Source organism: Methylibium sp. (assembly GCF_965279545.1).
Taxonomy (GTDB): domain Bacteria; phylum Pseudomonadota; class Gammaproteobacteria; order Burkholderiales; family Burkholderiaceae_C; genus Methylibium.
This window is the reverse complement of sequence record NZ_OZ257250.1, coordinates 4,359,514-4,416,034: the sequence shown is the minus strand read 5'-3', so window position 1 is coordinate 4,416,034 and position 56,521 is coordinate 4,359,514. Positions and strand designations below refer to the sequence as shown.

The following is a 56,521-nucleotide window of genomic DNA, read 5'->3' as shown; positions in this document are numbered from 1 at the left end:
GCACCGACGGATAGGCCACGCCCTGCACGCACTGGATCACCTGCGGCCGGGTCTCGCCCGCCACACTCACCAGCCCCTTGACGCGCAGCAGCCCGGCACTGTGCCTGCGCAGGATCTGCCCCATGGTCACCGCGAAGCCGAACCAGGGCACCGGCTGCTCGAACGTGACCACGAAGCTGGACACGCCGGGCGAGTGCGGTGCGGCCGCACGTTCGGCGTCGGCCGCCTGGCGGTCGCGGCGTTCGCGCCAGCGCTGCGGCAGGTAGCGGCCGCCCGCCGCTGCGGCGGCGGCCTCGCCGTCCTCGGTCTCGCTCGGTGAAATGTCGAGGTCGAGGCGATCCAGCCAGTCGACCGCTGAACCCTCGCGCGTTTCACGGTCGGCCTGCCGCAGGGCCTCTTCGCCCAGCCACTCCTGCACGCTGGGCGGCTTGCCGCTGGCGCCGTAGATGCCGCAGGTGAGCAAGACCTCCGCGCCCGCCATGCCGTTGCGAATCTGCCGCCGGGGGGCCCCGGGATTGAGTCTTTGCAGCTCCCGTTCGAGCGCGGCCAGCTCGGACGAGCCGGCCTGGTCGCACTTCGTGATCAGGAGGCGGTCGGCCACCACCACCTGGCGCGTGGCTTCGGCGAAGTCGCGCAGCTGGGCCAGGCCCTGGGTGGCGGACACCACGGTGACCACCCCGTCGCAGACATAGCGCGCGGCCACGAAGGCCTCTTCCATCAAGGTGTAGATCACCGGCACGGGGTCGGCCAGTCCGGTGGTCTCGACGACGACACGCGTGATCGGCGGGATCTCGCGGCGGGCGCTGCGCAGCGCCAGGCTCTTGAGCGCGTTGACCAGGTCGCCCTGCATGGCGCAGCACAGGCAGCCGGAATCGAGCAGCATCAGCTGGTCGTCCACCTTGTCCACGAGGTGGTGGTCGATGCCCACCTCGCCGAATTCGTTGACCAATACCGCCACGCCGGCCATCTCCGGCAGCCGGATCCAGTGATTGAGCAGCGTCGTCTTGCCCGCACCGAGAAAGCCGGTCAGCAGGCTGACCGGGATCCGGTCGACCGGCGCCCGCGAGGACTTCACCGCGGGCTGGGAGAGAGTGTTCATTGGGTGGCTCCGGCGAATGGTGGGCATCCCTGATCGAGGTGATGCCGCAGGGCGGGCCGGCCGGCGCGGTTGCGCAGACCGGCTCGCGAAGAGCGAATGACCGGGCGACGCCGCGCGGGACTAGCCACCCCGCAGCCGTGACAGCGCCTCGAGCACCGATTCCGGCCTCAGCCCCGCTTCCAGCTGGGCAAAGTGGAACTGCCGCTCGCCCAGTGGCGGCACGCTGTCCCCCCTGGCGAATGCCGCGCTGATGTCCCGTCCCACGGCCGCCGACCCGGCCTGCTGCATCACCGGCGAGATGACCGCGTCGAAGTCCGCCAGGGCATCGACCGGCAGAGTCACCTCGGCAGGCAGACGCAGCGCGACCGACCAGCGGTAATGCCGCACCACGTTGACGACCGACTGGTAGCGCGCCAGATCAGCGGGACCGAAGCTCACGTCGTCCGGCGCCTCCTCGAGCAGCAGGCCCGACACCGGGAACACCGACACGGCACGGATCAGATCGGCCAGGTACATGGCCGCGTCCTCGATGTCGTCGCCTTCCGCCGCGATGTCGCTGCGGCCGCTCATGCGGTTCGCATGGTTCAGCCAGTGCCTGGGCGACGGCACGGCCAGCACCAGCGGCGTCTGGCCGCGCAAGTGCGCGAGGACCGCTTCAACCACCTCGGCCAGCACGGCTCGAGGGGCTTGCGGCTCGAGCAGCTTGCGCAGCGCCGTCGACGCGCGGCGCCGGTTTCCCATCTGACCGGCCAGGCCGCCGTGGCGGGCCGTCCACGCGTCGTAGAACTCGCCAACCTCCAGCACGGCGACATCCGGCTTGAGCAGCCCGTGCGCCTGCGAGAAGTAGGCCAGGTAGTTGGCCGCCGATACCCAGGGATCGCCCGCCTCGCCGAGCAGGAGCCGCTTCGTGTAGGCCGATGATTTCAACCAGACGCGAAGCCTGCCCCCGCCCGCCGAGCCGGGAAGCAGCTCGGCGAACGGCTGGTTCATTGCTTTTCTTCCCCAAGCTGCCCCAGCGTCGCCAGGCGCGCCTCGAGCTCGTCGATGCGCACGTCCTTCGGATTGCGCATGTAGTTGGGCTTGGGCTTGTTGGCGTCGCGGGTGATGTCGGGGCTGCCGACATACAGGGTGCCGACGTCGTCGCCCCAGCAGCCGAAGTACTGCAGATGGCTGGGCGGCTTGGGCTTGTTCCAGGTCTTGACGAAGTCCTTGTACGGCACGCCCCGTGCCACGCGGGCCTTGCGTTCGGCGGCACGCAGCGCTTCGGTCGCGCCATGGTCGATGGCCAGCGTGACCGGGTCGAACTTGACCCGGTACAGCCGCTCCGCCACGCCCGGCGACATCAGGCCTTCCTCGATGTCCCGGACCACGGCCGCGGGGTCGCGCTCCAGCAGGTCGCCATAGCCTGCACCGGCCCCCTGGGAGATCATGAACAGCTCGCCGCGCTTGGAGATCTCGAAACCCATGCCCATGTGGTGGGTGGTGTAGGTCGCGTTCTCGAAGGGCTGCTCGTTCATGATCTCTGCGATCGAGTGCTTGAAGCGCTCCGGCTCGTTCAGCAGCACGTCGTAGACATCCACCCCCTTGACCTTGCACAGCGGGTAGGCGCCGCAGGCGTAGCCGCCGAACAGGCCCTGGAGCGGCGGGAACTTGGCGCCCTGGCAGACGGTCATGAAGCCCCATTGATCGCTGTCCTTGGTGGACACGATCATGGTGTAGCCCTGACCGCCGCGGTACTTGCCCGGCGCGATGGCGTCCCTGGTCATCTTCTTGGACACCAACTGCAGGAAGGGCACGTCCTCCTCGTTGAGCTCCTGCTCGCCGATGTCGGCCATCGTCGCGAAGATCGGCGCGAGCGCGTGCTCGCCGTCCATGTCGGAGCGGGCACCCGCACCCATGCCGTTCAGGTCGGCGCACAGGTTCCCCAGCGTCTCGCCGTGCTGGCTGACCCCACCCCAGATGAAGGTGTTGATCATGTTGAAGGTCGGCGCGTGGACCTTCGTGTACTTCTCCGGGCAGCTGTACAGGAACTTCGCCACCGCGTGCTGACCGGCCGTGAAGCCGGTGAAGATCGACATCAGGCTCTGCGAGTTCGGCGCGTCGTAGGAGCAGTTGACGATCGAATGCGGGTCGGTGATGACCTCGATCGGCGCGAAGGCCGCCTGGCCCCGCGGCAGGTCGGGCCACACGTAGCACAGGAAGACCTGCGCCAGCATGCCCTTGAGTCCGGCCACGATGGTGTTGGTGGCGCGGTTGGTGAACTCCGGGCTGGAGCCGCGGAAGTCGAAGATCAGCCGGTCGCCCGTCTTCGTGAGCTTGCAGTTGATCTTCACCAGGCAGTTCTCGCGCAACGTCGAGTCCTGGATGATGTAGGTGCGCACCGTCATGTCGGGCCACTCGCTGATGCGGCGCTTGACCTCGGCGCGCACGTTCTCCATCGTCAGGCGCAGCGTGGAGATCAGGGCCTCGGGGCCGTCGGTGTTGAGCGTCTCCTCGATGCGCTGCTTGATGCGCAGGCAGGCGAACAGCTTGACCTTCATGTCCTCGTACTGCAGCTTGGGCTCGCGCACCGAGTTCTGCAGGAAGGTCAGGATGTCGCGCTTGATCTGGTAGTTCTCAACCACCTTGAAGGGGCACATCTTGAGCCCCTCGTCGCACGGGCTTTCCGCCATCGACGGCATGCCGCCGGGTTCGATGGCGCCGTTCTCGCCCTCGTGCACCGTCGAGGCCACCCAGCACACCAGCTTGCCCTTGTGGAAGATGGGCAGGATCATGCTCTGATCGGTGTTGTGGACGTTGCCGTAGCGCGAGTCGTTGTGGATGAAACCGTCACCCTCGCGCACGCCGACGGTCGGCTCGTTGACCCAGTTCTTGATGATGAACTTGATCGGGTGGTGCACCAGCGTCGAGAAGATCAGCACACCGCCGGCGCTGGCGATCGCCAGGTCGCCCGAGGCCGAGTACACGCCGGTGATGATGTCGCCCCACTTGGCACCGGGGGCGGCTCCCATCTGCTCGACCATCTCGAAGCCTTCGTCGCAGCCGGCCTGGATGCGGTCGCGGATCTTGGCCACCGTGTGGGCATCGCTGACCTTGTGGATGCACGCGTCCTCGGTCGCGCTGCGCGGCATCAGATCGTGGTTCTGCATGATCTCGGGGTCCGGCCCGAGGAACAGCGTGGTGTCGTTCAGGAACTTCTTGATCAGTGCGATTTCTTCGGCACTGGGCAGCTTTGCAGCAGTAGGCACTAGGGTTTCGCTCATTTGAATCCTCTTTGTTTGTCGGTCTGGCGATGTCCCGCGCGCCTTCAGGCGCGCAGGAACCAGGAGGCGCCTTGCCGTGCCGCGACGAAGTTCCAGCCCGGATCGACCAGGAAGGTGGTCACTTCCGATGCGACGATGGCGGGGCCGGGGATCTGCACCCCCGGCTGGATGGCCGAGCGGTTCCAGACCGGGGTCTCCATCGCTCCCTCGTGGCCGACGAAGTAGCACTGGCGCACCGTCTCGGGCTTCGGGGGCGACTTGCGCAGGTTCTCGGCCACCGGCTTGATGTCCTCGAATTCCACGGTTTCGTGCTGCACGAAGGCCGCCACGCGGATGGTGTTGATGCGGATGCCGGCTTCCGGCGCCTGGCTGCCCTCGCCGAAGCGCTTGCCGTAGTCGTTCGAGAACTGCGAGATCAGTGCCAGCACGTCGGCCGGTCCGTGCACCTCGTGCTGCGGGATCACCGCGGTGGTCTGCACCAGCTGGTTGCCGTAGCGCATGTCCAGCTCCAGGCTGTGCTGGATCTGCTCGCGCGGGATGCCCTGGCGGATCAGGTCCTGCGTGCCCATTTCCTTCAACTCGGCGACGATGCTGTTGAAGCGCGCGTAGTCGTCGAAGATGTGGCGCGTGTTCGAGTCGTACAGCACCATGTAGAGCGACTGCTCGTGGATGTGCAGCTGGTGCATGTTGCCGGCACCCACCGCCGAGAACACCGAGCTGAGCGGCGGCGCCAGGATCTTGTCGATGCCCAGGTTGCGCGCGATGCCGCAGCAGTGCAGCGGACCGTTGCCGCCATAGGCCAGCATCGTGAACTCCTTGGGGTCATAGCCCCGCGCACGCAACTCGGTGAACAGGCCGTTGGCCATGTTGTCGTCGACCTTCTCGCGGATCATCAGCGCCGCCTCGATCACCGAGCAATCGAGGTCGTCGCACAGCGTGTCCTCGATCGCCGCGGTCGCACGGCGCGGGTTCAGGGGAATCGAGCCGCCGGCGTAGTTGTTCGGGTCCAGGTAGCCGAGCAGCAGATCGGCGTCGGTGACGGTCGCGTTCATGCCGCCGCGGTCATAGCAGGCCGGGCCGGGGTCGGAGCCGGCGCTCTGCGGTCCGCACTTCACCGTTTCGTACATGCGGTCGTAGCTGGCGATCGAGCCGCCGCCGGCACCCAGCGTCACCAGGTGGACCATCGGCACCGAGACCAGCCAGCGGTCGATCACCGGGTTGAAGTCGTAGTGCTTGACGCCGCCGTCGACCACGATGCCGATGTCGTAGCTGGTGCCGCCCATGTCGGTGGCGACCACGTTGCCCAGGCCGGCGTGCATCGCCAGGTGTTCCGACGCGGCGATGCCCGAGACCGGGCCGGAGTGGATGGTCTGCAGCGCATCGGTGGAATTGAGCTGCGCCATGCCGCCGGAGTTGTGGATCACCAGCATCGGCTTGTCGTAGCGATGGGCCCGCAGGTTCTGCTCCAGCGCCGACAGCGCGTGGTACATGGTCGAGTGCAGGTAGCCGTCCACCACCGCCGACGTGGCGCGCACGTACTCGCCCTTGCGGCCCGCCACCTGGTGCGACAGGATCACCGGGATCGCGCCCAGCAGGTGGGACGGGTACTCCTCGAACAGGATCTCCTCGATGCGCTGTTCGTGCGCCGGATTGACCACGCTGTTGACCAGCGCGACCACGATGATCTGGGCGCCGCGGTCCACCAGCGAGCGGATCTGCATGCGGACGTCTTCCTCGTCCAGCGGCATCACCAGCTTGCCCTGGAAGTCCAGGCGTTCGCGCACGCCGCAGATCATGTGGGCCTCCACCAGCGGCGCCGGCCGCTGGGCATTCGGCATGTCCTGCTTGCCGAGGTTGTCCAGCCCCTCGCCATAGCCGCGCGCCCGGCTCAGCGGTACGGTCGCCTCGTAGCCGGCCGTCACCAGCATGCCCATCTTCGGGCCCTTGTGCTCGATCAGCGCATTGGTGCCGAGCGTGGTGGCGTAGCGCACCGAGTCCACCTCGGACAGGATGGTCTCGAGCTCCAGCCCCAGCACCTTGTTGGCCTTGCCGAGCGCCTCGTTGAAGCCGAGCGCCAGGTTGTGGTGGGTGGTGAGCGCCTTGGCCTCGATGTACTTGCCATCCCACACCACGAAACAGTCGGTGAAGGTCCCACCGATGTCAACGGATACACGCCTCATTTCATCTCCTCGCTTGGATTGCGCCCGCCCGTCGCCTTCAGGGCGCGGGCGGCCGATCTGCCATGAATGCCCGCAGGTCTCAGTGCTGGTGGTCGTTCGGGTTGCCGGCCACGGCCGGGCCGGTGACGGCGTCCTTGAGCTCTTCACGACGGGCCCACTGCGCGCGCAGTGCCGGTAGGTCGGGCTGCATGTCGTACAGCGGCGGATGCCCTGGAACGGCGTACTCGGTCTCGACCTGGGTGCCGCAGCTCGGGCAGTAGTACTCCAGGATGCGCACCCACTCGGGGTCGGGACTGAAAGTGAAGCGGTAGCGCTCCGGGTCCAGGATCGGCGGATGGATCTCCCGCGGGTCGCGGTCGTGCACCAGCATGCCTTCCTTGTAGCTCGCGGTGGCCGGCCCGATCACGTGGTCGCAGACCCGGCACTCCCATTGCTCCGCGTCCAGGTCAACGCGCAGGTATTCAGTCATCAGTACCTTCATGATCTTCAAGCCTTTCTGTTCAACAAGACGTCACCGGCATCGCTGATGACAAAGCTCCATCCGTCCAGCACACGGCAGGTGAAGTAGTCTTCTTCGAGAATCGCCGGACCCGCGGCGTGATCGCCCGCCTTGAGCTGGGCCAGCTGATAGACCGGCACGTCGATGCGGCCGCGGCCGCGCGTCAGGACGTTGCGCATGCCGACCGGCTGCGCCGCCGAGCGTTCGACGAACTTCGCCGCGCTGCCGTTCTGCTCGCGCAGGCGCTTGATGGCCGCCAGCTCCAGTTCCACCGCCGAGGCGTTCGCGAGGGCAGCGGGGAAGGTCGGCGTGTCGGACAGCGGGAACTGCTGCTCCTTGCCGTGGCTGTCGGTGCCCACCAGCCGTGCCACGATCTCGTAGTCACCCTTGGCGACGCCCTCGGCGAACATGTCGCGCGACGCCCTGACGCGCAGCACCGCGAGGGCGTCTTCCAGGCCCTGCTGGTTGTGCGTGTCGAGCGAGACGGCGTAGCGCTGGGAGATGTCGCAGGTGCCGATGCCGTAGGCGCTGAACACCGCCGCCATCTGCGGGATCGCCACCCGGCTGATGCCGGCCATCTCGGCCACGCCGCAGGCGTTCAGCGGCCCGGCGCCACCGAAGGCGAGCAGCACGCTTTCCTTCGACACCTTGGTGAAGCGGTGCAGCTCCGCGGCGACCTTGTCCTCGAACGCGAGCTCCATCTGCTGCAGCGCGTCGTCGAGCTTCAGGCCGAGCGGTGCCGCGATGTTCACGGACACCGCCGTCGCGGCCCGGTCCAGGTCCAGGCCCATGCCACCGCCGAAGTAGGACTTCGGATCGAACAGACCCGCCAGCAGGCTGCCGTCGGTGATGGTGGCGAACTGGCCGCCGCGGCCGAAGCAGGCCGGCCCCGGCACGGCGCCCACGCTCTCCGGGCCGATGACGATCTTGCCCTTGGCCACCTTGAAGATCGAGCTGCCGCCGGCGCCCGCGCTCATGATCTCGCACAGCGGCAAGGACACGCTGATGCCTTCCACGTGGCCGCGGCGCACCTCGGCCACCGTGCCGTCCAGGTACTGGCCGATGTCGGTCGTGGTGCCGCCGACGTCGATCGACACGACGTCGGAGAAGCCGTAGAGCTTCGAGAAGGTCTTGACGCCTTCCATGCCGCCGCGCGGGCCCGAGCTGTACGTCTTGATCGCGATGGTCTTGGCCACGCGGGACGCGTCGCCGTCATTGCGGAAGATCAGCAGCGGGTTCTTGGTGCGGTACTCGCGCAGCCGGTTCTCGGCGTTGTACAGGAAGGCCTCCATCGCCGGATGGAGGAAGGAGTTGATCAGCGCGGTCCACGTGCGGCGCACGGGATCGATGTCGACACTCAGGTCGCTGCCGTACAAGGTCGGCACGGCACCCAGCAGGTGGCGCGGATACTTGCGCAGCGCCACCTTGCGGAAGGCGTTCTCGGAGGCGATGAAGTCCGCACCGCTGAAGCTGACCACGATGCGATTGGCGCCGGCCGCGGTCAGCGTGTTGATGGCCTTGACCACCTCGATCTGCGCGGCTTCGCCCGTGACCAGCGCGGTGTCCAGGTACACCACCCGCTCGCCCACCAGGGCCTGGTACACCTCGGGATCGTGTTCGGCCAGTTGCGCGGTCAGCTCCCGTGCGCGGGCATCGACGATGAGACCGAGGCGCGGGCCCTTGCGTTCGCAGATGGCGTTGGTGCCCTGCGTCGTCGAGTAGCGGATCAGGTCGACCTCCTCCAGCAGCCGCGTCACGTCCGGCTTGCCGTAGATCACGCCGGACGCCTTCTGCAGGCCTTCGAAGAAGCACTTGCTCAGGTCGTAGGGCGTCGTGAGGACCTTGGTCTTCTGAACCCGCTCGCCACCGATGATGCAGATATCGGTCAACGTGCCGCCGTTATCGATGTTGATCTGTATGCCCATGAGTGATTCCAGGTTGGTGTACGGGTGGCGTGGAGGCGCCCTCGCCACTTGTCTTCGCGTGCGTCCGCTGTGTGTGCGGGTTGATGTCTCGCAGACACCCTCAACGCAAGCGATATGCCAGCGGCGGCCGCAAAAAAAACACTGGGAAATCAATGCCTTGGAAGCGGCATGCGGGCTTTCCCGGGGCGTCCGGAGCGTCCGGAATCCGCATCGAATTCCGGCTTTCGCATGCCGGTCGGCAGTCCGCGATGGACGAGGCCACCCGGCCGCGAGTCGGTCGCTCGGATCGAGTGGCTATCGATGTCTTGACGACGCCTCATACGGCAGGCCGGGGCTTGTTGCGGTGTTCAGGGTCCTTGTCTGGAACGCTGACTGCCAAACGTTGGCGCGGGCGCTGCGCCGGGTTGCTGTGTTGCGTTCATGTCCCCCGGCGCCGGCCTCACGGCCGCCCCCTCCTCCTCTACTTCACTCCACACAGCAACCCGTCCCAGCGCTGCCACCACCGTGGCCTGTCGGGGCTTGACGGCCTGCGCACGCGGCGATGGTGAGTGCTGGCGAGGACGCCGGGTGAGCGGCGCAGCGAAGTAGAGGGGGAGGGCCGGGCGAAGCCCGGCCCGGAGGACATGAGCGGAGCCGCTCGCCCGGCGGCCTCGCCAGCAACGCGAGGTACCTGCAGGCGGCCGGACCCTTCGAACCTCAGCCCCCCTGCACACGAACGGCTGCAAGTAGCCGAACGACGCCGGGCGATCTGCCAGGTTCGAATGCGAGCGGCTATCAGGCGTCGCTCAAGACACGCGGCGCCAGGTCCGACGAAAACACCGGGCTCGGCTTCGGACCGAGCCTGGTGGCCGTGGCCTCGACCCATGCCCCGCCAGACAGGGCGATGTCGAACTTCTTCAGCTTGACATAGAGCGTGCTCTTGGCAATGCCGAGTTCGCGCGCCACCGCGGTCATGTTGCCGCGCTGACGCTCGATCATCGAGATGATGGTTTCCTTCTCCACCTGCTCGAGATGCTTCAACTCACCTTCCGGCGGCGTCGAGACCGCCCTGGACGGAGCCGCGATCCGGCCCGTGAACCGGACTTCGGCGGGCAGGGCTTCCCTGGCCAGCACCGGGCCCGAAGACATCAGCAACGCGCGCTCGAGCACGTTGCGCAGTTCGCGGATGTTGCCGGGCCAGGCGTACTGGGCCATGCACGCCAGCGCCCCCTCGTCGAGCTCGGGCCTGGGCAAGCCGTGCTGCAGCGCCAGCTTGTCGAGCAGGAATTCGGCGATCGGCTCGATGTCCTCTGCCCTGTCGCGCAGGGGCGGGATGTTGATCGACGCCACGGCGATGCGGTAGAACAGGTCCATGCGGAAGCGGCCTTCGGCGACCTCCTTGCGCAAGTCCCGGTTGGTCGCCGCGACCAGCCGGAACGCCACCTTGCGTGCCTTGTTCTCGCCCAGGCGGTAGATCGCCCCCTCCTCCAGGACGCGCAGAAAGTGCGGCTGCAGGTCGATCGGCATCTCGCCGATCTCGTCGAGGAAGAGCGTGCCGCCATTGGCCGCCTCGATCTTCCCCATCATGCCGCCCCGCCGTGCCCCCGTGAACGAGCCCTCCACGTAGCCGAACAGCTCGCTGGTGAGCAACTCGCGCGAGAACCCGCCGCAGTTCAGCGCCACGAAGGGCGCCTCCTGGGCGCCGCCGGTTTCATGGATGGCACGCGCGAAGACGTCCTTGCCCACGCCGGTCTCGCCCAGCAGCAGGACGGGCACGTTCGATCGCGCCAGGCGCTGGGCACAACCGATGATCTCGAGCAGGTTCGGCGCCTTGCCGATGACGCGTTCGAACGCGGCGTTCTTCAGGAAAGAATGCTTCGCGACGGCCTCCTCGCTGCGGCGCGGCGTCGCGCGTGACCCCTGGTGCGGAATGGTCAGCAAGGAGCCCAGCCTGTGACCTTGATCGACGATGGGCTCCAGCCAGTCCTGGTTGATCCACTCCGGCAGTTTTGCCGGCAACTCGTTCTTGAAGGTGGCGGGGATCTTCAGCGTGGACAGGTTGATGCCGCTGGCCGATGCGGTGCTTTCGCTCAGCGCCCGCAGTGCGGCGTCGACCGTGGCCGAGGCCTTGATCGGATTGCCTCGACGATCGAGGACGATGACCCCGTCGGAGGTGGCGCTGGCAACCCGCGACATGCACCGCTCCAGCAAGTGATAGCGCAGCTCCATCTCGCGCCGGGCGAGCCGGCTTTCGATCCGGCTCGCCGTCGTCATGACGAGGGCGAGGCAGTGCCGGTTGTAGGTGGAGCTCATGCCCGAGACATTGACGACGCCGAGAATGCTGTTGTTGTAGGGGTCCCGGATCACGGTGGCCGAGCAGGTCCAGGGCTTCATGCCGGCGCAGTAGTGCTCGGCCCCGTGAATCTGAACCGGCTGCCCGATGGCGAGCGCGGTTCCGACCGCGTTGGTGCCGCACACCGACTCGTCCCAACTGCCGCCCGGCAGCAGGTGTATGCGCTCGGCCGCACCGAACGTCGACGGATCCCCCTCGAGGTTCAATATGACGCCGTCGGTGGTCGCCAGCACGATCACGGTGCCCGTCGCGTCGAGGAACTGGCGGGCATCGGCCATGACCGGCGCGCCGGCGCAGAGCAATTCGTCTTGCTTTTCGAGCAGGGAATGAAGCGAATCCTCCGAAAGGATCAATGGGGCCTGGCTGCGGTCGGGGTCGACGTGTCCGGTCTGGGAGCGGCGCCACGAGTCATCGATCAGGCGACGAAGCGCATCGGAAGCGCAGGTCTCGCCTCCCAGGAACCTTTCCCAGGCGGACATGATCTTGGTCTCGTTCTCCGGCTGGGGGAACTTTTCGCTTGGATGTTCAGTGCCCATACGAGTCTCCGGAATTCTTCTTGAATCTAAGCCTGCAGGAGCCGCACTCCATGCCCCGCTGAGGGCGGGCGAAGTACCGTGGAAACCCTGGTGATAACGGACCTCCACGGTCACTGAATGGCAAGCTTGATGCCAAGCCTACTGCGCGCCCCGGAGGCCGGAAATAGGCCTCAACCCGAGTAGATTCCCTTAGAAAATCCCCCGGCCGGCGCCCACGATGGCGACCTGATTCCGGACCCCAGCAAGGTGCGTACGGAAATCGGACGGCAAGCCCAGATCCTGCGCGACGGCGCAACCCGGCTCTCCCTTGACCGGCACCGTGCGGCCGGGGGAGATCACTGTCACCGGCATTCAAAATGCCACGTTCTCGCGTCCCTTCAGTTTCAGCAGCCGGCGTGCATCCTCCGGCGTGGCGACTTCCAGTGACAAGGCTTCGATGATGCTGCGCACGCGGCGCACCTGCTCGGCGTTGCTGATGGCGAGCTTGCCGGGGCCGCCCCACAGCGAGTCCTCCAGACCGACCCGCACATTGCCGCCGATGGAGGCCGAGACCGCGGCCAGCGGCATTTGATGGCGGCCGGCGCCGAGCACCGACCAGACGTAGTCGGCTCCGAACAGGCGGTCGGCGGTGCGCCTCATGTGCAGGAGGTCCTCGACGTGCCCGCCGATGCCGCCTCGCAGGCCGAACACCGACTGGATCAACAGCGGGGGCTTCAGCAGCGCACGGTCCAGGAAGTGTGCCGCCGTGTAGAGGTGGCCGATGTCGTAGCACTCGATCTCGAACCGCGTCTGCTGCTCGCTGCACGACTGGAGGATGTAGGCGATGTCCTTGAAGGTGTTCCTGAAGATGCGCTCGTCGCTGCCCGCCAGGTAGGGACGCTCCCAGTCGTGCTTGAAGTCCTTGAAGCGCTCGAGCATCTCGTACAGGCCGAAGTTCATCGACCCCATGTTGAGCGAAGCGACCTCGGGGCGAAGCTCCAGCGCGGGCCGCAGCCGCTCCTCGACGGTCATGGTGGGGGCGCCGCCGGTCGTGATGTTGATCACCACGTCGGAGCGCGCCTTGATGCGTGGGACGAACTGGCGGAACAGCACCGGGTCCTGCGACGGACGCCCGTCCTGCGGATCGCGCGCATGCAGGTGGACGATGGCGGCGCCCGCTTCGGCGGCGCCGATCGCCGCCTCGGCGATCTCGTCGGGTGTCACCGGCAGGTGCGGCGACATCGACGGCGTGTGGATCGAGCCGGTGATGGCGCAAGTGATGATGACCTTGTTCACTCGGGTTCCTGGGTTGCGTCGCGGAATAGCTCGGCCGGCCGTACAGCGACGGTGGTGGACGACCGAGGACGGGCCGGACTCATGACGACACGTGCACGAGGTGCTTCCTGATCCGCGACACGTCGTCGGTCGCGGCGGTCGTCCGCGCCGACAGGGCGCGAATCTCGTTCGCGATCACGGCGAATCCACGCCCCGCGGTGCCGGCGCGTGCCGCTTCGACGGCGGCGTTCATGGCGATCAGGTTGGTCTGCCGCGAGATCGCCTGGATGGTCTCCACGATGTCGGCGATGTCCTTGAGGCTCGCCTCGAGCTGGCGCTGGTAGGCGTCGCGCTGCGCCTCGGACGCCCTCGCCTGCCGCACCGAATCGATATCGCACAGCGAGCCGACCGCGCGCAGCGGCGTGCCGTCGGCGGCGCGGCGCGTCTGTCCACGGGCCCTGAACCAGCGATAGGACTCGTCCTTGCACCGCAAGCGGTACTCGATGTCGTACGGCGTCGCGCCGCTGCGGTCGACCAGATGGGCGACAAAGGCGTCCAGGGCCCCTTGCTTGTCGTCCGGGTGCAGACGGGAGGCCCAGCTGTCGAGCACGTTGGGGAACTCCGCCTCGGTCTCGAAGCCGAGCAGCCTGCGGAGCTGCCGGGACCACCAGAAGGCGTTGCGCGGATTCACCGGGTCGCCGGCCAAGATCTCCAGGTCCCACAGCCCGTCGTTGATCAGCTCCCGCGACAGCTCGAAGCGCGCCAGCGACTTCTCGAGCTCCCGCTCCCGCACCAGCTGCGCGTCGATGCTCGTCAGCGCGCCCGCCACCCTCAGCGGCGAGCCGTCGGCCGAACGCAGGGTCTCGCCTCGCGCGCGGAACCACCGGTAGCTGCCGTCGCGGCACTTGAGGCGGTACTCGACGTCGTAGGGCGTGCGCCCGCGGCGGTCGTTCAGATGCGCACCGAACGCCGCCAGGGTGCGCTCGCGGTCCTCGGGGTGCAGCAGCCTGGACCAGCTGCCGAGCACGTTCGGGAAGTCCGCCTCGCTGCGGTAGCCGAGCAGCCTTCGGAGCTGATCGGACCACCAGAACGGGTTCGCTTCGCTGGCGGGATCGACGGGGTTGACCGCCATGTCCCACAGCCCGTCGTCGGTGGCCCGGCGAACCAGGTCGAAGCGGGTCTGCAGGCTCTCGAGGTCGGCACGCAGCAGCTCGACCTCGTCGTCGCCCGCGGGGGCTGCAGCCGCTACCGTCACGGGCGCCGATCGCTCACCTGGCTGACGCCCGCGCAGACTCCGGAATGGCCACATCGACACGCTCCAATCCCTCGTTGAATCGATCCGGACCCGCAGCGCGCTCTAGCGAACGCGCTCGAGGATGCTGACGTAGTTCGCGACCGCCGCACCGCCCATGTTGAAGATGCCACCGAGCGTCGCGTTGCCGACGCTGATCGGCGCCGGCAGTTCGCCGCACAGCTGCATCGCCGTCATCGCATGCATCGACACGCCGGTCGCGCCCACCGGGTGTCCCTTCGCCTTCAGGCCGCCGGACGGATTGACCGGCAGCTTGCCGCCGATGAGCGTCCAGCCCTCCCGGATCGCCTGCGCTCCCTGGCCGCGCGGCACCAGCCCCATGGCCTCGTACTCGATCAGTTCGGCGATCGTGAAACAGTCATGGGTTTCGACGAACGACAGGTCTTCCAGCCGCAGTCTGGCCGCCGCCAGCGCCTTTTGCCAGGCCAGGCTGCAGCCCTCGAACAGGAGGATGTCGCGCCGCGACATCGGCAGATAGTCCTGCACATGCGCCATGCCGCGAAAAGCCACCGCACGCTCCATCGTGGCCGCGGTGTCGGCATCGGTCAGCACCACCGCAGCGGCGCCGTCGGAGACGGGCGAGCAATCGGTGCGCTTGAGCGGACCCGCGACCAGCGGGTTCTTGTCGCTGACCTGGCGGCAGAACTCGAAGCCCAGGTCCTTGCGCATCTGCGCATAGGGGTTGGCGACGCCGTTCTTGTGGTTCTTCGCGGCGATCAGGGCCAGGGCATCCGACTGATCACCGTATTTCTCGAAGTAGGCGCCCGCGATGCGCCCGAACAGGCCCGCGAAGCCGCCCTGGATGCCGCTTTCCTCGCGCAGGTAGGAGGCCCGCAGCAGGTTGTTGCCGATCTCCGGCCCCGGGGTGGTGGTCATCTGCTCGACGCCCACCACCAGCACGACCCGCGCCCGACCGGCTTCGATCGCCTTGACGCCCTGCTGCACCGCGGCCGAACCGGTGGCGCAGGCGTTCTCGACCCGGGTGGCCGGCTTGAAACGCAAGGCGTCGTGGGCCTGCAGCACCAGCGCCGCGGTGAAATCCTGCTTCGAGAAGCCGGCGTTGAAATGGCCGAGCACGATCTCGTCCACGTCCGCGGCCGAAACCCCGGCATGCGCGAGCGCGCCGTTGGCGGCCTTGACGATCAGGCTTTCGACGCTCTCGTTGTCGAACTTTCCGAACGGCGTATGCGCCCATCCGACGATTGCCACATTCACGACATCACTCCTTGCATCGATTCACTCCTCTTCTCTGTCAGCCGCTCGCGAGCAGCCGGCGCAGTTCACTCTTGAGCACCTTGCCGTAACTGCTGGTCGGCAGTTCGTCGACGAAGTGGTACTCCTTCGGTCGCTTGAACCGGGCGATGTGGTCCAGGCAGTGCGCGTCGAGCGCTGCCGCCGACACCTCGGCACCCGGCGCACGAACGACGAACGCGACCACCACCTCGCCCCACTCCGCATCGGAGCGCCCCACCACGCAGGTCTTGTCCACGCCGGGGTGGGCCAGCAGCACCTCTTCCACCTCGCGTGGATAGATGTTGCTACCACCGCTGATGACGACGTCCTTGGACCGATCCCGCAGCGTCAGGCAGCCGTGCTCGTCGAAGGAGCCCATGTCACCGGTGCGCAGCCATCCGCCGTGCAGGGCCTGGCTCGTGGCAGCCGGGTTGCGCCAGTAGCCGGCCATCACGATGTCGCCGCGGCAGACGATCTCACCCACCGCGCCGGACGGCAACACGCTGCCGTCGGGGTCGACCACACGGACATCGACACCGCTGCGAGGCCAGCCGACCGATCCCAGAACGGCGTCGTCGTCGGTGCCGTGGGCGGCCCGGTTCAGGGCGGTGATCGTCATCGGCGCTTCACCCTGCCCATAGATCTGCGTGAAGACCGGCCCGAACACCGCCAGCGACTTCCTCAGCTCCTCGACGTACATCGGGCCGCCGCCATAGACGATGCTGCGCAGCCCTCGCGGTGGCGCGCGCCCGCCCTGCTGGACCGCGAGACGCAGGCGCTGCACCATCGTCGGGGCCAGGAAGGCACCGCACGCGGGGTGATGGTCGCAGAGCTCGAGAAACTCCACCGGATCGAAGCCGTCCGATGCGGGCACCACCTGCCGGGCGCCGCGCGCGACGGACGGCAGCACGTAGACGCCGGAGCCGTGCGACATCGGTGCCGCGTGGATCTGGCTCGACCCCTCGTCGAGCGACTCGACATCGGCGAGGTGGGCCATCGTCATCGCCAGCAGATTGCGGTGGGTCAGCATCGCGCCCTTGGAGCGCCCGGTGGTGCCGCTCGTGTAGAACAACCAGGCGAGGGTCTGCGGAACGACGACGGGCGGCACGAGCGGCTCATGCGCGAGCAGGGCCTCGTAGGCCGCCTCGCCGATGACCACCATGCGGTCCCGATGCAGCGACGAGCTGCGCCGCAGGCCCGCCGCGAGCTTCGGTGAGACGAAGACCAGCGTGGCGCCGGCGTCGTCGATGATCTGCGCCGCCTCCTTGTCGTGCAGCTTGTAGTTGATCGGCACGATGGCCGCTTGCGCGGCCCAGGCGGCGAACATCAGTTCGACGTACTCCGGCCGGTTCTCGCTGAACACGGCGATGCGGTCACCGCCCTGGCAGCGCCCGCTGATGCCCGCAGCGAGCCGCAGCGCGCGCGATCGCAGTTCGCTCCAGGTCAGCAGCTGCTCGGTGCCGCGAAACACGGCACCGCGGTCGGCGAACCGACACGCGGACTTGTCCAGCAGCGAGAAGAGGCTACTCATGCGCAGGCGCTCGTTGCCGACGGCGAAGTCCGAGCGGACTTCGCCGTCACGGGCAATCTACTTCCCGCCGCCGCCCGTGGCGACTTCCTCGAGCTTGCTGAGAGAAACATCGTTCTCCTTCACACCCTTTGGGTTCGCCTTCATGTTCGACGACCAGGTCGTCGAGTGGTTGCGCTTGACGTCGATCACGTGGCCGACCACCGGCATCACGGCCTTGTAGCCGTCGTCACCCACGTCCGGACGGTTCTGGAAGATCATGAACTTCCAGAACTCGCCCTTCTGGTCGTACATCTCGCCGAGATAAGGCCGCGGGAAGTCGACTTCCATGTAGACGACCTTCTTGCTGTACGGGTGCTCGGGCGGCGGCGTGCCTTCGACGACATAGACCTCGCGCGGCTCCCATTCGATGGTCTTGGCCGGGAAGAAATAGGGCGCCTCGGTCAGCCCGACCGACGGAAACTCCTCCGGCGTGTCGCGCTTGCCGTTGTCGACGCTGACCAGCGGGCTGTGCGCCACGGCCAGGACGAAGCGCTTGCCGACCAGCTTGTTGGCGCGGTACTTGGTCGGGAAGGCATCCCAGATGTCCCAGTCGTCGTAGAGCTGGTCGGTGCCGCCGATCGGGTCCATCCAGGCGCCGCCCGACAGTCGCCGCGTGCGGCGCACCGACTTCAGGTACGCCCAGGTGTCGTCGGGCTTGGCCGAGGTCGGTTCGTTGTAGCGGATCGAGAAGGTGCCCAGCCCCCGGATGTCCTGCGGGCTCGTCGCGAACAGGTAGGTCTTCTGGGCAATGCTGCCGTCGCCCTCGCCCACCGGTCCGCCGTCGAGCCGGCCTTCCATGTAGTAGCGCCTCGACTGCCAGCGCTGCACGCGCTCGATGCCCGTCTTGCCGCTGATGAAGACGAAGGAGATGTCGCGCAGGTCCATCGTCGCGCCGTAGGTGGCGGCACGCAGGTTCCAGATCACCTTGTCGCCGGCGTTCGGGTCGTCCATCTTGATGGACTCGGGCGGGAACAGCATGCCCGCGGTCCAGCCGCTCACGGTGCGCGTGGCGGGATCGAACTTGACGTCCTTCGAGTACTTCTTCGTCGCCTCGACGTACTTCGGATCCATCTCGATCTTCTTCGAGTGGGCCAGCTTGATCTTCAGGTCGAAGTTCTTGATCATCGCCTCGAGCTTGTCCGGCACCATGCTGGTGATGGTCTTGCCTTCGAAGGTCTCGCCCTTGATCTTGTCGAAGTTCTCCTTGGTGATCACGAAGCCCGGCGCCAGTTCTCCGGCGAGCGCGGCTTGCGTCATCAGGCCGAGCAGCGCGGCAGCGGCGCAGGCCTGCGATGTGATCGCGACGGTGCGGCGCATCAAGCGCCCATGAGTCGGTCGTTGCATGAGAGTCTCCTTGTCGTATCGGATCAGAACTGCCGGGTCAGGCGGAAGGTGAGTTGATTGCTCTTGTTGAAGTAGCCGAACAACTGCACCGAGGGGTTGGGGTCGAACAAGGTCTGCGAGACGTTGCGGGTCCAGAAGATGTCCGCCTCGATCTTGGCGCGCCAGCTGTCGCCCAGCACCAGATCGACGGCGGGAATGACGAAGCCGCCCCCGTGGTTGAGATCGACGCCGATGGCCAGCGAGGGATTGACCGTGTCGCTGCGGTAGTTGAGGACCGAGAAGGCGGTGAGGATGGCGTTGTGCTCGGTCAGCGGTGCGCCATAGGCGAACAGGCGCACCAACTCCTCCGACTCCTTCAGGTGGGGAATCCAGGTGTCGAACAGCTGGATGGACGAGAACGACGGCCGCGACGTCCCGAGCAGGTTCTGCAGGTTGAGGTTCTTGTCGGCACGCAACATCATCGTCACGGTGTCCTTCTTGCGGATCCCGCCGAAGCCCAGGCCTTGCGGCGCCCCCCCCGGTGTGGGCCCCGTGAACGGACCGACGCCGACGTTGTAGGGCTGGCCGATGGTGTAGGCGAGCTCGGCGCTCAGCACCGCGTCGATGGCCGGCGTGTAGCCGCTGACGGTGGCGCCGAGCACGTCGATCTTCGGATGGATCAGGTCGGCCAGCGGCCCCGCCGGCGACTTTCCGCCGTACGGCGCAAACACCGAGTTCACGACCGGATCGGCCGAGAAGGTGTTCACGTACGCGAACGAGTAGTTGAGCGAATTCGCCTCGCCGGACCAGCGTATGCCGCCGGTGACATCGGAGATGTCGCCCTTCGGATGCTTGCAGTCGTATGAGGTGAGCGCGCTCAGGTCGAAGCCCCGGTAGGGCTGGAAGAACCAGCGCCCGCCGCGGATGTCGTAGGTGTTGCCGATGTCCTTGCAGCGGTCGAGTCCGGGCCGCACGTAGGCCTGCACCTGTCCCTTGGCCTCCGGCACGTCGATCTTCGTGCTGGCCAGCCACAGGGGCTTGCGCCACTCTTCGTTCTCGCCTTCGAAGAACAGCCGCCAGCTCAGGTCGTAGCCATGCACCACGTCCATGGCATGGAAGAAGTCGGACTCACCCCAGACGATCTGCTGCTTGCCGAGGCGAACCGTCGTGCGGTCGCCGAGCTTGAACTGGCCCCACAGCTCGCGAATCTCGGTCTGGTCGTAGTTCTCCAGGATGCTCTGGTGGTCCCCCCCCAGCGTGCCGTTGGTGGCGCGCAGCCGCTCGAGCTCCGTCAGGTAGCTGGTCTTGGCTTCGCGGTCGGCCCGCACCACGCCCTTCCATTGGACGGGTCCGGTGTTGGCATCCATGTCGAGCAGCACCGAGCCGCGAATCATCGACGCCTTCCAGCGGTCGTTCGACGCCGTCTCGGGCTGGTCCTGGAGATTGAACGCCGCCCAGCCGCGCACATAGCCGCCGACGTGGAAGCTGTTGCCGCTGCCCGTGGTCTCGGTCGCCTTCTCCTCGGCGCCCACCGCCGCTCCGCCGACGAACGCCATCACGGCAGCGACAGCGGTCAGCCTCCCCATGCTCATATGTCTCATGCGATCTCCTGATTGATGTTGGCGGTGGATCTGCTCTTCTATGACTGCGCCCGTCCACCTCGGGGTACCACGCTCCATTGATCAGGCCGGCATCGCCTGTTGCGGACCCCCGTCATCGGCCTGCTCCACGGGCCGCTCCTTGCTGCCGACCACGAACTCGGGCCGGAAGACACGGACCATCGCGGGCATCAGGAACAGGGCGCTGGACGCCGAGATGAACAGCCACAGCGCGATCAGCACGCCCATGTCGGCCTGCAGCCGCAGCGAAGAGAAGCTCCAGATGATCACGCTCGTGATCAGCGTCAGCGACGTGATCAGCACGCCCTTGCCGGCCGTCATCAGCGAGTTCTCGATCGCTGCGTCCAGATCGAGATGACGGTGCAGGCCCTCGCGGATGCCGTCGACCACGTAGAACGAGTAGTCGACACCGAGGCCGATGCCGAGCGCGACGACCGGCAGCGTGTTGATGTTCATGCCGATGTCCATCCAGGCCATGTAGCTGAACGTGATCGCGTTCGACAGCATCACCGGCACCATGAAGAACACGCCCGCGACCCCGGAGCGGTAGGTGACCATGCAGCACACCACCACCACCAGCAGCGCCAGGGCGATGGCTTCGATCTGGCCGGCGAGGATGACTTCGTTGACGGCCGCCAGCACGCCGACCAGGCCGCCGGCGAGCAGGTAGTCGGCGTTGGCCAGCGGGTGCTGGGTCACGTACTGCTTCACCCGGGCGATCGCCGTGCGGATGGTCTCGCCCTGGTGGTCGCGGAAGAACAGCGTCACGGCGCCATTGAGGGCCTGGGGGTCGGCGAACCGGTCCATGTCGCCGGGGTCGCTGCCCGAGACGAACATGAAGACGAGCTCACCGTTCTCGTTCGAGGTGTTGCCGAGTTCCTGGTAGCGCGCGTTGCCCTCGCGCAGCACGCGTTTGACGGCCGGCAGGATGTCGGCCAGCGAGATGCTGCCGCCGACCTCGGGCTGCGCTTCCATGTACTTCTGGAACCGCTCCATGCCTTGCAGCACCTCGGGCTCCCTGAGTGCGCCCTCCTTCTTGCCTGCCACCACGACGAACATCCGGTCGGAGCCCTGGAACTTGTTGTTGATCGCGCGCGCGTCCTTGTTGTAGGTGGAGTCCGGCCACAGGATGGGAGAGCCTGGATTGGCATCGCCGACCTTGAGATGGAAGGCGTACAGGCTGGACAGCGTGAACATCACCGCCGCGCCGCCGATGGCGGTGTAGCGCCACTTCGACGTGACCACGTAGACGCACAGCTTGAGCACCCGCCGCAGCACCGGCATGATGTCCACCGGATGGGCATGGCGGCGCTGCGAACCGCACCACGACAGCAGCACCGGCGTCAGCACCATCGCGCTGACCATGATGGAGAGGATCCAGACGGTGCCGATCAGCGAGATCTTCTCGAGCATCGGAATCGGCGTGAGCGCGACCACCAGCACGCAGCCGGCGTCGGCCACCACGGCGAGCATGCCGGGCTTGAACAGGTTCAGGATGGCGACCTTGGAGGCGGCTTGCGCGCTCGTCACGTGGCCCGAAGCGATCTCGTCATCGAAGCGCGACACCAGCTGGACCGAATTGGAGATCGCCTGCGCCGTGATGAGAAAGGCCACCACGATCACCAGCGGATCGAGGTGGAAGCCCATGAGCCTGGCGGCACCGAGCGCCCAGATCGCGCTCACCGTTCCCGTGATCAGCGGCAGCAGCGTCCCGTGCCAGGTCCGCGTGATCAGCAGCAGCAGCACGACCAGCGCCCCGATCGTGGCGAAGAAGATGATCGTCGTCTCGGTCAGGTAGTGGCTGACCAGCCCGTAGAGCACCGGTTCGCCGACGATGTGGACGTTGACGCCGCCGCCCTTGGCCTGCTCGGTGATCTCGGCAATCTGGCGGTAGGCCTTCTGGTAGTCGACGTCGCCGTCGATGAAGTCGGCCGTGATCAGCGTGGCCTTCATGTCGAGCGACACGTAGGGGCCGTAGACCAGCGGATTGTTCAGCACCGCTTCGCGCAGGACGTTGATCTCCTGCGTGTCCTTCGGCAGATTCGGCCACATCAGCGGATGCGATTCGATGCCCTCGGTCGACGCCCGGACCTCCTTCATCTTCTTCGAGGCCAGCGACACGATCTGGTAGGTGTCGATGCCCTCGACCTTCTGCAGGGCCTTCGTGATCTGCTGTGTCTTGGCCAGCACGCCGAGCTCGAACACGTCGCCCTGCTCGACCTCGAGCATGATGCTGACCATGTTCGAGCCGCCGAAGGTCTGCTTGAAGCGGTTGTTGACCTCGATGTACGGGTGGTTCTTCGGCAGCAGGTCGCTGAAGACCGTCTTGATTTCCACGTGCGCTGCGACATAGCCCATCACCGCCGTGATGGCCGCGATCACCAGCAGCACGATCACGCGATGGCGAAGCATGGCGTCGATGCCCTGCTCCAGCCTCTTGAACATGGCGTTCTTCATGTGCGTTTCTTTCTTCGCGTCAGGGAGGAGGCCGCCGGGTCACTGGGGGCGGCCGAAGATGCGCAGCTGCTTCTGATCCAGCGTCGCGAGGTTGGCGCCGGCCAGCACCAGCTGGCCGTCCATCGTTTCGGCCTGGGTACGCCAGGAGAGGTCCTGCTCCGAGAGCCGGGCGCCTTTCCAGACGCTGCCGTCGCCGACCACGCGCATGCCCTTGTCACCCACCGCCTGCCACTGCTTGCCGTCCCAGCCGACATGGTTCAGGTGCTCGCGGGTGACCGGCGGGACCGCCTGCCACGACTCGCCGCCGTCCTGGGTGGTGAGCACGGTGCCCGACAGGCCCACCGCCGCGCCGTGCCCCGCATCGCGAAAGAACACCGACATCAGGCTCGGCCCGCCCGGGCTGCTGCTCTTCTCCCAGTTCTTGCCGCCGTCGCGGCTGCGCATGACGTGGCCGAACTCGCCGACCAGCCAACCGTCGTTGCCGACGAAGAAGATGTCGTTCCAGGCCTGGTCCTTCTCGGGCAGCGCGCGGACCCAGGTCGCGCCGAAATCCGTTGACTTGAGGACCGCACCCAGTTCGCCGACCGCCCACGCGCCGCCGTCGGCGTAGGCCCGCACCTTGATCAGCTTGTTCGCCACGTCGGAGCGCGGCACCTCGACTTCCTTCCAGTTCGCTCCGCCGTCACTGGTGACGATCACGCGCCCCTGGTTGCCGACCGCGACCGCACGCTGCTCGTCCCAGGCCGCGATCGACTGGAGATGGACATCGATCGGGCTCGACTGGATCGTCCACGCCGCGCCGGCATCGACGCTGCGAACGATCTTTCCGTAGCTGCCGACCGCCCAGATCACCCCCGACTTCGGAATGGCCAGGCCATAGAAGGCGTCGCGCCGTTCGATCGCGGGGGTCTTGATGGCATCGACCCTGACCTCCGCCTTCACGAAGAAGGCGGCGTAGATCAGGCTGCCGATGATCAGCAGCGGCGCCGCGGCGCCGGCCACTGCGGCGATGGAGCGCCGGCCCTTGCTGACGGACTTGGGGCTGGATTGCATCGAAGACGGCATGTCGTCGCTCTTTCATTCGGATTCGTTGTCGCCGGCCTCGGGGGTGTCGCGAAGGCACGGGCGGGAAATGGTGAGCAGAGCGTCTGGGGACCGGACCGGCACGCCCGGTCAATCGGCCCGCGACGGTGAGGCACCGAATTCGTCGAGGTGGACCCGAGGCTGCCCGCGCGGTCCCGAACGGGGCAGTGCATTCAGCCTGAATGCGGCAACTTGCATGCTTGTCTCCATATGTGCTTCTCGAGTGCCGCACAGCCTCTGTGCCGGCCTGCCGCTTGGTGCGACAGGGCCCACATCGCAACTACGGTGCCAACTGGCCGATGCCGAAGTCATTCGCGCCAAGTGCTTGATTCGTCGCGCAATTTCCACGGGGCATCGGGCGCGGCGGGCGAGCCCTGCGGCGCCGGAGTCCGGACGCAGCACGGTCGCTCGAACGAAATCCGGACGCCGTCTGGACGCCTGCGACTGCCCACAAGCGCGGCATCCGGCCGCGCAGTGACTTGCGGCGCCGGCGCCGGCGGGCGCGTTCACCGCCGGATGCGCCACCGGGCTATTGACCTTGCACGCGCGGGCTACTGCATCGGCCCCGGCCGCATGCACGATGCGCCGCGGCGAAATCACCGCAGAGGACGACTCGCCCCCTGCCATTCGCGCCCTTGCGCAACTGGAATGGCATCAATCGACAACCAGAGGAGACACCGATGAAATCAATCTATGCGGCGGCCTTGGCCGCATCGCTGGGAATGCCTGCGTTCGCTCAAAGCAGCGTGACGCTGTATGGCACCGTGGATGCAGGCATCGTCGCGCGAGGCCATGGCGACGGACTGGTTGCCGGCCCCGGCAAGAAGTACGAAGTCGCGAACGGAATGGGCGCCGGCGGCAGCCGCTTCGGCTTCAAGGGTGCCGAAGATCTGGGAGGCGGCCTCGCCGCGTTCTACGAGATCGAGTGGGGCTTCGCCTCGGACACCGGCAACGGCGACAAGGACATCGCCAGCGGCGCGCTGCAGGCACGCCATGTCTATGTCGGCCTGGCAGGCGGCTGGGGCACCGCGCTGGTCGGTCGCGTCGATGGTGCGCGTGCCACGGTGACCAAGGAGTTCGATCCCTTCCAGGGTGCCGGTGTCGCCAACTACGGGACCAATGCGCTCGGCATCTCACGCGCCAACAACGCGCTTGCCTACATCTCGCCGACGTGGAACGGAATCTCGGTGCTCGCGGCCTACACCAATGGGGCCGTCGGGGACGAACTCCCGGGGAACATCGGCGACACGCGGATCTATGCGCTGATCCCGGCGTTCACGATAGGGCCGTTCACCATCAAGTACGACCACGAGGAACTCTGGGTCGCCAAAACCGGCACCCCACGCCTCAAGGTCGATGTGCTCGCCGCCAGCTACGACTTCGGCGTGGCGAAGCTGTTCGGCATTGTCGACCGGGTGAAGAACGAGACCGTCGCCGCGGGCCCGCTCGACGACCTCCAGGGCTACCTGCTGGGCGTCACGGCACCTGTCTTCTCGTCGGGGCTCGTCAAGGCATCCTGGGTGCGGCGCGACCGGAAGAACCTGAACGACAAATGCGACCAGCTCGGCGTGGGCTACCAGCACAACCTGTCCAAGCGCACCTACCTGTATGCGGACTATGCGCAGATCAGCAACAAGGACCAGGGCACGTGCCAGATCGGCTTGAGGAACGAAGACGGCGCCGTCGACTTCGGCACCGGCGCTGCCGGCGGCTACGGCACGCGGGGCATCGACCTCGGCATCGTTCACAAGTTCTGAGCACCGCCGGGCCGCCTTGCGGCGGCCCGGCGTTTCCTTCGGAGCAATGAGTGACGCGCTGCGACGCGTCACCTCTGCAGGCTTTCCTCGTTCAGCCGAGCCGTCGGCTGTTTCAACGACGTCGACGGGGCTCTCGCCCTGTCGACGTCGCTTTTCCTCGTGGGCTTGGACAGCGGGCGCAGGCACGCTGTTTCACGGACGGATGATGGCGAGCGGCCCCGACGCATCGCGCGAGATGCTGCGGCTCTAACCGGCCGAGTAGGCTTCCCGGCGACAGAGCTTGCCGGCCCTCGCAGCGGAGTTATCCTCGTCGCGAGATGTCGAGATGCCGATGAACATTGCAAGCTTCCCGGGTCGGCGCGTCTGGTTGACGCGCGCACTGGCCTGTCTTGGCGGCACCGCCCTGCTCCCACGTCCTTCGTCGGCCGCCGTGGACGATTCCTCGTCGTTGAGCGGCAGCAACATGCCCTATGCCGCATTCGACGCACTGCCCGCCGAGTCCATCGACCTCGACGGTGCGCGGCTCCGCGTCGCGTTCGGCCCTGGCACGTTCGAGATATCTCGCGAACGGATCGTCGAATACGTTCGGCGGTCGGCGCGCTCGGTGGTCGCCTATTTCGGACGCTTCCCGGCTCGCGAGACCCGCCTTCTCATCCTGAATACCGTGAGTCCGGGTCGACCTGTTCGTTCGGGAACGGCGTTCGGCTACGGTGGTGCCGCCATCAAACTGACCTTGGCGGCCGGCGTGCGTGCCGAGGACCTGGATCGCGACTGGGTGCTGGTGCACGAGATGAGCCACCTGGCTCTGCCGTCGCTGCCGCGACGACATCACTGGTTCGAAGAAGGCGTGGCCTCGTACGTCGAGCCGCTCGCACGCGCACAGGCGGGCATGCTCGGCACCGAACAGGTCTGGGGCGACATGGTCAAGGGCATGCCTCAGGGTCTGCCCCAGGCCGGTGACCAAGGCTTGGACCACACGCCCACCTGGGGCCGAACGTATTGGGGGGGCGCCCTGTTTTGCCTGCTCGCCGACGTGGAGATGCGCAAGGCAACCGCTGGCCGCAAGGGCTTGCAGCATGCTCTGCGCGCGATCCTCGAACACGGCAACATCGAGCGGGACTCCTCGCTGGAGCCCTTGCTGCACATCGGCGATCGCGCGGTCGGCGTGCCCGTGTTGGCCGGCCTGTACGAGCGGATGAAGGATCGACCCTGCCCGGTCGATCTCGATGCGCTCTGGCACAACCTGGGCGTTCGGCTCGGCGCTCAGGACCTGCAGTTCGACGACCGCGCGCCGCTGTCCTTCGTCAGGTTGGCGTTGACCCTGCCGTTCGCAAGCACCGGATGACGCAAGGCCCGCGCGCCACCTCGTGAGGATCGCCGTTCGGCAGAGTCGGTCAGCTGTCGGCGTCTGGCAGCAGCACGAGCTTGCCGACACTTTGTCGTGACGCCAAGGCGTGATGCGCCTGTGCGGCCGCGGCGAGAGGATAGCGCCCGCCGATGTGCACCTCGAGTCGACCTTGCACCGCCAGGTCGAAGAGTGCAGACAGATCGTCCTTCAGGACTTGCGGGGTCAGCAACGGGGCCAGGGCGAAACCGCGTATCGATTGATTCTTGAAGATGAGTTGCAGCAGCTCGGGAACACCCAGCGAAAACGACTGGATGTTCAAGGCGCCAAAGATCACGAGCACGCCTCGCGGCGCCAACGCCGCGAGGCTGCTCGTGGTGATCGCGCCACCCGCCGATTCGTAGATCACATCGGGCCCGACACCATCGCTGGCATCCCGCACTGCTTCGACCCAGTCGGAGGCGGTGTAGTCCAAGGCCACATCGGCGCCCAGTGAAAGCGCCAGCGCTCGTTTGGCCCCGGTGCTCGCAGCGGCGATCACTTTCCTGGCGCCGGCGCGTCGGGCCAACTGCAGCAGCAGCGTGCCGACGCCGCCCGCAGCGGCGTTGACCAGCACGACCTTGTCGCGCAACTCGGCATGGCGCGTGAGGGCCAGGGCCGACAAGCCCTGAACCATCAGCGCCGCGGCCTGGTCGTAGGCCAGCCGGTCAGGCAATGCGACCAGGACCGACGCGTCGATCAACACATGGCTGGCATACCCGCCAAAGAAATTGCCGACGGCAAAAAGCGGTGCGGCGACACGTTGGCCGATGAACCAACCCGCACACGTACCCGGGTCGCAGACCTCGCCCACCGCCTCGGTGCCGAGAATCGAAGGGAGCGCCGGTGTGACGGCGTACCGGTTCTCGCGCATCAGCGTTTCGGCGAAGTTGATTCCGGCCGCATGAACCCTGACGAGAACCTGCCCGGGCCCGGGGCGCGGCGTCGGCAGGTCGACCAGCCGCAGAACTTCGGGATCCCCGAAGCGAGAGATCTGAACAGCCTTCATCACGAAACCTGCAAGAAAGAGTGGAGACAAACACAATTCGATCATCCGGGCCGCCTCGCGGCTAGGCACCGTTCAGTTCCTTACCCACCAACAGGTCACCATGAAAGATCCGATCAAGCGCCTGCCGCTGTTGCCCATCGAACGGGCCTTCAAGGTGATTTCCGGACGCTGGAAGGCCTTCATCCTGGTGCACCTGTACGGCGGCCCCAAGCGCTTGTCCGAGCTGAGGCGTCTTCTGCCGGAGGTCAGTCAAAAGGTGCTGATCGAGCAATTGCGCGAGCTGGAGGAGCACGGCGTCGTGCATCGCGAGGTGTGTCGCCAGGCGCCCCCATGGGTTGACTACAGCGCAACGGCGTTGGGGCGCAGCCTGGAGCCCGTGATCATGGCCTTGTGCGACTGGGGGCGCCACCACGCGGCGGAACTCGACGAGCTCGACCGCCTGGCCAGCTGCACACTCGCCCCTCCGTACGAGCCCGAGATCAAGGACGCAGATGCAGGCCCTTCTCGCGGCAGACCGCAGCGAAGAACGTCCTGACGAGCGTCAGACGACGCCGGGTTTGCCTCCGCAGGCACTGAGCCGGGGCTGCCACCCCTCTTCGCAGCAGCGCTGACGGGATCCCATTCAACGGGGTAACGCCCCGGGGTCGGGCCGCGCTTGCGTTCGCATCGCGCGCGGGCATGCCTGCCCGCCCCGAGGATGTCGACGGTTCCCTGCGGGTCGACCGCCCTCCACACGCCGCACCTCAGGTCCCATCAAGTAACTTGCAAAAACAAATTTGCATGGTTACTTTGTTTGGTGTAACCTTGTTTATGCTTTTTAACAGGTTACCTATCTGTTGACTGCTCTCCACCCGTCTGGCCCCAACCCCTAACCGCATTCACCCATGGACTTCAATCCTTTCTCCCCGTGGCATCTGCTCGCGCGCGCCGCATCGGCAGCGCTGCACCGCGTGGTCGAGCAATCGCCCACACGCTCTCCCTCGGACAGCACACCCGTTCCTCGCACGCGCGCACGAGTGGCGACCGTGGACGGTCTGAAGGTGTTCTATCGCGAGGCCGGCGAGGTCGACTCTCCCGTCATCGTGCTGCTGCATGGCTTCCCTTCGTCGTCGCACATGTACCGCGACCTCATCCCGCTGCTCGCGGACCGATTCCGCGTCATCGCCCCCGACTACATCGGCTTCGGGCACTCCGACGCGCCGACGGTCGAGCAGTACACCTACACCTTCGACAAGCTTGCCGCCACGACTCAGCATCTGCTCGACCAGATCGGTGTGACCAGCGCCGTCTACTACATGCAGGACTACGGCGGCCCGATCGGCATGCGCCTGGCGATCAACCACCCGGACCGGGTCCGCGGCCTGGTCTTCCAGAACGCCAATGCCTACATGGAAGGCGTCAGCCAGGCGGCCATCGACGTCTTCATGCCGCTGTGGCAGCAGGGCGACGAAACCGGCGCGCGGCAGATGCTGCTCGCGCAAACGACCCGCTACCAGTACGTCGCCGGAGCGCGCAATCCCGATGCGCTCAACCCCGATGCGTGGACGCATGACCAGGCGCTGCTCGATCGGCCTGGCAGCGCCGAACGCCAGATCGCGCTGTTCAAGGATTACCAGACCAACGTCGCCAGCTATGACGCCTGGCATGCCTACTTCCGTGAGCATCAGCCGAAGACCTTGCTGACCTGGGGCCGGGGCGACCCGTTCTTCACCGTGCCGGGGGCCGAGGCCTTCAAGCGCGACCTCACGAACCTCGAAGTGCACTACTTCGACACCGGGCACTTTGCGCTTGAAGAAGACGCGCTGCCGATCGCGGCACTGATCAAGCGCAAATTCTCCCGGGCATCGGACCAGCGGCTGGCAGCAGCATGAAGCTCCTGACGAATGCGCTGAGTGTCGCGTCGCTGGCCGCGATCTCCGCGGCCATCAACATGGCCGGCGTCTGGCCGGCCCACGCCCAGGTCCAGCTGTCCGGCAAGACACTGCCGCTCAGTCTGGCGCAGGACGCAGCGCAGGAAGCCATCCGGACCTGCGAAGCCAGCGGCTACCGGGTTTCCGCCTCGGTGGTGGATGTTGCGGGGGTCGAGAGGGCCTTCCTGCGGGGCGACCGCAGCACCATCCACACCCGCGAGACCGCGTTCAAGAAGGCCTACACGGTCGCGACGCTCGGTCCGATCTTTGGCGCCACCACGTCGGGAATGCTCACCGAGAAGATCAGCAAGACGCCGACAGGCCCTGCGCTGGCGTCCGTCAGCAATGTGATCCTGCTGGCAGGCGGGGTCGCCATCCGTGCCGGCGACGAGACGATCGCCGCTCTCGGCGTCGGCGGTGCGCCCGGCGGAGCACTCGACGAGCTGTGTGCGAAGGCGGGCGTCGCGAAGGTCCAGGAACGGGTCAACGCCCTGACGGCGCCCCAGCCATGAAGCCCGCGGCGGCGGCCGCGCCGCGATGGCTCCGAACACGGCGCGGCATCTGCCATGACGGCCAACGCCACTGCCGCCCCTTTTCTACAAGGACCTGCACATCATGAGCAAGCTACTGCATGTCGTGGGCTCGCCACGCCAGGCCGATTCGCGATCGGCTGCGATCGCCGCACTCTTCCTCGAGACATGGCGCGAACTGGACCCGCTGCTCGAGGTCGACACACTGGACCTGTGGCAAGACCCGCTGCCCGAATTCGACGGCGACAAGGCCGCCGCGAAGATGACGGTCATCACCGGCGCAGCGCACGATCAACGCACCCGGACCGCCTGGGACCTCATCACCGGCGTTGCCGCGCGATTCACGAGTGCCGACGCCTACCTGTTCACTGTGCCGATGTGGAATGGCGGGATACCGTACCGCCTGAAGCTCTACATCGACATCCTGATGCAGCCCGGCGTCCTGTTCGGCTTCGATCCGGATCAGGGGTACCGCGGGCTGCTGACGGGCAAGCGCGCCGCAGCGATCTACACCAGCGGGGTCTACGAGTCCGGCCTGCCGGCGGCGTTCGGCATGGACTTTCACTCCACGTACTTCGACTGGTGGTTGCGAGCCATCGGCATCGAGCACATCGAGAGCATTCGCTACCAGCCCACATTGCGCACCGCGCAACCGGAGCGGGTGTTCGAGCGGGCCGCGAACACCGCCCGTGCCGCGGCGACGCGCATGGCCTGCTGATCCGCAGAACGAGGGGTCTGCGGCGACGACAACTCCTCAACCTCAGTCCTCCCAACCCTTTCACTTGTCCCCAAAGGAATTCACCATGTCGATTCACCTCCAAAACCTCGGTCGCGCAGCACTTGTCGCCTCGGCCCTGATTGCCGGGGCCGCGTTCGCGGCCGAGACCTCCATCAGCGTGCCGGTCACGGACATCAAGTTCTTCGACACGGGCGTCGGTCCGTTGAAAGCGGCAGTGGGTTTCGGCGACCTGAGCAAAGGAGCCCACAGCACCTTCGTCAAGTTGCCGGCCGGCTTCGTGAGCCCGCTGCACATTCATACCGAGGACTACTACGCTGTCGTCATCAGCGGCGTGGTGGCCAACGAGGTGGATGCCCACGTGCCGGATCGTCCGCTGGCGCCCGGCTCGTACTGGTTCCAGAAAGGCAAGGTCAATCACGTCACCAAGTGCATTTCCGCCAACGAGTGCGTAGTCTTCATCACCCAACCGGGCAAATTCGACTACATCAACGCGCACTGACCCGGCGCGTTGAACCACGACATCCGGCCGCGGCCGATCCGCTGCGGTTGGATGCCTTTCCTGGCGAGGCCGGGCCGACAGGTCCGGCCTCGCTTTTCTTCTTGCGGGGGCTGGCGAAGCCGCGCACTTGCGATCGGCGGTCCCGCGCGCGCGGCGCAGCGCTGGGCGATACTTTCCTTCGGCAGCATCTGCCGAGCGAGATCACGAACACCCCGCGCGATCCACCGAGCATGGTCGAGACCACAACACCCGGCGACGCCGCCGGGCAGCTCCCGAACCTGAGCCATGAGCGAACGGCCGGCGGGAAGCCCCGTGTGCTGATCAGCGGCGAGTGGACGCTGCTGCCGCTGAGAGGCCGCTTCGACGAGCTGGCGATGCGGGTGAAGGAGCTCGCCGCGGACGTCTCGATGGAGTGGGACCTGCTGGGCCTGACCCGCCTGGACACCGCCGGCGCGCTGCTGCTGTGGCAGGCCTGGGGCCGGCAGCGCCCGCCGACGCTGCGCCTGCGCGCCGAGCATGAGCTCACCTTCGCCGACCTCGCCGTGCAGAGCACGGTACCCGCCGGCTCCAAGGCGGCGCAGGCCAGGCTGTCGCAGTTCGGGGCCTACCTGGTGCGCTTCTCGGAGCATGTGCTGGGCGCCGTCCGGCTCGTCGGCCAGTTGGCGCTCGACCTGCTGCTGGTGCTCAGGCAGCCCGGACTGATCGCCTGGCGCGAGATCTCGGCCAACGTCTACCGGACCGGCGCCCAGGCGCTGGGCATCACGGCGCTGGTCGGCTTCCTGGTGGGCATCACGCTGTCCTACCTCACCTCGAAGCAGCTCAGGTCCTACGGCGCCGACATCTTCGTCATCAACATCCTGGGCGTGAGCGTCTGGCGCGAGCTCGGCCCGCTGCTGGCGGCCATCATCGTGGCCGGGCGTTCGGGATCGTCGATGACGGCCCAGCTCGGGGTGATGCGGGTCACCCAGGAGCTCGACGCGCTGTCCGTCATGGGCGTCTCGCACACCGTGCGCCTGGTGCTGCCCAAGGTCGTTGCGCTGGCGATGTCGATGCCGCTGGTCGTGGTCTGGACCAGCGCCGTCGTCCTGCTCGGCGGCATGGTGGCCGCGCGCGCGCAGCTGGGCATCGACTACGTGCAGTTCCTGCAGGCGCTGCCGAGCGCGGTGCCCATCGCCAACCTCTGGCTGGGGCTGTCCAAGGCCGTCGTCTTCGGCATTCTGATCGCCCTGGTGGCCTGCCACTTCGGCTTGCGCATCGAGCCCAACACCGAGAGCCTGGCCGCCGGCACGACGGACTCCGTGGTGATCTCGATCACCCTGGTCATCATCGTCGATGCGCTGTTTGCGGTACTGTTCTCGGACGTAGGCTTGTAGGACCGCAAGATGACCGAGACTCCTCCCGTCATTGAAGTCACCGATCTCACGACCGTGCTCGGCGGCGTCGTCATCCATCGGCACCTGAGCCTGAGCGTGCAGGCCGACGAAGTGCTGGCGATCATCGGCGGCTCGGGGAGCGGCAAGACGGTGCTGCTGCGCCTGATGCTCGGGCTCGAGGTGCCGACCGAAGGCGAGGTGCGGCTGTTCGGCCACCCCCTCGGACAGTGCGCGATGGCGGACCTCGAGCGCGTGCGCCACCGCTGGGGCGTGCTGTTCCAGCAAGGCGCGCTGTTCTCGGCGCTCACCGTGTTCGACAACGTGGCGCTGCCCTTGCGCGAGCTGAAGTCCGTTCCGCAGGCCCTGGTCAGCGACCTGGTGATGCTCAAGCTGCTGCAGGTCGGCCTGGCGGCCGCCGACGCCGACAAGATGCCGGCCGAACTCTCGGGCGGCATGGTCAAGCGGGTCTCGCTCGCCCGGGCGCTGATCCTCGATCCCCAGCTGCTCTTTCTCGACGAGCCGACAGCCGGCCTGGACCCGCAGAGCAGCAAGCAGTTCGTGCGGCTGGTGCGCGAACTGCGCACCGAGATGCAGCTGACGGTGGTCATGGTGACGCACGACGTCGACACCCTGTTCGCGCTGGCCGACCGCGTCGCGGTGCTCGCCGACCAGCGCGTGGTCGCCGTGGGAACGGTGCCCGAAGTCGCCAGGCTGCCCCACCCCTTCATCCAGAACTTCTTCCTCGGTCATGTGGCGCGCTGCGCCGAAGAGAGCATCCGAGACTTCCGCGAGAGCCTCGAGCAAACCCGGATCGCGGCATGACCGCCCCGACGAAAGGAAAGACATGGAGAACCGAGCCCACGCACTGGTCGCCGGCCTGTTCATCGTCCTCATGGGCGCTGCGCTGCTCGGGGCCGTCGCCTGGTTCCAGGGCAGCCACACGAGCACGGTCACCTACACGGTCGTCACCCGCCTGCCGGTCCTCGGCCTCAATGTGAAGGCCCCGGTCAAGCTGCGGGGCGTCGAGATCGGGAAGGTGCAGGCGATCCGCTTCGACCCCGAGGACGGCCGCCAGATCCTCATCGACATCGCGGTCGACCCGGCAGCGCCGCTGACCCGGGCCACCTATGCGCAGCTCGGCTTCCAGGGCGTGACGGGCCTGTCGTTCGTCGCGCTGGACGACGCGGTGGAGGGAACGGCCGCGCCGGCGCCGCTGGCCGCGGCCGACGCGACCCGGCGCATCGAGCTGCGACCCAGCCTGCTCGACCAGCTCGCGGTGGCCGGCCCTGCCCTGCTCGCCGGCGTCGGTGAAAGCACGAAGCGGATCAATGCGGTCCTGAGCGACGGCAACCAGCAGCAACTGGGCCGCAGCCTGTCCAACCTCGAGAGCGCGTCGGCACAGATGTCGCAGTTGCTGACGGACCTGAGCCCCGCCGCCAAGGCACTGCCGGCGCTCGTCGCCCATGCCGACCGCACCGTCGTCGAGGCCGGAAGCCTTGCGCAGCGGATCGACAGCGTCGCGGTGGAGACGCTGGGACTGGCCCAGGATGTCCGAACGCGCAGCGTCGCGCTGGACCGCCTGGCCGATGCGGCGTCGCAGCTGGAGTCGACCGCCCGGAGCATCGAGCTGTCGCTGGTCGGGGAGAACCGTCCGCACCGGGTGGCGCTGACGGACGACATCGCGAGAAGCAGCCGCGCGGTCGAGCGTGCCGCCGACCAGCTCACCGCCCGGCCGCAGAGCCTGCTGTTCGGCGCGCCGGCGTTGCCGCCGGGGCCCGGCGAGGCCGGCTTCGAGCCGCTCGCCCGGGAGCGCAAATGAGGACACTGGCCGCCTTGCTCGGTGCGGCCGCCGTCGCCGGCGCGTGCTCGCTGACACCGCCGGCCGCCCCGCCCACCCTCTACGACCTGGGCCCGCTGCCGGCCGGGGCGGCACAGAGCCTCGCCACGGCGGCACCGCGCATCGGAGCGGTCGACGCGCCGCAATGGCTGGACTCGCCGGGCATCGTCTACCGGCTGTCCTATGACGAGCCGACGCGCCGCGCCGTCTACCGCGACAGCCGCTGGGTGGCCCCGCCGGCCGCGCTGCTGACGCAGCGGCTCAAGCAGTGGGCCGCGACACTCGCGCCGACGGTGCCGGCCGGCGATGCCGACCCCCGCCCCCGCCTGCTGAGCCTCGAGCTCGAGCTCGACGAGTTCGAGCAGGTCTTCACATCGCCGACCTCCTGCCAGGTGCGCGTGAGCCTGCGCGCCGTGCTGGGCCGCCCGGGGGACCCGCACGCGGCCCGGCGCGTGTTCACGGTCAGCCGAGACGTGGCCGATGCCAATGCGCTGGGCGCCGTTCGCGGACTCGGCGCCGCCAGCGACGAGGTCCTGGTGCAAGTCTTGCGCTGGGCCGCGGCCCCCTGATATCGACCCGCATCAACCCGGCCGGCGCACCGGCAACGGGATGCGTTCGGTTTCGCCCGGCACCTGACCCAGGCGGTCGGCCTCCCAGTCGGCGGCGGCCTGCGCGATGCGCTCCTTGCTCGAGGACACGAAGTTCCACCAGATGTGGCGATGCCCGAGCGGTGCGCCGCCAATCAGCACCACGCGGGCACCGGCCGCGCCTGACGCGCACAGCGTCGCAGCGCTGCCTGCCGGCAGCACCACCAGCGTGAACGGCTCGATGCGCTCGACCGCGCCGCCGAGCTCGAGCTCGAAGGGCGCATCGACACCGTACAGCGCACGCTCCTCGGCCTGCTGCGGCGACGGCAGCGCGACCCGCGCACCGGGCGCGAGGGCATAGTCCACGTAGAGCGTCGGCGACAGCGTGCCCACCGGTGACGTGAGCCCGTGCGCGTGGCCGATCAGCACCCGCAGCGTCGCGCCGTCTTCCAGGCGCTGCGGCAACCGCGCCGCCGCGGTGTGCTCGAAATGCGGCACCGTCTCCTCGTGCTCGGCCGGCAGCGCGGCCCACAACTGCAGGCCGTGGCTGCGGCGCGTCGTGCCGCGCAGGTCGTCGGGCGTGCGCTCGGAGTGCACGATGCCCCGGCCCGCGGTCATCCAGTTGATCGCGCCGGGTTCGATGCGCCGAGAGACACCGGTCGAGTCGCGGTGCTGCATCGCGCCTTCGAACAGGTAGGTCACGGTGGCCAGGCCGATGTGCGGGTGCGGGCGCACGTCGTGGTCGTCCCCGGGGCCGGCGGTGATCGGACCGAAGTGGTCGAAGAACACGAACGGCCCGACCGACTGGCGCTGCGCGGCCGGCAGCAGGCGGCGGACCTCGAAGCCGCCACCGAGGTCCTTGGTGTGAGGGGTCAGGATTTGCAGTGGCATGCGGGGATCCCGGTGAGGCGTTGCAACGAGTGTCGCGCGTTTCGCATGCTGGCGCGCCGGGTGGGGTCGGAGCGCACGGGAGACGAGGCGCGAACACGTGCACGAACACGTGCAAGAGGCCCGAACGCGAACGGCGCTCCGAAGAGCGCCGTTCGCAACATGGGGGGCAGCGTCACCGCTGCACCGGCCTCAACCCACCGTGTCGATCACGCCCAGCTCGGCGCTGGTCATCAGCGACTCGATGTCCATCAGGATCAGCATGCGCTCGGCCACGGTGGCGATGCCGATCAGGTGGCTGGTGTCGACCATGGCCCCCATCGACGGCGCCGGCTTGATGGCTTCGTGCGGCAGGTCCAGCACGTCGCTGACCGAGTCGACCACCGCACCGATCACGCGGCCCTTGACGGCCAGCACGATCACCGCGGTGATGGCCGTGATCTGGGCGTCGCAGCCGAACTTCACGCGCAGGTCGACCACCGGCACGATCACGCCGCGCAGGTTGATGACGCCCTTCAGGAAGCTCGGCGCATTGGCGATGCGGGTCGGCGGCTCGTAGCTGCGGATCTCCTGCACCTTCAGGATGTCGATGCCGTATTCCTCGGTACCGAGGCGAAAGCTGAGGTATTCGCGCCCCGGCTGCGCGGCGGCGCCGGCACGCTTGGCCTGGCGTTGAGCCTCGTGGCGGGCCACTTGGGTGGCATCAATCATGTCCATGTCGGGTCCTTTCAATGCGGGATCAGGGCTGGCGCGTGGTGTGCGTGCCGAGCGGAAAACGTGCAATGCGTGTCGTGGTGAATGGAGCGGGGGGCTGCCGGTCGGTGCGGGCTCAGAAGGTTTCCCAGTCGTCGCCAGCGGCCGCGGCCGCCACGACGGGCGCCTGCTTGCCGGCAACCGCGGTGTCGTGCAAGACGGGCGGCACCTTCGCCGGGCTCACGGCGCGCGGTGTCGAGGCAGGGGGACGCACCGGGCTGTGAGCGGCAAGGGGCTGCCTTGCGTCGGCCGGACGCGACACCGCCGCGTCGCTGCCATCGACGCGAAACACCGAGATCGAGGCGGCCAGCCGGATCGCCTGGTCCTTCAGGCTCTCGGCCGCGGCGGCGCTCTGTTCCACCAGCGCGGCGTTCTGCTGCGTCATCTGGTCGAGGTTGGTCACCGCGGTGTTGACCTGACCGATGCCCTCGGACTGCTCCGCGGCGGCGGCGGTGATCTCGCCAATGATGTCGGAGACGCGCTGCACCGAACCGACGATCTCGCTCATCGTGCGCCCGGCATCCGCCACCAGCTTGCTGCCCGACTCGACCCGCTCGACGCTGGCGCCGATCAGGTCCTTGATTTCCTTCGCGGCCTGCGCGCTGCGCTGTGCGAGGTTGCGCACCTCGCCGGCCACGACCGCGAAGCCGCGGCCCTGCTCGCCGGCGCGGGCGGCTTCGACCGCCGCGTTGAGCGCCAGGATGTTGGTCTGGAACGCAATACCGTCGATCACGCCGATGATGTCGGCGATCTTCTTGCTGCTGGCATTGATGTCCTCCATCGTCGACACGACCTCGGACACCACCTTGCCGCCCTTCGCCGCCGTGGCCTGGGCCGACGATGCGAGCTGGTTGGCGGTGCGCGCCGATTCCGCCGTCTGCTTCACCGTGCCGGTGAGCTGCTCCATCGAGCTGGCGGTCTCCTGCAGGTTGCTGGCGGTCTGTTCGGTCCGCGCGCTCAGGTCCTGGTTGCCGGTGGCGATCTCGCTGCTGGCGGTGGTGATGCTGTCGGTGCTCAGGCGCACCGCGCTCACCATCTTGCCCAGCGACGACTGCATCTCGGCCAGGCTGCGCTGCAGGCCAGCCACTTCATCACGGCCTTCGGCCTCGATGCGCTGCGACAGGTTCCCGGCGGCAATGGCACGGGTGGTGGCGGCGGCGCGCTCGAGCGGCACCGTCACCGAGCGGGTCAGGACCCAGGCGCTCATGCCGCCCAGGACGATGGACACGGCGGCCAGCACCAGCAGCAGCAGCTTGCTTTGCTGCACCTCGGCTTTCACCGCAGCGCCGCTCTGGTCGGCGAGTTCACGCTCGGAGCGGCTGAAATCCTCGATCGCCGCGAGGTAGACCCTGGAGGCCGGCAGCAGGCTCTTCTCGAGCAGCGCCTCGACCGCCGCGGCATCCCCCGCCTTCAGCAGCGCCAGCGCCGTTTCGCGCTGCCCGATGTAGGCCTTGCGCTTCTCGGCGATGTCGGCGAACAGCGCCTTGCCCTTGTCGGTGCCCGGCCGGGCTTCGAGTTCCTTCTGCACGCGGGTGATCTGCTCGCTGGTGTCCTTCATCTGGGGCGTGAGGAAGGACACCATCTGCGGCGTACCGCCCGATTTCACGATCGCGATCGTGCGGCTGACGTTGAGTGTGGTGAGGCTTTTCCACTCGTCGGCCATCGACACGCCGCGTTCCACGTCGCGCGCGCTGTCGAAGCCTTGCTCGGTCGTCACGAGCCGCGAGAACGCGAGCGCGACGATCAGCACCAGCAGCAGCAGCACCGCGCCGAAGCCTGCGCCGAGCCGGGTGCCGATCTTCAAGTGGTTGAGTTTCATCGTCGGGTGGTCCAGAAGTGATGCGAGGGGCGGCAGGAGCGGTTCGATTCAATGGCGCGAGCGGCGCACCAGCGAACCCACGTCGAGGATCAGCGCCACACGGCCGTCGCCCATGATGGTGGCGCCGGAGATGTCGTCGACCTTGCGGTAGTTGGCCTCGAGGTTCTTCACGACCACCTGCTGCTGGCCGATCAGCTCGTCGACCAGCAGGGCGATGCGGCCGCCTTCGGCCTCGATCACGACCATGATCTCGCTGGCATGCTCGTCGCTGGAGCGCGGCACCTTGAAGAGCTCTTCGAGCTCGAGCACCGGCATGTATTCCTCGCGCACCTCGACCACGCGGGCGCTGCCGCCGATGGTCTTGACGGCGTCCTTGCCGACCTGGAAGCTCTCGACCACGCTGGACAGCGGCAGGATGTAGACCTCGTCGCCGACACCCACGCTCATGCCGTCCATGATGGCCAGCGTCAGCGGCAGGCGCACGGCCACGCGCATGCCGTAGCCCTCGGCCGAGTCGATCTCGACGGTGCCGCCGAGCGAGGCGATGTTCTTCTTGACCACGTCCATGCCGACACCGCGGCCGGACACGTCGGTCACCACCTCCGCGGTCGAGAAGCCCGGCTCGAAGATCAGCGCCCACACCTCGCCGTCGCTCAGCGAGTCGGGCGCATGGATGCCGCGCTCGCGCGCCTTCTTGAGCAGCTTCTCGCGCGACAGGCCCTTGCCGTCGTCGCGCACCTCGATGACGATGCTGCCGCCCTGGTGCGACGCGGCCAGCGTGATCGTGCCGACCTCGGACTTGCCCCTCGCACGGCGCTCCTCGGGCATCTCGATGCCGTGGTCGCAGGAGTTGCGCACCAGGTGGGTCAGCGGATCGGTGATCTTCTCGACCAGGCTCTTGTCGAGCTCGGTCGCTTCGCCCTGCGTCACCAGCTCGACCTGCTTGCCGAGCTTGCCGGCCAGGTCACGCAGCATGCGCGGGAAGCGGCTGAACACGGTTTGCATCGGGATCATGCGGATCGACATCACCGCTTCCTGCAGGTCGCGAGTGTTGCGGTCCAGCGCGGTCAGGCCCGAGACCATGCTCTGGAACAGCACCGGGTCGAGGCTGGCGCTGTTCTGCGCCAGCATGGCCTGGGTGATGACGAGCTCGCCCATCAGGTTGATCAGCTGGTCGACCTTCTCGACCGATACGCGAATCGACGAGGCCTCGAGCGCCGCCGGCGCCTTGCCTTCGGCCTTGGCGGCGGCGGCCTTCGGGGCGCTGGCGGGCGTCGGGGCCGGGGCCGCGGGTGCGGCAGTTCCAGGCGCGCCGGGTGCATCCTCGAAAAAGCCGAAACCCGGGTCCTCCTCGGTCAGCGGCGAACCGGGTGCGTTGGGATAGAAGCCGTAGCCGGGTGCCACGCGGTCACCGCTCCAGGGGCGCAGTTGCACCTGCTCGCGCGAGACGTGGAAGCCGAACAGGTCGAGCAGGTCGGCATCGCTGCTGGGGGTCGTGACCCGGAAGCGGCGCAGACCGTCCTGCGCCATGCCGCCGTCGATCGGATCGATCGTGCCCAGGCCCTCGATCTCCTTGAACAGCTCGACGATGCTCTCGGCCAGCTCCGGCTTGGGCAGCGGCCCGAGCGTCAGCTCGAGAATGCGGTCGCCGTTCATCGTGACGGGCACGTCGGCTTCGACTGCCGACGCCGCCACAGCGGGCGTGGCGACCGGCGCCGCCGCCTTGGCGGGAACGGGAGCAGGAGCCGCTGCCTGACCGCCCGCGAAGGCACGGATGCTCACGAGCAGGTCGCTCGTGTCGAGCACGTCGCCGCCGGCGCCCTGGTGGCGCGCGAGCTGCGAGCGCAGCGCGTCGCCGGACTGCAAGAGCACATCGACCATGGCCGCGGTCGGCTGCAGTTCATGGCGGCGCAGCTTGTCGAGCAGCGTCTCCATCTGGTGTGTCAGTTCCGCCACGTCGGCGAAGCCGAAGGTCGCTGCGCCTCCCTTGATCGAGTGAGCGCAGCGGAAGATCGCGTTGAGTTCCTCGTCGTCGGCCGCCGCGATGTCGATCGCGAGCAGTTGCTGCTCCATGCGATCGAGGTTCTCGCCGGCCTCTTCGAAGAAGACCTGGTAGAACTGGCTCAGGTCGATGCCGGCGCTCTGGTTGGCGCTGGTCGTGCTCGTGTCGCCCATGTCGATTCCTTGTCTGTGCTCGCGACCACGCGTCAGCGGATGACCTTCTTGATCACTTCGAGCAACTTCGCCGGATCGAAGGGCTTGACCAACCAGCCGGTGGCGCCGGCAGCCCGCCCGGCCTGTTTCATCTGGTCGCTGGACTCGGTGGTCAGGATCAGGATCGGCGTCGACTTGAAACTCGGGTGCTCGCGCAGCTTCTTGGTCAGGCCGATGCCGTCGAGCTGGGGCATGTTCTGGTCGGTGAGCACGAGATCGAACTGCCGCTGGGCGGCCTTGTCATAGGCGTCCTGACCATCGACGGCCTCGGTGACGTCGTAGCCCGCACTCTTGAGAGTGAAGGACACCATCTGCCGCATCGATGCGGAGTCGTCCACGGCCAGGATTGAATGCATTGCGCTCTCCGGATTACTCGGTGACTTATCGGTTGCAGGGGGAATTTCTTGAGGCGGGCAGGGCTTCAGAACAGCTCGACGCTGCCGGCGTCCATTTCGTCTTGCGTCACGGGATTGGGTCGCAGCGGCGGCGGGGCGATCACGGCCTCGCCATCGCCGTCGGCGCCGAAAGCCTCGCGCGCCAGTTGGTCGGCGCAATTGCGCAGGCGCTGGTGGGTGTGGGCGATCAGCTGCGAGGCCATGTCCTGGAACTGCAGCGCCGTCACCGCTTCGCCGAGCAGGAGGCGCACGCTGTCGAGCGCCCCGGTGTCGACCGCGGCCCGGCCTTCGCCACCGAGCTGGGAGACCGCGCCGTGGAAGCGCAGCATCAGCGCGTCGCAGGTGTCGGCGAGCAAACGCTGCAGGCGCTCGAGGTCGTTGCTCGCCATCATCAGATGGTCCTGCAGGTCCGCAGCCAGCGGCAGCGGCAGGGCCGGTTCGTCGGTGTTCGGGGCGTGTAGCATCTTTTTGTCGGCGTGGCTGTGCAGGTCAAATGGGTCTGCGGGGCATGCGCCGTGCCATGCAGGCTCGACGAATCGCGCCTGCGGCCGGGTGCGGCTTGGCACGATTCTTCGACAGACCGGGCGGCGGCAGTGTCAAGATCACGGGGCCGAACGCCTGCCAGTTCAGTGCTTTACCCTGTCCCGATGCCCGACACCTCCTCCCTGCCGCTGCCCCTGTCCTCCATGCCGCTGCGCCTGCGCGTGCTGCACCTCGAGGACTCCGAGCTGGACCACGAACTGATGCTCGCCCACCTGCGGCGCGGCGGCATCGACACCGACGCGCTGCGCGTGGAGTCGGAGGCGGCCTACCGTGCCGCGCTCGCCGAGCCCTGGGACGTGGTGGTCAGCGACTACAACCTGCCCGGCTTCTCGGGCCTGCGTGCACTGGAGATCCTGCGTGACAGCCAGCTGCTGTTGCCCTTCATCCTGGTCTCGGGCGAGATCGGCGAGCAGGTGGCGGTGCAGGCCATGCTGACCGGCGCCAACGACTACCTGCTCAAGGAGAACCTGGCGCGGCTGGTCCCGGCGATGCTGCACGCGATCGAGGGCACCGAGGCGCTGCGCGCCAAGCAGGAGGCCGACCTGGCCCTCGGCCAGAGCGAGCAGCGCCTGCGCGAGCTCGCCCAGCACCTGCAGGCGAACATCGAGGCGGAGCGCACGGCGATCGCCCGCGAGATCCACGACGACGTCGGGGGATCGCTGACCGCCTTGAAGTTCGACCTCGCCTGGATCGAGCGGCATGCCCGCGACCCGGCGGTGGTGCAGCGCGCCCAGGGGGCGCTCGAGACCGTGACGCTGGCGATCGAGTCGAGCCAGCGCATCATGCACAACCTGCGTCCGGCCATCCTGGAACAGGGCCTGATCGCGGCGCTGCAGTGGATGACCCAGCGTTTCGAAAAGCGCAACGGCACCGTGACCGTGTTCCGCACCAGCCGCGACGAACTGCCGCCGTTGCCGGCGGGGGTGCCCCTGGCGGCCTACCGCACGGCGCAGGAGGCGCTGACCAACATCAGCAAGCACGCCTACGCCACCCGTGTCGAAGTCGACCTCACGGTCGCCGGCCGGGTGCTGTCGCTCGAGGTCAGCGACAACGGCCGCGGCCTGAACCAGGACGACCTCGGCAAGGCACGCTCCTTCGGCATCCGCGGACTGCGCGAGCGTGCCGCCCAGGTCGGCGGCTGGGTCGACCTGTCCAGCGGACCGGGCGGCACGACCATCATCCTGTCGGTACCGCTCGAACAGGGCAGCGATACCGAGGCCGGCAGTCTCGACAACCTGCAGGACGACCCCGACGACCCGACCTCGTGGGGCATGCTGCGGTGACGGCACGCGCCCTCTCGGCAGGCCCCGGCCGCGGTAGAGTGGATGGATGAGCTCTCCAGCCGCCGTCCTGCTGCCAGCGCGTCCGGCCATCCGGTTGTCATCATGAGATGCCCGGTGGCAAACCTGCTGTCGCGAATCGAGCGCCGGATCCGCTCCGAGTCGACCCGCGCCCCGCTGCAGCATCGACCGGTGCACCCATCGTGCAAGGGACTGTCATGACCATCCGCGTCATCCTCTGCGACGACCACGCGCTGATCCGGCGCGGCATCCGCGACACGCTGTCGGACGCGGCCGACATCGAGGTGGTCGGCGAGGCGGCCGACTACGGCGAGCTGCGCAGCCTGCTGCGCGACACGAGCTGCGACGTGCTGGTGCTCGACATCAACCTGCCCGGACGCAGCGGCCTCGACGTGCTGCATGTGCTGAAGGACGAGGGCTCGACCCTGCGCGTGCTGGTGGTCTCGATGTACCCCGAGGACCAGTACGCGATCCGCGCACTGCGCGCCGGTGCCTACGGCTACGTCAACAAGGGCAGCGACACCCAGCTGATCGTCGAGGCGGTGCGCATGGTGGCCAAGGGCCGCAAGTACATCACGCCCGAGATCGCGCAGATGCTCGCCGAGAGCCTGAGCCAGCCGGTCTCCGAGGTCGCTCACGAGAAACTGTCGGACCGCGAGCTGCAGACCCTGGTGCTGATCGCCTCGGGCAAGCGGCTCTCGGACATCGCCGCGGAGCTGACGCTGAGCCCCAAGACCGTCAGCGTGTACCGCGCGCGGGTGCTGGAGAAGCTGGCGCTGTCCAACAACTCCGAGCTGACCGTCTACGCCATCCGCAACGGCCTGGTGTGAGGAGACCGCGATGCCGAGCCTGCGCCCCAACTGCAAATGCTGCGGCGGCGAACTGCGGGCCCGGCCGCGCCGGCCGCTCGCGGCCCTGGCACGCCACCCGGCCTCGACCGAGCGGGTGATCAAACCGCAGGGCTGCGCGCCCGGCGCCTGAGTGCCATGGCCTGCGATGCGCCGCTGCGCGGCGGCTGCCTGTGCGGCGCCGTGCGCTACGAGCTCGACGGCCCGCCCGGCCCCATCGTGCTATGCCACTGCGGCCAATGCCGCAAGGCGCAGGGTTCGGCCTTTGCCGTGGTGGCACCGGTGCCTGCCGCGCACTTTCGCCTCGTCGCGGGCGCCGAGCGGCTGCGCTCCCACGAATCCTCGCCGGGCAAGTGGCGCAGCTTCTGCGGCGACTGCGGCTCGCCGATCCACAGCCGCCGCGATGCGCACCCCGAGCTGCTGCGGCTGCGCATCGGCAGCCTCGATCCGCCGTTCGATCAGCGGCCCAGCGCGCACATCCACGTCGCCTCGAAGGCCCCGTGGTGGCAGATCGACGACACGCTGCCGCAGCATCCCGGCGTGGAGCCGGGGCGCTGAGCCCGACCGAGGCGCCAGCTACTGCAGCGTGCGCAGGTGCACCACGCGCTGCTGGGTGCCGGGATGGGTGGCGGTGGCCCTGACCAGCGGCAGGTGCTGGAACAGCAGCAGCGGTGTGTCGTCCGGCTCTCCGAGGCGGCGGATCAGCTGCAATGCGAAGGCATCGGCCTCGTACTCCTGGCGGTGCGACAGCTCCGAGGCCTCGCGGCCGAGCACGCTGGCGACGGCATCGGTCTGCGCCTGCACCACCTCGCCCGGGATGTACTGCTGGTAGAGCTGGCCGAGCTGCGACCAGTGCCGCTGCATGACATGGCCCAGTTCATGGGCCAGCACGAAGTCGCGCTCGCTCTCGGTCAGCCCGGCGAGCGACACGTTGGCGGCGATCACGCGGCCCATCAGGCACACCGCCAGCAACGGACCGCGCACGACCAGCAGGCGGACATCGCCCGGCGCTTCGTCGACCGCGGCCACGATGCGTTCGAAACTGCGACGCACCACCTGCGCCTCGGGATCGTCGTCATCGACCTGGCCCTCGGTCAGCGCCTCGAGCTGCATCTGCTGCGAACGCTGCAGCACCGTCAGGATGTCCTCTGCGCACCATACCGGTGCCACAAACAAGGCCAGCAAGAACAACAGGACTGCGCGCATGAGGCAACTCCGCTCTGCACCCTCAGGGTTGACCCTAGTTACCATGCAATCGCCGTACCAGATTTGCACAAAACCGGCCGCTGCCGCGAATTCTTGCCCGATCGGGGCGCCTACTGGAACTGGGCCAGCATGCGTTCCAGGGCCATCGTGAACGGCTGCTCCATCAGCGGCAGGGTCAGCGTGATGCCGATCAGGCCGACACCGAGCGTGATCGGGAAGCCGATCGCGAAGATGTTCATCTGCGAGGCCACGCGCGAGATGACGCCGAGCACGAGGTTCATGAACAGCAGCATCGTGACGATGGGCAGCGCGATCCACAGCCCGAGGCGGAACACCTCGGCCCCCCAGAGCTGCGGCTGCACGGTCGCCAGGAAGGCCAGCGGCGCCGCGTCAGGCGCGGCCACCGGGAAGGCGTGGAAGCTCTGGATCACCGCCGCGGTCAGCAGCAGGTGACCGTTCATCACGACGAACAGCCAGGCCGCGCAGGTGCCGAAGAAGCGGCTCACCGCCGTGGACTGGGAGGCGCTGATCGGGTCGAAGAAGGCCGCGAAGTTCAGCCCCATCTGCAGGCCGATCATCTCGCCGGCGAACTCGATGCCGGCCATCACCACGCGCGCCGAGAAGCCGAGCGCGGCGCCGATCAGCAACTGCTGGACCACGGCCTCGAAGGCCTGGCCGCTGTCGAGCGCGATCACCGGCATCGAAGGCAGCGAGGCCTGCGCCGCGACGGTGATGAAGAAGGCCAGCGCCACCTTCACGCGCACCGGCACGCTGCGCATGCTGAGCACCGGCGCGGTCATGAACAACGCCAGCACGCGCAGGAAGGGCCAGATCAGCGGACTCAGCCAGGCGGTGAGCTGGGCTTCGTTGAAGGTGAACATGGTCGGCTTGCCGAGGGCGGCATCAGCCGGCCGCCGGACTGTCCCAAGGCCGGCTGCGCCCCCGGGGTCGCGAAGCGACAAGCGTCGGGGCCGACATCGCTAGCCGACCACGGTCGGGATCGCCTGCAGCGTGCGCTGCAGGTACTCGACGATCGAGGTCAGCATCCAGGGGCCGGCCACCGCCAGCACCGCGACGGCCGCGATCAGCTTGGGCACGAAGCTCAGCGTCGCCTCGTTGATCTGCGTGGCGGCCTGGAACACGCTCACCAGCAGGCCGACCACGAGCACCGTCAGCAGCATCGGCGCGCTGACCATCAACAGCAGGTACAGGCCCTGCTGGCCGAACGCGAAGACTTGTTGGGGATCCATGGCGGGCGATTCGGGTTGCGGAAGGTCAGGTGGCGAAAGAAGCGGCGAGCGAGCCGAGCAGCAGGTTCCAGCCATCGGCCAGCACGAACAGCATCAGCTTGAAGGGCAGCGCCACCAGCACCGGGCTGAGCATCATCATGCCCAGGCTCATCAGCACGCTGGCGACGATCATGTCGATGATCAGGAAGGGGATGAAAATCAGGAAGCCGATCTGGAACGCGCTCTTGAGCTCGCTGGTCACGAAGGCCGGCACCAGCACGCGGAACGGCGCGTTCTCGCCCTTCACCGCCGGATCGAGCTTGGCGAGGCGGGCGAACAGCATCAGGTCGCTCTGGCGCGTCTGCTTGAGCATGAAGGAGCGCATCGGCCCCTCACCGCGCGCCAGCGCCTCGTCGAAGGCGATCTGGTTGGCCGCGAAGGGCTTGTAGGCGTCGTTGTAGACCTTGTCGATCGTCGGCCCCATCACGAACAGCGTCAGGAACAGCGACAGGCCCACCAGCACCTGGTTCGGCGGCACCGACTGCGTGCCCAGCGCCTGGCGCAGCAGGCTCAGCACGATGACGATGCGGGTGAAGCCGGTCATCATCAACAGCACGGCCGGCAGGAAGCTGAGCGCGGTGAAGAACAGCAGCGTCTGCACCGGCACCGAGTAGCTCGTGCCCCCCGCGCCCTGCCCGACGATCAACGGCAGGTTCGCATTGCCACCGGCCGCCTGCGCTAAAGCCGCTGCAGGAAGCGCCGACAACACCGACACGGCGGCGATCAGCGCGGCGCGCTTGTGGCGCGACAAGAAGGCGGCCGCAGCGGCGCAGCCGCAACGGGGGTGGTCGTCATTTCCTTGCATCGCGAACCTTCTTCAGCAATGCGGCGAACGGCGCCTCGGGGGCGGCAGCGTTCGCGGCCATGTCAGCCTGCGGCGACAAGGTGTGCAGTGCGGTGATGGCCTGCGGCGTGACGCCGAGCACCAGCCAGCGGCGCTCCTCGCCCTGCCCGACCTCGACGGTCACGATGCGCTGGTGCGGTCCCAGCGCCAGCGAGCCGACGGTGCGCGTCAGTGCGTTCGCGCTGCTCATCGCCGCGCCATAGGGCGTGCGCTTGAGCAGCCACAGCGCCAGCGGGATCATCGCCAGGATGATGACGAACCACACCAGCCCGAAGCCCAGGGAACCACTCATGTCGTGTGCTTTCCCGGCCGGCTCAGCCGCGGCTCAGGCGGCGCATGCGCTCGCTCGGCGTCACGATGTCGGTCAGGCGGATGCCGAACTTGTCGTTCACCACCACCACCTCGCCCTGCGCGATCAGGTAGCCGTTGACCAGCACGTCCATCGGTTCGCCGGCCAGCGCGTCGAGCTCGACCACCGAGCCCTGCGCCAGCTGCAGGATGTGCTTGATCGGGATGCGCGTGCGGCCCAGCTCCACGGTGAGCTGCACCGGGATGTCCAGGATCATGTTGATGTCGTTGCCCGCGCCGCCGCCGGGGGTCGGCGCGAAGTTGGCGAACGATGCCGGCGCCACCTGCTCGGCGGCCGTGACGACCTCGCTGCCGGGCGTCTGTTGTTCCAGCGCCGCCGCCCATTCGGCGGCCATCGCGTCCTGCTCGTTGTTCGCTACGGGCTCAGCCATTGTGTTCTCCCAGCCAGGACGGGCCCTGGTTCGTCAGCAGTTGATCGATCTTGATGGCGTACTTGCCGCTGCTCGTGCCGTAGTGGCAATCGAACACCGGCACGCCGTCCACCTTCGCCTGCACCACCGGGTCCAGGTCGAGTTCGATGAAGTCACCGGGCTTGAGCGACAGCAGTTGCTCGACCGTGGCCGGCGCCTGTGCCAGCTCGGCCACCAGGTCCACCTCGGCGGACTGGATCTGCTGCGTCAGCAGCTTGACCCAGCGCCGGTCCGGCTCGCCCGAGTCGCCCTGCACCGTGGAGTACAGCGTGTCGCGGATCGGCTCCAGCGTGGCATACGGGATGCAGAAATTGATGGTGCCGCTGGTGTCGCCGATCTCGATCGTGAACGAGCTCGTCACGACGATCTCGCTCGGTGCGGCGATGGTCGCGAACTGCGGCTGCATCTCCGAGCGCTGGTACTCCAGCTCGACCGGGTAGACGCCGGCCCAGGCCTTCTTGTACTCGGCCGAAATGACCTCGACGAGGCGCATGATCACGCGCAGCTCGGTGGGCGAGAAATCGCGGCCCTCGATGCGGGTGTGGAACTTGCCGGCGCCGCCGAACAGCGCATCGATCACCGCGAACACCAGCGTCGGATCGCAGACGATCAGGCCGCTGCCGCGCAGCGGGCGCACCGACATGATGTTGAAGTTGGTCGGCACCACGATCTCGCGCAGGAAGGCGCTGTACTTCTGCACCTTGATCGCGCCGACCGCCACCTCCGGCGTGCGGCGGATGAAGTTGAACAGGCCGATGCGGATGTTGCGGGAGAAGCGCTCGTTGATGATCTCCATCGTGGGCATGCGCCCACGCACGATGCGCTCCTGGCTCGCCAGGTTGTAGTCGCGCACGCCGCCCTGCTCGACCTCCTCGGCCTCGAGCTTCTGGCTCTCGCCGGTGATGCCCTGCAGCAGCGCATCGACCTCGTCCTGCGAAAGAATCTGCTGATTCATTTTCAGCGGCTCCCGGCAAGACGCGCCGATGACGCCTTGTCAACGGTCACAGGCAAGCAGACGCCGCGGATCCGGCTCGGCCGGTCCGCCAGCGGCGCCCCCGAGGGCCACGCAGTGGCCCCTTCGGTGCCACGGGGGAGCGGCGCAGCCGCAACGGGGGGGTGCGTCATTGGATGATGAAGCTGGAGAAATGCACGTGCTCGACCGGGTTGTGCTCGGCCGGCGCCTTCTTGCGCTTCTTCTTGACCGGCGGGGCTTCGGCATCCGCCGCCGCGGGCGCGGAGGCGGGCTCGTCCTCGGCCTCGATCTCGATGCCCAGCGGGCGCACCGACTCGCGCATGATTTCCGCCGCGAGCTTCTCCTTGCCGGAGCGTTCGAGCAGTTCGGCGGAGGTCTTGTGCGACAGGATCATCAGCACGCCGTTGCGGATCGCCGGCATGTACAGCTTGAGCTCCTCGGCCACCTTGGGGTCGTCGATCTGCAGCGTGACGCCGATCTGGGCGAAGCGCTCCTGGTCGCGGTCGGCCAGGTTCACGACGAAAGCGTCGAGCGGCAGGAAGTTCGGCGGCGCCTTGTGGTCCTTCTTCGCCGAGGCATGCACGAGCTCCTCGGAGTCGTCGCCCTCTTCGGCCGCGGCAGCCTCCGCGGCCTTCTTCTTCATCAGGTAGAGCGCGGCGCCGCCCCCGGCCGCCAGCAGCAGGACCACGGCGGCGACGATCAGGACGAGCTTCTTCGGAAGCTTGCGCTTGGCCTTGTTCGGCACTTCGACGGCATCGACCGCGGCTGCAGACATCGGGAAACTCCTTGCCAGGTGCGCGCACGGGGCGGACGCCGCCGCACGCAGGGTATGGAAAGGATTATTCGAGCCGCCCCCCCTCGACGAAGCGGCAATAAGGGGGGCGAAACCGGCCCTTACCGGCGACCCGCACTCGGGGGCCCGCCGCGCTCACCCGCGCGACGCTACGCGTAGAGATCGAGCAGGCCGCGGGTCGCGCGCCGGTTCACGGTCGCGGCACCGGCAGCCCCGGCGCCACCGACGGTTCCCCCGGGCTCGCCCCGGGCGCCGCGGCGCTCGTCTTCGGCCGGGCCCTCGCGAGCGCCGGAGCGCTGCTCGAACACGCCGCCACCGCTCAGCGTCAGGCCGGCGCCGTTCAAGGCGGCGGCCAGTGCCGGCAGGCTGGTTTCCAGCGCCTGGCGCGTGCCGGCATGGGCTGCGGTGAAATCGATCTGCGCCTGCGCGCCGTCGATCACGATCTGCACCGCGATCGGACCCATGTCGGCCGGATGGAGCTGCAGCTCGGCCGCGTGCACACCGTCACGCGCGAGCGTCGTGAGCTGGCTGGCGAGCGCCTGGGAAAAGTCGGGCGAGTTGACCGGCGTCGCCAGCGTCAGCGGCACGGGAGCGCCCGGCAGGTGCAGCGCCGGGGACGGCGACGCCGTCATGCCGGCCACGGGCAGCGCAGGCAGCTCACCGGCACCTGCACTGCCGGATACCGGCGCACTGCGCCGCTCGGCGGGCGCCATCGCGGCCAGCAGCAGCTCGGCGCGAGGCTCCGGCGCGGCCATGCCGGCGGCGGTCGTCTGCAAACGCTCGGCGGCCGCGGCCTTCTCGTCGGCATGCGTCTCGGCGTAGGCCGCGTGGTCTGCGCGAGCGGTCTGGGCGGCCTGCAGCGCGTGCGCGTCCTGCAGGTCCGCGGCAGCAGCATGACCCGGCACGTCACCGGTCGCCCCGGCCGCAATGCCCGTCGGCCGGTCCGTTGTGACCGCTTGTGCGGCGCTCTGGCCGGCGATCGCTTGTGCGGCGCCCTGACCATCACCACGAGCACTCGCGGCCGTGCGCGGGTCGACCCCGGGGCGCGCGTCGGCCCGCCCCGTGGCCGCATCGGCCGCCACTTCGCCGGCTGCTGCGCCGGCGTCGGCAGCGCTCGCCTGGGCCGCGGCGGCGTCGCCCGGCTCGTGCGGTGCGGACGCCGTGCCCCAGCGCGCGAGCCAGTCGAGCATCGCCTTCGGATCGGGCGGCGCGGGGTCCGCAGGCGCTGGCGCCGCTGCTGCCGTGGCAGCCGTCGCCGTTGCCGTGGGTTGCGCCGCTGCATCGGCGCTCGGTTCGCGCGCGCCGGGATCGGCACTGTCGGCCTCCACGCCGTCGGCGGCCCGGGCGTCGTCGGCGGCGGCGCGCTTCGACTCGCTGCCGGGCTTGCCGCTCACGGCCTTGGCCGGGGGCTGCACGCCGCGCGTGCCGCTGTCCTTGTTGGCCGGCGGCTGCGCCGGCCGATTCTTCTCGGGCGCGTGAGCGCCGTCCTGGCGCCTGGCCTGCGGCTCGGGACGGTGCTCGGGCGCCTTCGCCTTCGCCGCCGCGGACGGCGAAGGCGGGGCGGCGAACGCCCCGCCGTCGGGGGACTGCCTCGCCACCAGGCGCTGCTGCTCGCCGAGCAGGCCGGCGAACGGCGACGCCGCCGCACCGGCCACGCCGCGCTCAGCGGTGGGCTCGACGCTGAAGGCGTTCGGGGCGGCTGCGCCGCGCTGCTGGACGGACAGGTTCATGGTGGGGACGGTTCGGTTCGGTGAACTTCGAATTTCAGAGCATGCCCAGCGCCACCGCACCGGGGGCGGCGCCGGCCAGGCGCTGCCAGGCGGCGCGCGAGGCCAGCTCGTCGGTGGCCTTCTGTTCGTTGCGATCCTGGGTGCGCACGCCTTCGGCGACACGGCGCTCGATCAGCTTGCGCACCGAGGCCACGCGCAGCTCGGCGCTCAGCAGCACGGCCTTGGCCGCATCGCCGCGCTCGATGGCCTGCGCCAGCAGGCGCTGCTGCTGGGCGACCGCCTCGTCCAGGCGGCCCATGAAGCCCTGGTAGCACTGCAGCAGCTCGATCGCCCCGGCCCGCTGGAACTGCGTGCCGAAGCGCTGCGCGTACTCCTGGCGGTACTCGGTCAGCTGCGCGGCCTGGGCCTGCGCGGCGGCGACCGCGGCCAGCGCGCTGCGGTGGGCGCCCAGGGCGGCGTCGCGCGCCACGGTGGTGTGTTCGAGCAGGCTGTTGAGAGGCTGGAGAGAGCTCATGCGGGCTTTCGAAGGAAACGGGGAATCAGATACCGGTCAGCTGGCGCAGCTGCCGCACGCTGTCGGCCAGCAACGAGGCCTCGTGCATGTCCTGCTGGAGCAGGGCGCGCATCGCATCGTGCTGGCGCACGGCCAGGTCGAGTTCGCCGTCGTGGCCGGGTGCATAGGCGCCGAGCGCGATCAGGTCGCGCGCCTTCTGCACCCGCGACCACAGCTGGCGCAGGCGGCGTGCGGCCTGCAGGTGTTCGGGCGCAACCACGTTGTGCATCACACGCGAGGCCGAGCGCTCGATGTCGATCGCCGGGTAGTGGCCGCTCTCGGCCAGGTCGCGCGACAGCACGATGTGGCCGTCGAGGATGGCGCGTGCCGCATCGGCGATCGGGTCCTGCTGGTCGTCGCCCTCGCTGAGCACGGTGTAGAAGGCGGTGATCGAGCCGCAGCCGTTCTGGCCGTTGCCCGAGCGCTCCACGAGCTGCGGCAGCTTGGCGAAGCAGCTCGGCGGGTAGCCCTTGGTGGCCGGCGGCTCGCCGATGGCCAGCGCGATCTCGCGCTGCGCCATCGCATAGCGGGTCAGGCTGTCCATCAGCAGCAGCACGTGCTGGCCGCGGTCGCGGAAATGCTCGGCGATCGCGGTCGCATAGGCGGCACCCTGCATGCGGGTGAGCGGCGGCGAGTCGGCCGGCGCGGCGACCACCACTGCGCGCTCGAGGCCCTCCTCGCCGAGGATGTCCTCGATGAACTCCTTGACCTCGCGCCCGCGCTCGCCGATCAGGCCGACGACGATCACGTCGGCGGCGGTGTACTTCGCCATCATGCCCAGCAGCACCGACTTGCCGACCCCGGAGCCGGCGAACAGGCCGATGCGCTGGCCGCGCCCCACGGTGAGCATGGCGTTGATCGCGCGCACGCCGGTGTCGAGCGGCTCGCGCACCGGGTCGCGCTCCATCGCGTTGATCGGGCGGCGCACCAGCGGCTCGTTGCGCACCGCGCCGGCCTTGGTGTCCAGCGGGCCGAGCCGGTCGAGCGGCGTGCCGTGCGAGTCGACCACGCGGCCGATCAGGCCGTCGCCGATCGGCAGGTGGCGGGTGCGGTCTTCGCTGCGCCGCCACGGATGACTGATCTCGCCGAGCACCGGCGGCACGTTCGGCGTCGAGCGCGGCACCACCCGCGCGCCGCTGACCAGGCCGTGCAGTTCACCGGTCGGCATCAGGTAGGCGCGATCGGCCGCGAAGCCGACCACCTCGGCCAGCACCGGCGGCTGACCGTCCATGCGCACCTCGCAGACCGAGCCGACCGGCACGCGGATGCCGGCGGCTTCGAGCACCAGGCCGGCCACGCGCACCAGCGTGCCCTGTGCCTCCAGCGGCACCGGGCCGCTGGCGTGCGCCTTCAGATCGTCCATGTAGCGTTGCCAGGCCGGCGGCAGCACCGGCACCGCAGCGGACTGCCCGGCGACCGGCGCGGCCGGCAGCCAGCCTTCGGTGGGCGCGTTCATGCGCCCTCCCCGTTGGCGTCGGGCGTCGCGGCCGGGTCGACGGCCGGCGGCGCCACGCCGTGGGCGCCGCGCTGCCCCATGCCGTCCATCGCACGGCGCCAGCGCGCCTCGACGCTGGCGTCGATGATGCCGACGTCGCTGTCGACGACGCAGCCGCCGCGGGCCATCGCCGCGTCGGGCACCAGGCGCGCACCGCGCGCGGCCAGCGCCTCGCCGGCATGCAGGCTCAGCAATGCATGGTCGTCGGGATGCACATGCACCGCCACCTGCTTGGCCGAGGCCAGCGTCGCGGCCAGCGCTTCCTGGGCCACGGCGGCCACGAGCTCGGGGCGCGTGGTCAGCTCGCTGCGCAGCACCTGGCGCGCCAGCGCGATCGCCACGCCGGCGAGCTGCGTGGCCAGACCCTGTTCGAGTTGCTGGAGCTGGCCGCGGAAGGCCTGGGCCACGGCCACGGCCTGGCCCGTCACCTGCTGCGCGTAGCTCTGCTTGAAACCTTCGAGCGCGGTCAGCCCGTCGCGGTAGCCGTCCTGGTAGCCGCTCTGGCGTGCGGCCTGCAGCTGGGCCGCGACCCCTTCGGGCGTCAGCGGCGGCGCGGCGGCGGCTGCGGTGTTCTGCGAGGTGGCCCCGAAGCTGCCGGGCGTCCACGCGGCGAAGCTGCGCACTTCCTCGCGCGGGATGAAGCGCGCATAGGCGTTCGGTGCGCTCTCCGCTGCCGAGGCACGGGGGCCACCGCCGCCGGGTGCATCGGTCATGCGGCTGCGGGTGCCGGGATCGCGGGGCGCCGGATGGGCGCCGAGCTTGCGCTCAAAGGAACTGGTCATCGCCACCGCCACCCAGCACGATCTGGCCTTCGTCGGCCAGGCGGCGAACGACCTTCAGCAATTCCTTCTGCTCGGCCTCGACCTCGGAGACGCGCACCGGACCGCGCGATTCGAGGTCCTCGCGCAGCGCCTCCGCGGCGCGGGTCGACATGTTCGAGAGGATGCGGTCGCGCAGCTCGGGCGGCGCACCCTTGAGTGCCACCACCAGCGACTCGGTCTGCACTTCCTTGAGCAGCGCCTGGATGCCGCGGTCGTCGATCTTGAGCAGATCGTCGAAGGTGAACATGTTGTCCATGATCTTCTGCGCGAGGTCGCTGTCGGCCTCGCGGATGTAGTCGAGCACCGAGGTCTCGATGGCCGAGCCCATCATGTTGATGATCTCGGCCGCCGGCTTGACGCCGCCCATCATCGACTTCTTCATGCGCTCGCCGCCGGCCAGCACCTTGCCCATCACCTCGTTCAGGTCCTTCAGCGCGCTGGGCTGGATGCCGTCGAGCGTGGCCACGCGCACCATCACCTCGTTGCGCTGGCGCTCACCGAACTGCTTGAGCACCTCGGACGCCTGATCGAACTCCAGGTGGACCAGGATCGCCGCGACGATCTGCGGATGCTCGTTGCGCAGCAACTCGGCCACCGAGGCCGGGTCCATCCACTTGAGGCTCTCGATGCCGGAGACGTCGCCGCCCTGCAGGATGCGGTCGATCAGCAGGTTGGCCTTGTCGTCGCCGAGCGCCTTGCGCAGCACCGATTTCACGTACTCGTCGGTGTCGCTCACCAGCATGCTGGTGTCGGCGGCATCGCCCGTGAAGCGCTCGAGCACCTGCTCGAAGCGCTCGCGCGGCACCGATTTCATCTTGGCGATGGTCTCGCCGAGGCGCTGCACCTCCTTGGGCGCCAGGTGCTTGAACACCTCGGCCGCTTCCTCCTCGCCGATCGACATCATCAGGATCGCGGCGTCTTCGAGTCCTTGGGCATCCATAGCTCAAGCCTCCTTGGCGGACCAGCCGCGCACGATGTTGGCCATGGCCGCCGGGTTGTCCTTGGCGAGTGCACGCGCCTGGTTCAGTCGCAGGTCCACCGCCGGCGCCTCGAGCGCGGGCAGGGCGGCACGGGCCGGCGTCGGCAGCGCCTGCGGGTCGTCGACCACGGTGTCGAGCTGGCGCTGCGGCTTGGCCGGCTGGGCGGCCTTCAGCGCCGGGCGCACCGCGCCGAACACGATGATCATCGCCAGCAGCGTCAGCGCCGCCGGCACCGCCAGCGTGCGCAGCAGGTCCTGCGTCTCAGGCTGCTTCCACAGCGGCAGCGTCTCCTCGACCGGCGGCTTCTCGACCTTGAAGGGCGCGTTGATCAGCTTCACCGAGTCGCCGCGCTCGGCATTGAAACCGATGGTCTCCTTGACCAGCGCGGTCAGCTTCTCCATCTCCTCGGCCGAGATCGGCGTCGTGGTCGTCTTGCCCTTGGCGTCGGTGACCGAGCGGTGGTTCAGCACCACCGCGGCATTCAGGCGCTTGACCGTGCCAGTGGCGTTGCGCGTGACGCGTACCGTCTTGTCGACTTCGTAGTTGGCGGTGGCTTCGCGCCGGCTGCTGCCGCCGCTGCCACCGGCCTGTGCGGTCTGCAGCGGCGCGGCCGCGCCGGTGACCGGCGCGGTCGCCGGCACCGGCGGCTGGTTGCTGGTGGCACCCGGCACGCCGGCCGGCTGCGCGGCGCCGCCGCCGCTGGACTCGCTGGTCTGCTGGCTGCGCAGCGTGGCCGACGTCGGCTTGCCGTCCGGGCCCAGGCCCTGGTTGGGTGCATAGGCCTCGGAGGTCGACTCGGTCTGCGAGAAATCCACCTCGGCGGTGACCTGGGCACGCAGGTTGTCGCGGCCCAGCACCGGCTCGAGGATGTCGAACACGCGCTTCGTGAAGTTGCCCTCGATCTGGCTCACGTACTGCAGCTGCTGTGCATCCAGGCCGCCGGCCGGGTTGGTGTCGCCGGCGCCGGAGATCAGCGCGCCGGTGGCG

General features: G+C 68.2%; 50 protein-coding genes and 1 pseudogene (2 of these 51 running past the window's edge). 15 read left to right on the top strand and 36 right to left on the bottom strand.

What is annotated here, in order from left to right:
* The 15 genes from ACQY9S_RS20920 to ACQY9S_RS20850 form a co-directional block, all read right to left on the bottom strand.
* A protein-coding gene (locus ACQY9S_RS20920; RefSeq protein WP_428422447.1) for a CobW family GTP-binding protein crosses the window boundary here: on the bottom strand, window positions 1-1,099 show its 5' portion. Its footprint begins 281 nt before the window's first position; the window shows 1,099 of its 1,380 coding nt (coding positions 1-1,099); the start codon lies at window positions 1,097-1,099; the stop codon falls past the left edge of the window.
* A gap of 120 nt (window positions 1,100-1,219) precedes the next feature.
* The gene (locus ACQY9S_RS20915; RefSeq protein WP_428422446.1) at window positions 1,220-2,089 is read right to left on the bottom strand and encodes a hypothetical protein; all 870 of its coding nucleotides are present in this window, start codon (window positions 2,087-2,089) and stop codon (window positions 1,220-1,222) included.
* Window positions 2,086-4,362, bottom strand: a complete 2,277-nt coding sequence (locus tag ACQY9S_RS20910) for a hydantoinase B/oxoprolinase family protein (RefSeq protein ID WP_428422445.1) — start codon at window positions 4,360-4,362, stop codon at window positions 2,086-2,088. Before ACQY9S_RS20910 ends, ACQY9S_RS20915 begins: the two co-directional genes overlap by 4 nt.
* Window positions 4,363-4,406: 44 nt before the next feature.
* Window positions 4,407-6,542, bottom strand: coding sequence for a hydantoinase/oxoprolinase family protein (locus ACQY9S_RS20905; protein WP_428422444.1), 2,136 nt, complete (start codon window positions 6,540-6,542; stop codon window positions 4,407-4,409).
* A gap of 79 nt (window positions 6,543-6,621) precedes the next feature.
* Window positions 6,622-7,011: an acetone carboxylase subunit gamma gene (locus tag ACQY9S_RS20900; RefSeq protein WP_428422443.1), complete on the bottom strand. Its 390-nt coding sequence runs from the start codon at window positions 7,009-7,011 to the stop codon at window positions 6,622-6,624.
* A gap of 17 nt (window positions 7,012-7,028) precedes the next feature.
* Entirely contained in the window at window positions 7,029-8,966 is a 1,938-nt protein-coding gene (locus ACQY9S_RS20895; protein ID WP_428422442.1) for a hydantoinase/oxoprolinase family protein, read from the bottom strand.
* Between the two features lie 774 nt (window positions 8,967-9,740).
* The gene (locus tag ACQY9S_RS20890) at window positions 9,741-11,834 is read right to left on the bottom strand and encodes a sigma-54-dependent Fis family transcriptional regulator (protein ID WP_428422441.1); all 2,094 of its coding nucleotides are present in this window, start codon (window positions 11,832-11,834) and stop codon (window positions 9,741-9,743) included.
* Between the two features lie 351 nt (window positions 11,835-12,185).
* On the bottom strand, window positions 12,186-13,055 hold the full coding sequence (locus ACQY9S_RS20885; RefSeq protein ID WP_428425836.1) for a 3-keto-5-aminohexanoate cleavage protein: 870 nt from the start codon (window positions 13,053-13,055) through the stop codon (window positions 12,186-12,188).
* Window positions 13,056-13,188: 133 nt separating this feature from the next.
* Window positions 13,189-14,343 carry a methyl-accepting chemotaxis protein gene (locus tag ACQY9S_RS20880; protein WP_428422440.1) on the bottom strand — a complete coding sequence of 385 codons (1,155 nt, stop codon included), beginning with the start codon at window positions 14,341-14,343 and terminating at the stop codon, window positions 13,189-13,191.
* A 102-nt stretch (window positions 14,344-14,445) separates the two neighbouring features.
* A complete protein-coding gene (locus ACQY9S_RS20875) occupies window positions 14,446-15,615 on the bottom strand; it encodes an acetyl-CoA acetyltransferase (RefSeq protein ID WP_428422439.1) in 1,170 nt (389 codons plus the stop codon).
* Between the two features lie 37 nt (window positions 15,616-15,652).
* The gene (locus tag ACQY9S_RS20870) at window positions 15,653-17,164 is read right to left on the bottom strand and encodes an AMP-binding protein (protein ID WP_428422438.1); all 1,512 of its coding nucleotides are present in this window, start codon (window positions 17,162-17,164) and stop codon (window positions 15,653-15,655) included.
* A 57-nt stretch (window positions 17,165-17,221) separates the two neighbouring features.
* Window positions 17,222-18,547, bottom strand: coding sequence for a DUF1329 domain-containing protein (locus tag ACQY9S_RS20865; RefSeq protein WP_428422437.1), 1,326 nt, complete (start codon window positions 18,545-18,547; stop codon window positions 17,222-17,224).
* Window positions 18,548-18,570: 23 nt separating this feature from the next.
* On the bottom strand, window positions 18,571-20,127 hold the full coding sequence (locus tag ACQY9S_RS20860) for a DUF1302 family protein (protein ID WP_428422436.1): 1,557 nt from the start codon (window positions 20,125-20,127) through the stop codon (window positions 18,571-18,573).
* Window positions 20,128-20,208: 81 nt separating this feature from the next.
* Window positions 20,209-22,602: an efflux RND transporter permease subunit gene (locus tag ACQY9S_RS20855; protein ID WP_428422435.1), complete on the bottom strand. Its 2,394-nt coding sequence runs from the start codon at window positions 22,600-22,602 to the stop codon at window positions 20,209-20,211.
* 39 nt (window positions 22,603-22,641) lie between these two features.
* The gene (locus ACQY9S_RS20850; RefSeq protein WP_428422434.1) at window positions 22,642-23,655 is read right to left on the bottom strand and encodes a YCF48-related protein; all 1,014 of its coding nucleotides are present in this window, start codon (window positions 23,653-23,655) and stop codon (window positions 22,642-22,644) included.
* A gap of 710 nt (window positions 23,656-24,365) precedes the next feature.
* On the opposite strand from ACQY9S_RS20850, the gene ACQY9S_RS20845 reads away from it, so the two are divergent.
* Together ACQY9S_RS20845 and ACQY9S_RS20840 are read left to right on the top strand one after the other, a co-directional pair.
* Complete coding sequence (locus ACQY9S_RS20845; RefSeq protein WP_428422433.1) at window positions 24,366-25,442, top strand: porin; 1,077 nt, start codon at window positions 24,366-24,368, stop codon at window positions 25,440-25,442.
* A 325-nt stretch (window positions 25,443-25,767) separates the two neighbouring features.
* The gene (locus ACQY9S_RS20840; protein ID WP_428422432.1) at window positions 25,768-26,787 is read left to right on the top strand and encodes a hypothetical protein; all 1,020 of its coding nucleotides are present in this window, start codon (window positions 25,768-25,770) and stop codon (window positions 26,785-26,787) included.
* 49 nt (window positions 26,788-26,836) lie between these two features.
* Here the strand turns inward: ACQY9S_RS20840 and ACQY9S_RS20835 are convergent, their stop codons facing one another.
* Window positions 26,837-27,904: a quinone oxidoreductase family protein gene (locus tag ACQY9S_RS20835; protein ID WP_428422431.1), complete on the bottom strand. Its 1,068-nt coding sequence runs from the start codon at window positions 27,902-27,904 to the stop codon at window positions 26,837-26,839.
* A 31-nt stretch (window positions 27,905-27,935) separates the two neighbouring features.
* Between ACQY9S_RS20835 and ACQY9S_RS20830 the strand changes: the two genes are divergently transcribed.
* The 9 genes from ACQY9S_RS20830 to ACQY9S_RS20790 all read left to right on the top strand — a co-directional run bounded on the left by ACQY9S_RS20830 (window position 27,936) and on the right by ACQY9S_RS20790 (window position 35,292).
* Complete coding sequence (locus ACQY9S_RS20830; RefSeq protein ID WP_428422430.1) at window positions 27,936-28,370, top strand: winged helix-turn-helix transcriptional regulator; 435 nt, start codon at window positions 27,936-27,938, stop codon at window positions 28,368-28,370.
* Between the two features lie 349 nt (window positions 28,371-28,719).
* Window positions 28,720-29,706: an alpha/beta fold hydrolase gene (locus ACQY9S_RS20825; RefSeq protein WP_428422429.1), complete on the top strand. Its 987-nt coding sequence runs from the start codon at window positions 28,720-28,722 to the stop codon at window positions 29,704-29,706.
* Window positions 29,703-30,257, top strand: a complete 555-nt coding sequence (locus ACQY9S_RS20820) for a GlcG/HbpS family heme-binding protein (protein WP_428422428.1) — start codon at window positions 29,703-29,705, stop codon at window positions 30,255-30,257. The genes ACQY9S_RS20825 and ACQY9S_RS20820 overlap by 4 nt, the downstream gene beginning before the upstream one ends.
* Window positions 30,258-30,360: 103 nt before the next feature.
* Window positions 30,361-30,993 (top strand): FMN-dependent NADH-azoreductase, encoded by a 633-nt coding sequence (locus ACQY9S_RS20815; protein WP_428422427.1) that lies wholly within the window; start codon window positions 30,361-30,363, stop codon window positions 30,991-30,993.
* A gap of 85 nt (window positions 30,994-31,078) precedes the next feature.
* On the top strand, window positions 31,079-31,513 hold the full coding sequence (locus tag ACQY9S_RS20810; RefSeq protein ID WP_428422426.1) for a DUF4437 domain-containing protein: 435 nt from the start codon (window positions 31,079-31,081) through the stop codon (window positions 31,511-31,513).
* A 230-nt stretch (window positions 31,514-31,743) separates the two neighbouring features.
* Window positions 31,744-32,886 carry an ABC transporter permease gene (locus tag ACQY9S_RS20805; RefSeq protein WP_428422424.1) on the top strand — a complete coding sequence of 381 codons (1,143 nt, stop codon included), beginning with the start codon at window positions 31,744-31,746 and terminating at the stop codon, window positions 32,884-32,886.
* Window positions 32,887-32,895: 9 nt separating this feature from the next.
* Entirely contained in the window at window positions 32,896-33,708 is an 813-nt protein-coding gene (locus ACQY9S_RS20800) for an ABC transporter ATP-binding protein (RefSeq protein WP_428422422.1), read from the top strand.
* Window positions 33,709-33,730: 22 nt separating this feature from the next.
* Window positions 33,731-34,705, top strand: a complete 975-nt coding sequence (locus ACQY9S_RS20795) for an MlaD family protein (RefSeq protein WP_428422420.1) — start codon at window positions 33,731-33,733, stop codon at window positions 34,703-34,705.
* Window positions 34,702-35,292 (top strand): ABC-type transport auxiliary lipoprotein family protein, encoded by a 591-nt coding sequence (locus ACQY9S_RS20790; protein WP_428422419.1) that lies wholly within the window; start codon window positions 34,702-34,704, stop codon window positions 35,290-35,292. The genes ACQY9S_RS20795 and ACQY9S_RS20790 overlap by 4 nt, the downstream gene beginning before the upstream one ends.
* Before the next feature lie 12 nt (window positions 35,293-35,304).
* Here ACQY9S_RS20790 and ACQY9S_RS20785 read toward each other — a convergent pair whose 3' ends face one another.
* The 6 genes from ACQY9S_RS20785 to ACQY9S_RS20760 all read right to left on the bottom strand — a co-directional run bounded on the left by ACQY9S_RS20785 (window position 35,305) and on the right by ACQY9S_RS20760 (window position 41,843).
* A complete protein-coding gene (locus ACQY9S_RS20785; protein ID WP_428422417.1) occupies window positions 35,305-36,201 on the bottom strand; it encodes a pirin family protein in 897 nt (298 codons plus the stop codon).
* 189 nt (window positions 36,202-36,390) lie between these two features.
* The gene (locus ACQY9S_RS20780; RefSeq protein ID WP_428422416.1) at window positions 36,391-36,915 is read right to left on the bottom strand and encodes a chemotaxis protein CheW; all 525 of its coding nucleotides are present in this window, start codon (window positions 36,913-36,915) and stop codon (window positions 36,391-36,393) included.
* A 112-nt stretch (window positions 36,916-37,027) separates the two neighbouring features.
* Entirely contained in the window at window positions 37,028-38,770 is a 1,743-nt protein-coding gene (locus tag ACQY9S_RS20775; RefSeq protein WP_428422414.1) for a methyl-accepting chemotaxis protein, read from the bottom strand.
* A 48-nt stretch (window positions 38,771-38,818) separates the two neighbouring features.
* Window positions 38,819-40,945, bottom strand: a complete 2,127-nt coding sequence (locus ACQY9S_RS20770) for a chemotaxis protein CheA (RefSeq protein WP_428422413.1) — start codon at window positions 40,943-40,945, stop codon at window positions 38,819-38,821.
* A gap of 32 nt (window positions 40,946-40,977) precedes the next feature.
* Window positions 40,978-41,340 (bottom strand): response regulator, encoded by a 363-nt coding sequence (locus tag ACQY9S_RS20765; RefSeq protein ID WP_428422411.1) that lies wholly within the window; start codon window positions 41,338-41,340, stop codon window positions 40,978-40,980.
* A gap of 65 nt (window positions 41,341-41,405) precedes the next feature.
* Window positions 41,406-41,843 carry a hypothetical protein gene (locus tag ACQY9S_RS20760; protein ID WP_428422409.1) on the bottom strand — a complete coding sequence of 146 codons (438 nt, stop codon included), beginning with the start codon at window positions 41,841-41,843 and terminating at the stop codon, window positions 41,406-41,408.
* 183 nt (window positions 41,844-42,026) lie between these two features.
* Between ACQY9S_RS20760 and ACQY9S_RS20755 the strand changes: the two genes are divergently transcribed.
* From ACQY9S_RS20755 to ACQY9S_RS20740, 4 genes and pseudogenes are all read left to right on the top strand, one after another.
* On the top strand, window positions 42,027-43,205 hold the full coding sequence (locus ACQY9S_RS20755) for a response regulator (RefSeq protein WP_428422408.1): 1,179 nt from the start codon (window positions 42,027-42,029) through the stop codon (window positions 43,203-43,205).
* A 215-nt stretch (window positions 43,206-43,420) separates the two neighbouring features.
* The gene (locus ACQY9S_RS20750; RefSeq protein ID WP_428422406.1) at window positions 43,421-44,053 is read left to right on the top strand and encodes a response regulator; all 633 of its coding nucleotides are present in this window, start codon (window positions 43,421-43,423) and stop codon (window positions 44,051-44,053) included.
* Window positions 44,054-44,084: 31 nt separating this feature from the next.
* Window positions 44,085-44,204, top strand: a pseudogene (locus tag ACQY9S_RS20745) (DUF1272 domain-containing protein); the annotation flags it as partial.
* A gap of 5 nt (window positions 44,205-44,209) precedes the next feature.
* Window positions 44,210-44,629 (top strand): GFA family protein, encoded by a 420-nt coding sequence (locus ACQY9S_RS20740; protein WP_428422404.1) that lies wholly within the window; start codon window positions 44,210-44,212, stop codon window positions 44,627-44,629.
* 18 nt (window positions 44,630-44,647) lie between these two features.
* Here the strand turns inward: ACQY9S_RS20740 and ACQY9S_RS20735 are convergent, their stop codons facing one another.
* The 14 genes from ACQY9S_RS20735 to fliF form a co-directional block, all read right to left on the bottom strand.
* Window positions 44,648-45,277, bottom strand: a complete 630-nt coding sequence (locus tag ACQY9S_RS20735; RefSeq protein ID WP_428422402.1) for a M48 family metalloprotease — start codon at window positions 45,275-45,277, stop codon at window positions 44,648-44,650.
* 110 nt (window positions 45,278-45,387) lie between these two features.
* A complete protein-coding gene (gene fliR / locus ACQY9S_RS20730; RefSeq protein ID WP_428422400.1) occupies window positions 45,388-46,158 on the bottom strand; it encodes a flagellar biosynthetic protein FliR in 771 nt (256 codons plus the stop codon).
* A gap of 99 nt (window positions 46,159-46,257) precedes the next feature.
* Complete coding sequence (gene fliQ / locus ACQY9S_RS20725; protein ID WP_428422398.1) at window positions 46,258-46,527, bottom strand: flagellar biosynthesis protein FliQ; 270 nt, start codon at window positions 46,525-46,527, stop codon at window positions 46,258-46,260.
* 25 nt (window positions 46,528-46,552) lie between these two features.
* On the bottom strand, window positions 46,553-47,371 hold the full coding sequence (gene fliP / locus ACQY9S_RS20720) for a flagellar type III secretion system pore protein FliP (protein WP_428422396.1): 819 nt from the start codon (window positions 47,369-47,371) through the stop codon (window positions 46,553-46,555).
* Window positions 47,358-47,702: a FliO/MopB family protein gene (locus ACQY9S_RS20715; protein WP_428422394.1), complete on the bottom strand. Its 345-nt coding sequence runs from the start codon at window positions 47,700-47,702 to the stop codon at window positions 47,358-47,360. Before ACQY9S_RS20715 ends, fliP begins: the two co-directional genes overlap by 14 nt.
* Before the next feature lie 22 nt (window positions 47,703-47,724).
* A complete protein-coding gene (gene fliN / locus ACQY9S_RS20710; protein ID WP_428422392.1) occupies window positions 47,725-48,150 on the bottom strand; it encodes a flagellar motor switch protein FliN in 426 nt (141 codons plus the stop codon).
* On the bottom strand, window positions 48,143-49,144 hold the full coding sequence (gene fliM / locus ACQY9S_RS20705; RefSeq protein ID WP_428422390.1) for a flagellar motor switch protein FliM: 1,002 nt from the start codon (window positions 49,142-49,144) through the stop codon (window positions 48,143-48,145). The genes fliN and fliM overlap by 8 nt, the downstream gene beginning before the upstream one ends.
* Window positions 49,145-49,310: 166 nt before the next feature.
* Window positions 49,311-49,937: a flagellar basal body-associated FliL family protein gene (locus tag ACQY9S_RS20700; protein WP_428422388.1), complete on the bottom strand. Its 627-nt coding sequence runs from the start codon at window positions 49,935-49,937 to the stop codon at window positions 49,311-49,313.
* 167 nt (window positions 49,938-50,104) lie between these two features.
* Window positions 50,105-51,685: a flagellar hook-length control protein FliK gene (locus ACQY9S_RS20695; protein WP_428422386.1), complete on the bottom strand. Its 1,581-nt coding sequence runs from the start codon at window positions 51,683-51,685 to the stop codon at window positions 50,105-50,107.
* 34 nt (window positions 51,686-51,719) lie between these two features.
* Window positions 51,720-52,199, bottom strand: a complete 480-nt coding sequence (gene fliJ / locus ACQY9S_RS20690) for a flagellar export protein FliJ (protein ID WP_428422385.1) — start codon at window positions 52,197-52,199, stop codon at window positions 51,720-51,722.
* Between the two features lie 25 nt (window positions 52,200-52,224).
* Window positions 52,225-53,601: a flagellar protein export ATPase FliI gene (gene fliI / locus ACQY9S_RS20685; protein ID WP_428425834.1), complete on the bottom strand. Its 1,377-nt coding sequence runs from the start codon at window positions 53,599-53,601 to the stop codon at window positions 52,225-52,227.
* A gap of 89 nt (window positions 53,602-53,690) precedes the next feature.
* Window positions 53,691-54,515, bottom strand: coding sequence for a FliH/SctL family protein (locus ACQY9S_RS20680; RefSeq protein ID WP_428422383.1), 825 nt, complete (start codon window positions 54,513-54,515; stop codon window positions 53,691-53,693).
* Complete coding sequence (fliG, locus tag ACQY9S_RS20675; RefSeq protein ID WP_428422382.1) at window positions 54,499-55,494, bottom strand: flagellar motor switch protein FliG; 996 nt, start codon at window positions 55,492-55,494, stop codon at window positions 54,499-54,501. Before fliG ends, ACQY9S_RS20680 begins: the two co-directional genes overlap by 17 nt.
* Window positions 55,495-55,497: 3 nt before the next feature.
* Window positions 55,498-56,521, bottom strand: the 3' portion of a protein-coding gene (fliF, locus tag ACQY9S_RS20670) for a flagellar basal-body MS-ring/collar protein FliF (RefSeq protein WP_428422381.1). It continues 665 nt past the right edge of the window; 1,024 of the gene's 1,689 nt are visible here — the last part of the coding sequence; its start codon lies off the right edge, out of view; it ends in the stop codon at window positions 55,498-55,500.

Excerpts from the sequence above, each read along its gene's own strand:
- ACQY9S_RS20915 (WP_428422446.1), bottom strand. The coding sequence starts at position 2,089 with ATGAACCAGCCGTTCGCCGAGCTGCTTCCCGGCTCGGCGGGCGGGGGC.
- ACQY9S_RS20910 (WP_428422445.1), bottom strand. The coding sequence starts at position 4,362 with ATGAGCGAAACCCTAGTGCCTACTGCTGCAAAGCTGCCCAGTGCCGAA.
- ACQY9S_RS20905 (WP_428422444.1), bottom strand. The coding sequence starts at position 6,542 with ATGAGGCGTGTATCCGTTGACATCGGTGGGACCTTCACCGACTGTTTC.
- ACQY9S_RS20900 (WP_428422443.1), bottom strand. The coding sequence starts at position 7,011 with ATGACTGAATACCTGCGCGTTGACCTGGACGCGGAGCAATGGGAGTGC.
- ACQY9S_RS20895 (WP_428422442.1), bottom strand. The coding sequence starts at position 8,966 with ATGGGCATACAGATCAACATCGATAACGGCGGCACGTTGACCGATATC.
- ACQY9S_RS20890 (WP_428422441.1), bottom strand. The coding sequence starts at position 11,834 with ATGGGCACTGAACATCCAAGCGAAAAGTTCCCCCAGCCGGAGAACGAG.
- ACQY9S_RS20885 (WP_428425836.1), bottom strand. The coding sequence starts at position 13,055 with ATGTCGCCGCACCTGCCGGTGACACCCGACGAGATCGCCGAGGCGGCG.
- ACQY9S_RS20870 (WP_428422438.1), bottom strand. The coding sequence starts at position 17,164 with ATGAGTAGCCTCTTCTCGCTGCTGGACAAGTCCGCGTGTCGGTTCGCC.
- ACQY9S_RS20865 (WP_428422437.1), bottom strand. The coding sequence starts at position 18,547 with ATGCAACGACCGACTCATGGGCGCTTGATGCGCCGCACCGTCGCGATC.
- ACQY9S_RS20860 (WP_428422436.1), bottom strand. The coding sequence starts at position 20,127 with ATGAGACATATGAGCATGGGGAGGCTGACCGCTGTCGCTGCCGTGATG.
- ACQY9S_RS20855 (WP_428422435.1), bottom strand. The coding sequence starts at position 22,602 with ATGAAGAACGCCATGTTCAAGAGGCTGGAGCAGGGCATCGACGCCATG.
- ACQY9S_RS20850 (WP_428422434.1), bottom strand. The coding sequence starts at position 23,655 with ATGCAATCCAGCCCCAAGTCCGTCAGCAAGGGCCGGCGCTCCATCGCC.
- ACQY9S_RS20845 (WP_428422433.1), top strand. The coding sequence starts at position 24,366 with ATGAAATCAATCTATGCGGCGGCCTTGGCCGCATCGCTGGGAATGCCT.
- ACQY9S_RS20840 (WP_428422432.1), top strand. The coding sequence starts at position 25,768 with ATGCCGATGAACATTGCAAGCTTCCCGGGTCGGCGCGTCTGGTTGACG.
- ACQY9S_RS20830 (WP_428422430.1), top strand. The coding sequence starts at position 27,936 with ATGAAAGATCCGATCAAGCGCCTGCCGCTGTTGCCCATCGAACGGGCC.
- ACQY9S_RS20825 (WP_428422429.1), top strand. The coding sequence starts at position 28,720 with ATGGACTTCAATCCTTTCTCCCCGTGGCATCTGCTCGCGCGCGCCGCA.
- ACQY9S_RS20820 (WP_428422428.1), top strand. The coding sequence starts at position 29,703 with ATGAAGCTCCTGACGAATGCGCTGAGTGTCGCGTCGCTGGCCGCGATC.
- ACQY9S_RS20815 (WP_428422427.1), top strand. The coding sequence starts at position 30,361 with ATGAGCAAGCTACTGCATGTCGTGGGCTCGCCACGCCAGGCCGATTCG.
- ACQY9S_RS20810 (WP_428422426.1), top strand. The coding sequence starts at position 31,079 with ATGTCGATTCACCTCCAAAACCTCGGTCGCGCAGCACTTGTCGCCTCG.
- ACQY9S_RS20805 (WP_428422424.1), top strand. The coding sequence starts at position 31,744 with ATGGTCGAGACCACAACACCCGGCGACGCCGCCGGGCAGCTCCCGAAC.
- ACQY9S_RS20800 (WP_428422422.1), top strand. The coding sequence starts at position 32,896 with ATGACCGAGACTCCTCCCGTCATTGAAGTCACCGATCTCACGACCGTG.
- ACQY9S_RS20795 (WP_428422420.1), top strand. The coding sequence starts at position 33,731 with ATGGAGAACCGAGCCCACGCACTGGTCGCCGGCCTGTTCATCGTCCTC.
- ACQY9S_RS20790 (WP_428422419.1), top strand. The coding sequence starts at position 34,702 with ATGAGGACACTGGCCGCCTTGCTCGGTGCGGCCGCCGTCGCCGGCGCG.
- ACQY9S_RS20785 (WP_428422417.1), bottom strand. The coding sequence starts at position 36,201 with ATGCCACTGCAAATCCTGACCCCTCACACCAAGGACCTCGGTGGCGGC.
- ACQY9S_RS20780 (WP_428422416.1), bottom strand. The coding sequence starts at position 36,915 with ATGGACATGATTGATGCCACCCAAGTGGCCCGCCACGAGGCTCAACGC.
- ACQY9S_RS20775 (WP_428422414.1), bottom strand. The coding sequence starts at position 38,770 with ATGAAACTCAACCACTTGAAGATCGGCACCCGGCTCGGCGCAGGCTTC.
- ACQY9S_RS20770 (WP_428422413.1), bottom strand. The coding sequence starts at position 40,945 with ATGGGCGACACGAGCACGACCAGCGCCAACCAGAGCGCCGGCATCGAC.
- ACQY9S_RS20765 (WP_428422411.1), bottom strand. The coding sequence starts at position 41,340 with ATGCATTCAATCCTGGCCGTGGACGACTCCGCATCGATGCGGCAGATG.
- ACQY9S_RS20760 (WP_428422409.1), bottom strand. The coding sequence starts at position 41,843 with ATGCTACACGCCCCGAACACCGACGAACCGGCCCTGCCGCTGCCGCTG.
- ACQY9S_RS20755 (WP_428422408.1), top strand. The coding sequence starts at position 42,027 with ATGCCCGACACCTCCTCCCTGCCGCTGCCCCTGTCCTCCATGCCGCTG.
- ACQY9S_RS20750 (WP_428422406.1), top strand. The coding sequence starts at position 43,421 with ATGACCATCCGCGTCATCCTCTGCGACGACCACGCGCTGATCCGGCGC.
- ACQY9S_RS20740 (WP_428422404.1), top strand. The coding sequence starts at position 44,210 with ATGGCCTGCGATGCGCCGCTGCGCGGCGGCTGCCTGTGCGGCGCCGTG.
- ACQY9S_RS20735 (WP_428422402.1), bottom strand. The coding sequence starts at position 45,277 with ATGCGCGCAGTCCTGTTGTTCTTGCTGGCCTTGTTTGTGGCACCGGTA.
- fliR (WP_428422400.1), bottom strand. The coding sequence starts at position 46,158 with ATGTTCACCTTCAACGAAGCCCAGCTCACCGCCTGGCTGAGTCCGCTG.
- fliQ (WP_428422398.1), bottom strand. The coding sequence starts at position 46,527 with ATGGATCCCCAACAAGTCTTCGCGTTCGGCCAGCAGGGCCTGTACCTG.
- fliP (WP_428422396.1), bottom strand. The coding sequence starts at position 47,371 with ATGCAAGGAAATGACGACCACCCCCGTTGCGGCTGCGCCGCTGCGGCC.
- ACQY9S_RS20715 (WP_428422394.1), bottom strand. The coding sequence starts at position 47,702 with ATGAGTGGTTCCCTGGGCTTCGGGCTGGTGTGGTTCGTCATCATCCTG.
- fliN (WP_428422392.1), bottom strand. The coding sequence starts at position 48,150 with ATGGCTGAGCCCGTAGCGAACAACGAGCAGGACGCGATGGCCGCCGAA.
- fliM (WP_428422390.1), bottom strand. The coding sequence starts at position 49,144 with ATGAATCAGCAGATTCTTTCGCAGGACGAGGTCGATGCGCTGCTGCAG.
- ACQY9S_RS20700 (WP_428422388.1), bottom strand. The coding sequence starts at position 49,937 with ATGTCTGCAGCCGCGGTCGATGCCGTCGAAGTGCCGAACAAGGCCAAG.
- ACQY9S_RS20695 (WP_428422386.1), bottom strand. The coding sequence starts at position 51,685 with ATGAACCTGTCCGTCCAGCAGCGCGGCGCAGCCGCCCCGAACGCCTTC.
- fliJ (WP_428422385.1), bottom strand. The coding sequence starts at position 52,199 with ATGAGCTCTCTCCAGCCTCTCAACAGCCTGCTCGAACACACCACCGTG.
- fliI (WP_428425834.1), bottom strand. The coding sequence starts at position 53,601 with ATGGACGATCTGAAGGCGCACGCCAGCGGCCCGGTGCCGCTGGAGGCA.
- ACQY9S_RS20680 (WP_428422383.1), bottom strand. The coding sequence starts at position 54,515 with ATGACCAGTTCCTTTGAGCGCAAGCTCGGCGCCCATCCGGCGCCCCGC.
- fliG (WP_428422382.1), bottom strand. The coding sequence starts at position 55,494 with ATGGATGCCCAAGGACTCGAAGACGCCGCGATCCTGATGATGTCGATC.